We start from the raw sequence: 57671 nt of genomic DNA, 5'->3' as shown, positions 1-57671 counted from the left end.
TGCAAAAATATTGTACATACTGTAATCTTCCTGCGCTCTGTTAAAAGCAAAAACTTGTAAAGCAGATTTGTTTTCATCTACCATTTTCTTGTATAGTTTGGAAGTTTTCCCATCACTTAAATATGTAGAAATCATGTTGAGAACATACGCATCTTTTTCAGTCATAGCCGGAGTTCTGTACGCTAGCGCCAATGCTGGGATTTGGATGTTGCTATCGTATTCTGTAGCTTTTATCTCTTGCGTGATAGGCTCTTCTTTCGGGAAATTCCTTGTAATGGGCTCTCCCTTGGGAATCGGACCGAAATAATCTTTTATCATTTTTTCAGTTTCCTTTATATCGATATCCCCGGCAACCACGAGCACGGCATTGTTTGGTACGTAGTATTTATGGTTGAACTCTTTAAATTCTTGAAGAGTGGCGGCATCTAGATCTTCCATAGAGCCAATTACGCTCCATCTGTAAGGATGTTTTTTGAATAGATACGGTTGAATAGCCGTGCCGTAGATGAGTCCACCATATGGAGAGTTGTCAATTCGTTGACGTTTCTCTTCTTTAACCACTTCGTTTTGGGTTTCCACACCAATTTCGTTAATAATTGGGTGCATTAACCGTTCAGATTCCATCCAAAGACCCAGTTCCAATTTGTTAGAAGGGAAAACCTCGTAGTAATAAGTCCTGTCGGTTGTGGTGTTAGCGTTGTTGCTTCCGCCGTTGGAACTTACAATTTTAAACCATTCACCTCTTTCAATATTCTTAGTTCCTTCAAAAAGAAGATGTTCAAAGAAGTGGGCGAAACCTGTACGGTTCGGTTTTTCATCTTTAGATCCTACATGGTACATTACGGAGGTGGTTACCACAGGAGCGGTGTTGTCTTGGTGTAGAATAACGTGCACGCCATTGGCCAAGTCGTATTCTTGAAATTTAATTTCTTGAGCAAAGGAAATAGCTGCAAGTGCTATTGCCAAAACAAAAGAGAGTACAGTTTTTACCATCATTTTAATTTTTTAGTTGCTTATTTGACGTCTTTTCGCAAAAAATGTTACAATTTTTCTGACGTAACTAAAATAAAGATTATTTACTTCAAAAAGACATTTTAAGGTAAAAATTAGATTACATTTAACTTTCGCATTCATATTTTTTTGTAACTTAAATGCAAATAAACCAAAGAATTAATATATGAATCCGAATAGAGTATTTTTTAGATACGGTTTAATCATCGCAGTCGTTTTAATAGCTTATTTTTTAATCATTAGACTGGTAGGGCTGCATGAAAATATCTGGTTGCGTATCGTAAACGGGGCAATTGTAGCCTATGGTTTGTATGCATCTATTAGAATGCGAAAGCTTTTAGAAGGTGATAATTTTAATTACTATAAAGGTTTCACTACCGGAATTTATGCCGGGTTTTTGGCAACCTTGGTTTTTGTGATTTTTATGGCCGTTTACATGTATCATTTAGATCCAGAATTCCCAAATTCTATATTGGATTCTTGGATGAAAGATTACAACCAAGGCCCTGGAATATTGCTTTTTATACTTACGATTGAAGGTTTTGCTTCGAGCGTGGTACTAACCTTGGCTTTCATGCAAAGATTTAAACCCAGCTGGAATACTAAAAAAAGTGTTCAAAAGGCATAAAAACATTTGTTCTTTAATGATTTAGCAGTATATTTGCACCCGCTTAATTTGTTTAGGCGGGTTTTATATTTAGTTAAATTATTAATTATTACGCTATGTACGCAATTGTAGAGATAGCAGGGCAGCAATTTAAAGTTGCGAAAGACCAAAAAGTTTTTGTACATCGTTTGGCTTCGGAAGAAGGAGATAAAGTATCGTTTGATAACGTACTTTTATTGGATAACGATGGCGATGTAACTATTGGCGCCCCGGCTATAGACGGAGCCGCTGTTGAGGCAAAAGTCGTTAAGCACCTTAAAGGTGATAAAGTTATTGTTTTCAAAAAGAAAAGACGTAAAGGTTACCGTGTGAAAAATGGTCACAGACAATCTTTAACTGAAATCGTTATTGAAGACATCGTAGCTAAAGGAGCTACCAAGAAAGCTGCTCCTAAGAAAAAAGCTGAACCAAAGGCTAAAGAAGAAGCAAAGCCTGCAGCTAAAAAAGCTACCACAAAAAAATCTACTTCTAAAAAAGGAGACGATTTAAAGAAAATTGAAGGGATTGGACCTAAAGCAGCTGAGGCTTTAACAAACGCAGGCGTTGATACGTATGCTAAGTTGGCTAAAAAATCTGCTGATGAGGTTAAGGAAATCTTAACTGAGGCTAGTTCTACTTTAGCTCATTTAGATCCAGGAACATGGGCAGACCAAGCGCAACTTGCTGCTGATGGGAAATGGGATGAGCTACAGAAATGGCAAGATGAATTAAACGGTGGTAAATAATCCATCGAGAGTACAAAAAAATAAAGTATAACATTTCTTGATCTTTCAAGAACATTAAAACCGAAAGAAATGGCACACAAAAAAGGTGTTGGTAGTTCCAAGAACGGTAGAGAATCAGAATCGAAACGCTTAGGTGTTAAGATTTTTGGTGGTCAAGCTGCTATTGCTGGAAATATCATCGTAAGACAAAGAGGTACGTCTCATAACCCAGGTGAAAATGTATATATGGGGAAAGACCATACATTACATGCCAAGGTTGACGGTATCGTTAAGTTTGAAAAGAAAAGAAATAACAGATCTTATGTTTCTATAGAGCCTTTCGAGGCTTAATAAGCGTTATTTTCTAAAAAAATTACCCTTCTGGTCATCGTACTAAGAAGGGTTTTTTTATATCCATAGCTGGGATGATTCGTCTTTATTGGATTTTAATAATTCAATTGTCAAACTGTTCCGAAGCTTCGAGAATCGAAGCCCGTCATGGAACTTTATTTTGCCCTAATTAACCATCACTTCATAAAAACAACTATTTCTTAATCGCGGGGTAACCTCTCTTTTTTTCTACTGAAGTAATTTTCTGAATTTTAAATTTGATAATGACAGAAAGTAAACACTGCAGTAAACCAATTCTTCTATTCTTACTCTTATTTATTTCGTTAGTTGCTAATTCTCAACAAAAGGGTTTTCCCGAACTCAAAATCAACGAAATTGATATTGAGTTTTCAAAGCTGAAAGATAACTTGGCGGCAGCAAAAGAAAAAAAGGATACCACCGAAATAGCGCTTGCCTATCTTCATTTTGCTCACTTTTACAAAAATGTTGGTGCTTTAAATGAAGCCATACATCATCTTCTGGAAGCTGCGCGCTTTTTTAAAGAGAAAATTTCTGTATTGGCCTTTAATACTAAAATGGAAATTGGTCATATTCATTTTACATTGAAACATTTTATAACCGCAAAGCACTTTTATTCTGAAGCACTTTTAATTTCCCAAAAGCTAAATTACAAAAATGGTGAAGCAAAAGCCGAAGGGGCGCTGGGTAACTGTTTTGAAAAGCAAAGTGATTACGAGAAAGCATTGCTTCATCAAAATAATAGTTTGCAACTCTTTCTATCTTTAAAAGATAGTGTTGGTTTGGCTATGGTGAATGAAAATATTGGAAGTGCTTATGAAGATTTGGAAAGGTACAAAGAGGCAGAGAACTATTTTTCCAAAGCTCTTTCCTACGCAAATAAAAACTTGAAAATTGATAGAAAAATCAATATCCTAAATAATCTCGGCGATGTTCATAGAAAAAGGGGTGATGTGGCACAAGGGATTATTTTTACTTATAAAGCGAAGCATCTAGCGGAGGAAACCAATAATAAGCATCAGTTGGAAAGTGCTTATAAAGATTTGTCGAAGGCATATAGAATTACGGGTGATTTCGAGGAAGCGTATATTAATTTGGTTTTATCGGATTCCATTCGCGAAGAAATTTTGGAATTGCAAAATGTTCAGCAGGTTAATTCGTTGCAAGCCTTGTATGGCGCCAAGGAAAAAGATTCGGAAATAAAGCTTTTAACAAAACAAAATGAAGTAAATAAGGCAAGGGAGCAGTTGATGATGATTCTAATTCTGGTTTTGATGGCTGCTTCGGTGGTTGTGTATTTCTATTTAAAAAAGAGAAAAGCGCATGAAATTAAATTGCAATCCTATCAGCAGAAAATATTAAAACAGGATTTAGAAAAGAAGAAATTAAAAGAGGAAAGCTTGGAGCGGGAAATTGAGTTAAAAACGAGCTCCTTGTCCAAATACAGCTTGCATCTGGCGCACAAAAATAGAACGTTAACACATGTAGCCCAAACCTTGAATAACATAAAAGGCCGAAAGCGTTTGGATATAGACGCTAAATTGACTGAATTGGTTAAGGAGATAGAAGGAGACCTTTCGGAAAAAAAGGAATGGAATCAGTTTATGGATTATTTTGAGCAAATCCATCCCAGTTTTTTTGATAACCTTAAAAGTAAATCTAAAGAAAGTCTTTCCAATGCAGAGCTGCGGTTAAGCATGTTGTTGCGATTAAATTTATCTTCAAAAGAAATTGCTTCCATTTTATATTTAACAGCAGACAGCGTTCGAGTGGCAAGATATAGGTTGCGTAAAAAGATCGCTATCCAAGGCGGAGAGGAATTAACCCAATTTTTGCAACAATTGTAACGAAAGTGACCGCGCAATAACCAAAATGTTTATTTAATGTTTTTTAATCTTTAATGTTGCCTTTAAATACACAAGTAATATTCGGTTTCATTACATTTTGTTTTCATCAAGTTCACCTCGTAAAGTATTGTAAAATATAGCTTTGTGATGATAACAAACCCATACTTATGAAATCAATTAAACTAATTTTTACAACATTTTTTGTTGCCATGTTTATGAGTTTTACCTATGCTCAAAATGGCAATATTCAAGGAACAATTGCAGATGAAAACGGTATTTATGTGCCCGGGGCAACTGTTTTAATTCAGGACTTAAACAAAGGAGTTATTTCTGATAATGATGGAAAATTCACTTTTGTATCTGTTCCGGCGGGAACGCATCAACTATTAATAAAATATTTAGGTTTTGCCGACTTTCAGAAGGAAATAACAGTATCTCCAAATCAAACGGCTTCCATAACCATCATTTTGGCTGCTGAGAGTTTAGAATTGGATGGAGTGGAGGTTTCTGCCTTTGGACTAAGTGGGCAATCCAGAGCTTTAAATACACAAAAAAATAACACCAATATTACCAATGTGGTGTCTACCGATCAGATAGGGAAATTTCCAGATGCCAATATTGGAGATGCCGTTAAAAGAATTCCTGGAATTACCATGCAAGTGGATCAAGGGGAAGCACGAAATATTATTGTACGCGGACTTTCCCCTCAATTGAATTCTGTCACTTTAAACGGAAGTAGAATTCCTTCCGCCGAAGGCGATAACAGAAATATTCAAATGGATTTGATTCCTTCGGATATGATTCAAACCATAGAGGTGAATAAGGCGGTAACACCAGATATGGACGGAGATGCTTTGGGTGGTTCGGTAAACCTTATAACGAGAACAGCCCCGCAGGGATTTCGTGTTTCCGCAACGGCTGGATCTGGGATTAATTTTATTACCAACAAACGAATTTTAAACGGATCTTTTTTGGTGGGAGACCGCACCGATGATGGTAAATTTGGATGGATGCTAGGCGCTTCGGTAAACGATAACGATTTTGGTTCGGATAATGTCGAGGCTGAATGGACAGATGAGTTTGAGTATAACACTGGTCAGCAGGATGCCGATGGCGAAGATATTTTGGAAGAGTTGGATGTGAATCCGTATAATAATGTTTTTGAACAGCGCACCTATCTTGTACAGCGTATTAGAAGAAGTTTTTCTGCCAATTTGGATTATAAATTGGATGATAACAACAGCATTTATCTAAAAACCATGTACAACTGGCGCGATGATCGTGAGAATAGATTGGCGTACAGCAACGAAATTTTGGATGCTGAAGACATCGGTGTCAACGATTTCACCATTGATACCAACAATAATTTAATTGGATTTCCTGTAGAGGCAAAACGGGAAACTAAAGGAGGTATTTCTGGAGGAAGAAATGACAACGCCCGCTTGGAAGACCAACGTATGCAGAACTACAGCTTGGGCGGTGAACATTTATTTGGTTCCTTAAAGTTTGATTGGATGACATCTTACGCAAAAGCTTCAGAAGAGCGTAAAAATGAGCGCTATATTGTGTATGAAAATGAATTTCTGATTAATAGAAATATCGATACTAAAAAACCATTATATCTTCCGCAGAATAACGACGACGCTGCATTGAGCAATTATGAATTTGATGAGCTTACAGAAGAATATCAGTATACAGAAGAAGAGGATATCAATGCATTTTTAAATTTTGAGCTTCCTGCAGATTTCTTCGGAAATGGAGATGGTTCGATAAAATTTGGAGGCCGTACACGTTTGAAGAACAAATTCAGGGATAATAATTTCTTTGAATACACGCCGCTTTTTAATGAATATGAAACGATGGATTTAGTACCGACTCGTGACTATTCCGATAGTGATTTCCTAGCTGGAAGTCAATACCAAGCAGGTTCCTTTGTGACTCCAGAATTTTTGGGTGGATTAAATTTAAAAGATGGTACCCAATTCGAAGAAGAATCAGTACCGGATGAATTCTTAAGAGGAAACTTTGATGTGGATGAAGATGTGTATGCTGGGTATGTTATGGCTACCCAAAAACTAACACCAAAATTAACATTGTTGGCTGGGGTTAGAATAGAAAACACACAAATTACCGCCAGAGGAAACGAAATTTTAGATGAAGAAGATTTAATTGGGGAAATTGTAGATGAAAGTTCCTACACGAATGTGTTGCCAGGCGTTCATTTTAAATATAATTTTTCAGATAAAACTATTCTTCGCTTGGCATGGACAAACACCCTGGCGCGTCCTAATTATGTAGATTTGGTTCCTTATGTAGATGTTGTTACGGAAGATGAAGAATTGTATTTAGGGAATGCAGATTTGGACCCGACTACATCCATGAATTTCGACATCATGGCAGAACATTATTTTCAGTCTGTTGGAATAGTATCTGGAGGTGTTTTCTATAAAAATATCGATAAGTTTATTTACACTTCCCGTTTCGAGGTACAAGATGATTTCTACGGAAATGGAACCGCCGGTTTTGAAGTTTTTCAGCCACAAAATGGTGATAACGCTTCTGTTTTAGGAGCAGAGGTTTCTTTTCAGCGACAATTGGATTTTTTGCCTGGTTTTGCTAAAAACTTCAATATTTATTTAAATTATACATACTTAACTTCAGATGCTGAAGGAATTCGTAATGAAGATGGCGAAGAGCGAGACGATTTGGATTTACCGAATACGGCCCCGAATATGTTCAATGGTTCTTTTGGGTATGCAGATGATAGATTTAGTATTCGTTTTTCCGCCAATTATTCTGATGCTTATATTGATGAAATTGGAGGAAATGCTTTTGAAGATCGATACTATGATGAGCAGTTTTTCTTAGATTTCAACGCCAGTTTCGCTATTACCAATAATTTAAGGGTGTATGCGGAATTGAATAACATCACCAACCAACCGCTACGTTATTACCAAGGGCAAAAAGACCGAACGATGCAAATGGAATATTATGAGAAAAGATTGACCTTCGGACTCAAATACGATTTATTCAGAAAGTAAAAATGCGTTGGTGACTGAACAATTGTTCAATTAAAAAAACACAAACAAATGAAGTTTTATAAATTACTAATGGTGGTAGCTGTTTTTGCAGCTTGTAAGAAAAATAATCTACCAGCCATTCAACCAGATATTATTACAGAAAACACCTTGCACGATACCGACGACCCAGCCATTTGGGTGAATAAAAAAGATCCTTCTAAAAGTATTGTTTTTGGAACGGATAAGGATACCGACGGTGCAGTGTATGCATTTGATTTAAATGGGAAAATTATAGAAAGTAAAACCATCAGAAATGTGCAACGCCCGAATAATGTGGACATTCGGTACGATTTCCAACTCAACGATTCTACCAAAACCGATATTCTGGTTTTTACGGAAAGAGAACGCCAGCAAATACGAATTTTCTCAATTCCAGACATGAAACCTTTGGATAACGGTGGATGCAAAGTTTTTACAGATGCCGAGGAATTGGAGCATACATTGCCTATGGGAATTAGTCTTTATCATTCGCCGATTTCCCAAAAAATGTATGCAATAGTTGGTAGAAAATCGGGCCCTTTGGATAAATATCTTTACCAATATTTGTTGGAACCTGATGCTTCGGGTGTTCAGTTGAAACTGGTAAGGAAATTCGGAAAATTCAGTGGTAAAAAAGAAATTGAAGCTATTGCTGTGGACGATGCTTCAGGAATGGTTTATTATTCAGATGAAGGCCATTGTATCCGTCAGTATCAAGCAGAACCTTCCGAAGGAGATAGGGAGATTTCCTGTTTTGGAGGAGAATATTTTGTGGATGACATTGAAGGATTAGCGATTGCGAATCTAGAAGATAAAGGAAGTTATTTAATTGCTTCCAATCAGGGAAATAACAGCTTTGTGATTTTCAACAGAAGCGATCGAAGTTTTTACAAAGAACTAAATTTAAGTACACTTGAAACCGACGGTTGCGAAATAGTCACTGTTCCATTGAACGATACTTTTACAAACGGATTATTCGTAGCCATGAATAACGATCGTAACTTTTATCTATTTGATTTGACCAAGTTGTTTGGAGAATAAATTAGTTGTAAGATTTTTATTAAATTATAATACTATTATTACCATAATTGGATTATTATTAATAACTTAGGGTTAACTAATAATCAAAAAATACTCAACATTATGAAAAAAGTTGTCGTTTCATGTGCGCTAGCACTCGCTGTTTTGTGCACAAGTTGTTTAGGTTCGTTCAGTGCCTTCAATGGTTTGAAAGATTGGAACCAAGGAATTTCTGGTAATAAGTTTGTAAATAACTTGGTGTTCTGGGGACTAGTAATCATTCCAGTTTATGAGTTATTCTTACTTGGAGACGCCATTATTTTCAACGTCATTGAATTTTGGACAGGATCTAACCCAATTGCTATGAAAGATGGGGAAAGAGAAACCCAAATTGTAGAAAATGATGGGAATACGTATCAAATGATTGCTACCAAAAATAGAATGCAAATCGCCATTGTTGACGGTCCGAAAAAAGGTGAAAAAGTAGATTTAGTTTATAAGCCAGATCAAAAATCATGGAGCGCAGTAAAGCCTAACGGCGAGATTATTGAGCTTTCTTCTTTTAAAGAAGGGTTTTACATGGTAAATCTTCCAAATGGAGAGCAAGTAAAAATCGATCCAAATATGCCTCGTGAAGAAGCGATTGCTTATTTAAAAGAAAGAACAGCTTGCAATTACAACGAAGTAATGTTGGCTTCCGCTGAATAAACTATATTAAACAGATACTAAAAAGGCGCCATTGGCGCCTTTTTTTATACAGTTATTTTCTGTAAGAGAAAATGGAATTATTTGGCAATTGGTGCAATAATACAATTTTTTGGAATTCCGTAACCATCCACCAATACGTTAACATGAGGACGTAGCTCCGTACAAAGCCTTTCTACCCGCTTTCGTATGGCTTTAAATTTGTTGGTACTAATATATCCCTGTTGGAGATACCAAGATGCATCTTCTTCAATTTCACTTAAAGCATATAAAACACCTAATTTCTTGAATAAAAATTGTGTTTTTTCATCTGAAATATTTTCAACAAAATCATTAAAAGCATTATAGGATAATTCTTTGCTATACGCTTTCCCCAAAGCCACTAAATGTGTTTGTACTTTTAAAAAGGCTTGGTAAGAAGGCATTCCCTTTTTTATATATTTCTGAAGACGTGAAGCGGCAGAAAAAGTGAGTCGGCGCGTTCGGTATTCCAGCGCATTTTTATGAAATTCTGGGTCGAATAGATGTTCTTTATCAGTTTTATTGGTGAAAATCGGATTTATGGTCGTGAGCCTATCTGAAACATTGGTTCCCACATATTTCAATACATCCATAAAATTATCGCTGTTGAATTCAGTTTTAAAATCGGTAAGAATACCTTTCGCGGCCAACTGAATTAAAACCGTGTTGTCTCCTTCAAAAGTTGTGAAAATATCCACGTCTCCTTTTATGTACGGAATTTCATTCTCCAAAAGATATCCTTTTCCGCCACACGCTTCACGACATTCCTGAATGGTATTGTTGGAAAACCAGGTAATAGTAGCTTTTAATGCAGCAACTTTTGTTTCAATTTGCCTTCTTTCTTCTTCTTCGGAAACAGCGTACTCCTCAATAAGTTTATCTAAAACTGTATGATAGATATACGAATAAGCAATAGGTTTTATTAAACGCACTTGATGCGTAGGATAATCCATTATAAGGTCCTCCTGAATTTTTTCGTCGCTATTAAATTGTCGGCGCTGCAATGCATATTTCACAGCGATGGTTAGCGCTTTTTTAGCGCCACTTAAGGCTCCCTTCGCAACGCAAATCCTTCCGCCAACAAGCGTCCCTAACATGGTAAAAAACCGTTTGTTTGGGTTTTCAATCGGCGAACTGTAAACACCGTTCTCATCTATATCTCCGTATTTATTCAGCAGGTTTTCTCTTGGGACTTCTACATTGGTGAACCAAATTTTACCATTATCTACACCGTTTAAACCCAGTTTGTAGCCATTATCTTCCACACGAACGCCTTCCAGTAAATTTCCATTTTCATCCCTTATTTTTACTAAAACCGCATGTACACCTTCATTTTTTCCATCCACGATGAGTTGCGCAAAAACAGTAGCCATGGTGGAATGCAAAGCATTTCCAATGTATTCTTTATTATCGTTTTCACCGGGAGTATCAATAATAATAGAATCGGTTTCTTTTACATACGTGGCCGTAGTCCTTACGCCTCGCACGTTAGACCCGTGTCTAGTTTCTGTCATAGCAAAACAGCCCAATAGCTTGGCTTCGCCAGTTTCTTTTAAATATTTATCATGATGTTTTTTGGTGCCTAGGTTTTGGATGCTTCCACCAAAAAGTCCGAATTGAACGCCAAATTTTATCGTTAGGCTACCGCCGGCATACATAAGGTTTTCAAAAATACTTGAATACACAGGCATGTTGTCAATACCGCCATACTCTTCTGTAAAAGCCATTGCCCCATAGCCGTGACCTGCTAGATGTTTTACCTGTTCTAAAACTTGATTACGGAATTTATCCTTATCCCTAATAATTTCAAAGTTGAAAATAGGGTCGTTTAAAACACTTCTAAATTTATCGATATGGGTGGCACGATTTCCTTTTAAAACGGTATCTATTGTTTCTGCGGAATAAAAATTGGCTTCGCTGGCTGTCTCAATTTTCACATTGAATAAATGGTGATAGTGGTTGGGTTGAATTCCCAAGTTTTTTTCAATGTACATTAGGTTTTCATCCGGCTCTACGATGCTCGTTTCTTTGCTTTTTAAACGCATACTGAAATAGGTAAGCGGGTAAGGATCGCTTTCAATTAATTTCACGCCCGAATCGTCAATCAAAGCTTTCCAGGATTTCAATGTTTCATCGGAAGGGGATTTGTCGGGGTTGCTCCATTTTTTTAATGTCTTTTTATCTTCATTGGAAAGGGAGTCATTTTTGACAGCTTTTTCAAAAACGGCAATTTCGGAAGGGGAAATCAATTCATCAGACCATATTACGTATAAAAATGGAATGTACTTAAGTATGTCGGCGGTAAATTTTGTGTTCTTCATAAAAGGAAAATACAAATTTCCCCTTCAGAAAAATAAATTTTAACCTATTTATAACTTGTTGGAAAAGCGCTTTAAATTTTTGATAGACATGTATTTTGCATTGGAAATATTTCTACATTTGATGTCATTTGAAAATTTTGACGGACATATGAAAAACATTCTCTGTTTGCTGTGGTTGATTGCTCTTTTCTTTGGTTGTTCTAAAGATGAAAAGGAGGAAATTGTTAGTACTTCTTTAAATGTGATTTTAATTGATCAAAATGGTATTGCCGTACCTGATGCGGAAATTACAACGGAGCCATCTACTAGAACAATGACTACCGATGAGAATGGAGAGGTCTTTTTCAGCAATATAAATGAGGGAGATTATGTGTTGATAGCAAGTATCATAGAAGGGCTAGTGGAGTACAGAAAAGGTATTACTATTAAAACCGGCATTGAAAATGAAGTGGTTTTTATAATAGATTTAATAGATCCCAATCCACCAACCGGTCCGGGAGAAGCCGAAATTGAAGGGCTTATAAATGACATTTATCAACAACTGAAAGGACGGAATGTCTTCGATGCTAGTGGATATGTAAGTTACTGGGGGGATGTGGGAACAGACTTAGTTTCATCAAATTTTTATGCTGAATTGGATCGTTATTCTTTCGATTCCGGTACCCCTATAATTAATTATGTTTGGGAGAGCCATTACAATTTAATTGCTGGTGGAATCAATAAGGTACTAAAACATCTGGAAGATATAGAGACTAACCTATCATCGATGCAGCTTAAGCAAAAAGCGGAACTACAATTTTTAAGAGGACTGTTATACTTTAATATGGTAAGGTTGTATGGAAACCCTATTGTAGTAACTGAAGATGATTACGGGCAACCTGATACAAGTACGTATGCTCAGGGGATGCAGGAAGCTTACGATTTAATAATTTCCGATTTACAATTTGCAAAAAGTAATCTTCCGTCCATTTCAACCTCAAGCAGGGCGTCTAAAGAGGCGGCAACAGCTTTGTTGGGTAAAGTGTACTTACAATCGGCTGGCTTCCCAATGTTAGTAAACGAAAACTATAACAAAGCCATTCAACAGTTTGAAGAAATTGAAGGAAAGTTTTCATTGTCTGAAGATTATAGCGCACTCTTTAACAGCGATTTGAGTGGTAATCCAGAAGTGATTTTTAAAGTAGATTTTAAGGCTGAAAATTCTCAAGGGGGAAATTATGGCGTGCTTTGGGGACCATTAGGCTATGCTCTTTATGATTTTTTTCAACCAACCCCGAAAGCTATTAATGGTTATTTTCAAACGGCCAATATGGTTGAAACGCCTGTTTCTTTTCCAATTGAAACAGCGGATACACGTTTTTATCAGAACATTGCCACTTTTAAAGTTGAATCGGGACAAAAAACAAACCTAGAAGATATAACGAATTGGCGTCCTTACAAGTACAAAAAAGACATTGCTACACCGATTGAAGAAAATGGAGGGAATCTTGATTTTATTATACTTCGATATGCTGACATATTACTTATGAAAGCTGAGGCAATAAATGCCATTTCTGGACCAAATTCTGAAACCTATTCTTTGGTTAATGAGGTTAGAAAGAGAGCGTATTCAGATGAAATGTATCCGCTACCGCAAGGGTTAAGCAAGCAAGAGTTCTTAGAAGTTATTATGGAGGAGAGAAGTAAAGAATTTTTTATGGAAGGACATAGAAAAGACGATCTTATCCGGAATCAAATGTTGGAAGAAGTATTGAATGATTATAACGCGCAAACTAGTGGACCTAAAAAGATTTTTAAATCGCACAACTATATTTGGCCGATTCCAGCAAAGGAATTTACATTTAATCCATCTGTAAAGCAAAATCCAGGATATTAAATGATCGACACATAAGTCCGTTGCATGTTTTTAAATGTTCCTGATTAAATTTTCAAGTCATTGCTTTTACCTATTTTTGTAATCTATGAACGAATATTTAGATCCTACAGGCGAGCACTTTTCTCCGGAAGAAGTAGACATAGAAAAAGCATTACGGCCTTTAAGTTTTGATGACTTTGCAGGACAGGAACAGGTGTTGGAAAACTTAGCAGTGTTTGTACAGGCGGCCAACCTTCGTTCGGAAGCCTTGGATCATACTTTGTTTCATGGTCCACCTGGACTGGGAAAAACCACCTTGGCGCATATTTTGGCCAACGAGCTTGGTGTAGGAATAAAAGTTACCTCGGGCCCTGTGTTGGATAAACCCGGTGATTTAGCGGGATTGCTTACCAATTTAGAAGATCGAGACGTGCTTTTTATAGATGAAATCCACCGTTTGAGTCCGATTGTAGAGGAATATCTGTATTCTGCCATGGAAGATTACAAAATAGATATCATGATAGAAAGTGGTCCGAATGCACGAACGGTTCAAATAAATTTGAATCCGTTTACCCTAATTGGGGCAACCACGCGTTCGGGATTGCTTACAGCTCCCATGCGGGCGAGATTTGGAATAAGTAGCCGACTACAATATTACACTACAGAATTGCTAGCCGATATCGTGCAGCGAAGTGCGCAGATTTTAAAAGTGCCAATCAATATGGAAGCCGCCATTGAAATTGCTGGCAGAAGTAGGGGTACGCCACGTATCGCCAATGCGTTGTTGCGAAGAATTCGTGATTTTGCTCAGATAAAAGGAAATGGAAAAATCGATATCGAAATATCGAAATTCGGATTGAAAGCACTAAATGTAGATGCTTTTGGTTTGGATGAAATGGATAACAAGATTCTAACTACCATTATCGATAAATTTAAAGGAGGCCCTGTCGGGATTACCACGCTTGCCACGGCAGTTTCAGAAAGTGCAGAAACTATTGAGGAAGTTTATGAGCCGTTTTTAATTCAGCAAGGATTTATTATTCGTACTCCACGAGGGAGGGAAGTTACCGAATTGGCATACAGACACCTTGGAAAGGTGAAAGGTGGTATTCAAGGAGGGTTGTTTTAGAAAAAGAAATCCTATGAAAAATTTGCCAAAAGTTCCACAATGGCGGGTTATTTTAAACGCACAGCGTATTTTAAAGAATCCTATTTCTTTTCATCAAGAGATTTTTGAAGAACTAGGCGATAACTTTATGGTGAAAACACCTGCAGGAAAGCCTGTAGTTTTTACAAGGACTCCGCAAATTATAAGGCACGTTTTACAGAAAAACCATGCGAATTATAAAAAATCAACCTTACAGACAGAAGATTTGGCGAATTATATCGGTAATGGTTTATTAACTGCGGAAGGAGAGCATTGGTTGGTACATCGCAGAATGATTCAGCCGGGATTTCATAAGAAGAAGCTGGTTGGTTTGTTGGGTATTATGCATGAAGCCATTCAAAATGAACTTCGGCAAATAACCCCAGAAAGTAATTTTGATGTGTATTCGCTCATGGGTGACTTGGCGTTTCAAGTGGTGGCAAAGTCACTTTTCAGTCGGTCAGACATTCGTGAATCCATGGCGAAGCTTCAGAAGATAACGGAAGACAATCAGCAAATGGTTATCAAAGAAATGAGACAGCCTTATTTGCAGTGGTGGTTTGCGCTTTCAGGAATGAAAAATAGGCATTTAAAGTTTGCTGCGGACGGAAGACAGATTTTAAATACTATCATTGAAGAGCGTATTACTTCAGCACATAAAAAAAATGATTTGCTAGATATGCTTCTGGAAGCAACCTATGAAGATGGCAGCCATATGTCACGGCAACAGCTGATAGACGAAGTGCTTATTCTCTTTACCGCGGGTCACGAAACTACCGCAAATACGTTGAGTTTTACACTTTATTTATTGGCGAAAAACCCAGGGGCACAGGAAAAAATATATCAAGAGATAAAAGAATTGGATTTTCATCAAGAAAATCTTTACGAAATAATTGGCAAGCTTCCTTTCACAAAGGCTTGTTTAGAAGAATCCATGCGGTTATTCCCACCGGTTTATATCATAGACCGAGTAGCAAAAGATGATGATGAGGTAGCTAATCAGGAAATAAAAAAGGACACCCTCATGTTGCTGTCTATTTTTGAGTTGCATCGAAATAAAGATTTTTGGGAACAGCCCGATGATTTTCATCCGGAACGATTTTTAAAAATGGATAAAAAAGAGTATTCCGAATATTATTATCCTTTCGGAGCCGGTCCGCGCATGTGTGTTGGGAATAATTTTGCTATGTTCGAAATGCTGTTGGTTTTGGCGGAAATTTTTAAGAAGTATACGGTTTCAACCGAAATGGACAACATGGAACTGAATCCGCTTATCTCCTTAAAACCAAAAAAAGTAGCTATCAACTTTAAAGAAAGACGGCGTTGACCACGAAACAGCAACATACCGAACTTATTAAAGCAGAAGCCAAACGACTCGGATTCTTATCTTGCGGAATTTCTAAAGCTGATTTTCTAGAAGAAGAAGCACCACGATTGGAAAAATGGTTGAACAACAATAGCCACGGCGAAATGAAATACATGGAAAATCATTTCGACAAACGATTGGACCCAAGATTGTTGGTGGAAGGCTCAAAGTCTGTTATCTCATTATTGTTGAATTATTTCCCTGCTGAAACCCAAAAAGACCCCAATGCTCCTAAAATTTCAAAATATGCCTACGGAAGGGATTACCATTTTGTTATAAAAGATAAGTTGAAGCATTTGCTGCAGTTCATTCAAGAAGAAATTGGAGAAGTGGACGGCCGTGCCTTTGTAGATTCGGCGCCGGTTTTAGATAAAGCATGGGCTGCCAAAAGTGGTTTGGGTTGGATTGGGAAAAATAGCAATTTGCTTTCCAAGCAAGTAGGTTCTTTCTTTTTTATTGCTGAATTAATTGTAGATATCGATTTGGAATACGATGCACCGGTAACCGATCACTGCGGAAGTTGCACGGCTTGTATAGATGCGTGTCCCACGGAAGCTATTACATCGCCATATGTGGTAGATGGCAGCAAGTGTATTTCCTATTTAACAATAGAGTTGAAAGATCAAATACCTTCGGATTTTTCGGGGAAAATGGATGATTGGATGTTTGGTTGCGATGTGTGCCAAGATGTTTGTCCGTGGAATCGTTTTTCAAAACCTCATAATGAACCACTTTTTAATCCGCATCCAGAATTACTTTCCATGACCAAGAAAGAATGGGAAGAGATCACTCAAGAGGTTTTCAGTGAAATATTTAAAAAGTCGGCCGTAAAGAGAACTAAGTTTACGGGCTTAAAACGAAATATTGATTTTTTGGACAACTGAAATTATTTTATCACCACTTCAAAAAACATTTTATTTGCCTAAACTTTTAGAACAAGATTCTTATAACTTTGTAAATAGAAAACTTACATTTACTTTAAATACGAACGTTGGGAATTTCCAATGCGGTTAAAAAATCAACTTATGAGTAAAGAAAGCAGAAGAAGGGAAGCTTTAGTATACCACGCGAAACCACAACCAGGGAAAATAAAAATAGTTCCAACCAAAAGATATGCTACGCAAAGGGATTTAGCGCTTGCTTATTCCCCAGGGGTGGCAGAACCTTGTTTGGAGATAGCAAAAGATAAGGACAATGCCTATAAATACACAACCAAAGGAAACTTAGTGGCCGTTATTACCAATGGTACAGCGGTTTTGGGATTGGGTGATATAGGTCCAGAAGCTTCTAAACCTGTAATGGAAGGTAAAGGCCTGCTCTTTAAAATCTTTGCAGATATTGATGGGATTGATATTGAACTTGATACGAAAGATGTAGATAAGTTTGTTGAAACCGTAAAAACCATCGCTCCTACTTTTGGTGGAATTAACCTGGAGGATATTAAAGCGCCAGAAGCTTTTGAAATAGAGCGAAGGTTAAAAGAGGAATTGGATATTCCCGTAATGCACGATGATCAACACGGGACAGCTATTATTTCAGCAGCGGCTTTATTGAATGCGTTGGAGTTGGCCGATAAAAAAATTGAAGAGGTTAAAATAGTGATCAGTGGTGCCGGGGCAGCGGCAGTATCATGTACCAGACTTTATAAATCTTTCGGTGCAAAAGCAGAGAACATTGTAATGCTCGATAGTAAAGGGGTGATTCGTAAGGACAGGGAAAACCTTTCCAAAGAAAAACTGGAATTTGCTTCCGATAGAAAAATAGATACGCTTGAAGAAGCTATGAAAGATGCCGATGTGTTTATTGGACTTTCAATAGCGGATATTGTTTCTCCGGAAATGCTTCTTTCCATGGCAGATAACCCAATTGTTTTCGCCATGGCAAATCCAGATCCAGAAATCGACTACGATGTGGCCATGAAAACCCGTGAGGATATCATTATGGCAACAGGACGTTCCGATCATCCTAACCAAGTGAATAACGTGCTTGGTTTTCCATTTATTTTCCGTGGTGCTTTAGATGTTAGGGCCACAAAAATTAATGAAGAAATGAAAAAGGCTGCTGTAAAAGCGCTAGCAGAATTGGCCAAAGAGGCCGTTCCAGAGCAAGTGAACATCGCCTACGGAGAAACGAGATTGAATTTTGGTAGGGATTACATCATTCCTAAGCCATTTGACCCTAGGCTCATTGCAGCGGTGCCGCCAGCGGTAGCAAAAGCGGCTATTGAAAGTGGCGTAGCCCGCGAACCGATAGAAGATTGGGAGCGTTACGAAGATGACTTATTGCAGCGTCTTGGAAATGATAACAAATTGGTGCGTTTGCTGCATAATCGTGCGAAAACGAACCCGAAGAAAGTGGTTTTTGCTGAAGCTGACCATCTGGATATACTAAAAGCAGCGCAGATTGTGTTGGATGAAGGTATTGCTGAGCCTATTTTATTAGGTCACAAAGAAACCATTTTAGAGTTGATGAATGAAATCGATTTTGATGCCGATGTAATGATAATCGACACCAAAAACGATGAATATAACGATAAGAAAGATCAATATGCTAAAAAGTACTGGGAAGCGAGAAAACGCAATGGCGTAACTTTCTACGATGCACAAAAGAAAATGCGCGAGCGTAATTATTTCGCTGCGATGATGGTAAATGAAGGGGATGCCGATTGTTTAATTTCAGGGTATTCCCGAGCGTATCCTACGGTAGTAAGACCGATGCTGGAGCTTATTGGAAAAGCAAGTGGTGTAACGAAAGTAGCTGCCGTAAACTTGATGCTTACCGAACGCGGACCTATGTTCTTGTCTGATACTTCCATAAATATCGATCCGACTGCTAAAGAACTTGCAAAAATTGCACAAATGACAGCTACCACGGCTAGAATGTTCGGTATCGAACCAGTGATTGCCATGTTGTCCTACGCAAACTTTGGTTCGTCTAGAGATGAACGTGCTAATAAAGTAGGGGATGCCGTGGCTTATCTACACCGTCATTATCCTGATATTTTGGTTGACGGTGAACTGCAATCGGATTTTGCTTTGAACAAAGAAATGCTTCAGAGTAAATTCCCATTTTCTAAGCTTGCGGGCAAGAAAGTCAATACGTTGATATTCCCTAATTTGGATTCAGCAAATATTACATATAAACTGATGAAAGAATTGAATAAAGCCGATTCTATTGGTCCGATTCTTTTAGGGATGAAAAAGCCAGTTCACATTCTACAACTGGGAGCAGGGGTAGAAGAGATTGTAAACATGACAGCGGTGGCCGTTGTAGATGCCCAAGAAAAAGAAAAGCGACAAAAAGCTGCGCTTTAATAAATTAGGAAATGCTTCAGATGTAATAGCTCTGTACTGTTTTTTCAATTGAATGTTTTTTGGTTTGAGAGAAGTACATTCGTTGTACTTCAACTGAGATCCAAACAAAAGACACTATTGTATTTTAAATCGTACTTAGTGAGTAAATTTTATTACATTTGAAGCATTAACGTTTTATTAAGAATGATTACGCAGATAAAAGGCAGGCTTATTGAAAAAAATCCAACCGATGTAGTTATAGATTGTAACGGGTTGGGCTATGAGGTTAACATCTCTTTGAATACCTATTCCAAAATAACTTCCAATGAGAATATTCAGCTTTATACATATTTGCAGGTAAAGGAAGATTCACACACACTTTACGGTTTTGCGGATAAGGCCGAAAGGGAAATCTTTAAGTTATTGATTTCCGTTTCAGGAATCGGGGCGAGTATCGCCCGAACCATGTTAAGCTCGTTGGATCCTTTACAGGTAAGAGATGCTATAGCTTCCAGCGATGTAGCTACTATTCAATCGGTGAAAGGAATTGGAGCCAAAACTGCACAACGCGTAATTATAGATTTAAAAGATAAAGTGCTCAAGATTTATGATATTGACGAAGTTTTTACAAAACAGGACAATACAAACAAAGATGAGGCGTTATCAGCATTAGAGGTTTTGGGTTTTACCCGAAAGCAAGCTGAAAAGGTAGTAGATAAGATTGTAAAAACCGACCCTGATTTAAGTGTCGAAAGCATCATAAAAAACGCGCTTAAAAACTTATAACTGGCTTGAAAACTATAACTAGCCCTAAATTAACTAACAGCTGGCTTAGAACTTTTTTTGTTTTATGTTTTTTGCTAGCAAGTACCACTGTAATGTCCCAGGAAGAGCCCGAAGAACAGGACTCTACCCAGGTTGGCGCTGCTTTGGGTAAAATTAGGCTTCAAGATCCAGAAAGTATTTCTTCAAAATATACCTACGACCCTGTTACCGATAAATATATTTTTACGGAAACCATAGGTGATTACGATATCTCATATCCCGTTATATTAACTCCGGAAGAATTCCAACGTTTGGTGCTTAACGAACAAATGAAAGGGTATTTCAAGGAGAAGATTGATGCGATTTCTGGAAAGGAAGGAAGTGAGGATGCACAGAAAAATCTTCTACCAAGCTTTTATGTAAACTCAAATTTTTTTGAAAGTATCTTCGGGGGGAATACTATTGAGATAATTCCGCAAGGTTCGGTGGCGATGGATTTAGGGGTGCGATACCAGAAAAATGACAATCCGGCCCTATCACCTCGAAACCGAAGTAATGTTTCTTTTGACTTCGACCAACGTATCAGTTTGAGTTTGCTCGGACAAATAGGAACGCGATTAACAATTAATGCGAATTACGATACAGAGGCTACGTTTGATTTTCAGAATTTAATCAAACTAGAATACACGCCCGATGAAGATGATATTATTCAGAAAATAGAAGTCGGTAATGTAAGTATGCCGCTAAATAGTTCCTTAATCAATGGCGCGCAAAGTTTGTTTGGTGTAAAAACTGAGCTTCAGTTCGGTAGAACTACGGTAACGGGAGTTTTTTCTGAACAGCGTTCGCAAAGTAGAAGTGTTACGGCCCAAGGTGGAGGTACTGTAAATGAATTTGAAATATTGGCGTTGGATTATGATGAAGATAGACACTTCTTTTTATCTCAATATTTTAGAAATCAGTACGATCAAGCTCTAGAAAACTATCCCTTTATTCGCAGTCAAGTTCAAATTACCCGTATTGAAGTTTGGGTAACCAACCGGGCACAGCGAACGGATAACGTGCGAAATATTGTTGCGTTACAGGATTTGGGGGAATCCAGTCCTGATAATACGCGAATTAACCAGAATGCGCCTCCAGGATTTTTTACATCGGCTAGCACATTGCCGCAGAATGCTGCAAATGCTTATGATCCGTTTAATATCGGCGGAGCCGGCTCAGCAATAAATGATAACATTCGGGATATTGCAACTGTTCAGCAAGGATTTAATGTGGCTGGCTACAATCCAAGTCAAGGTTTTGATTATGGAATATTGGAAAATGCGAGAAAACTGGAACAGAATAGAGAATATACCTTGGACACTCAACTTGGGTACATCTCTTTAAACCAGCGTTTAAATAATGATGAGGTTTTGGCGGTGGCATTTCAGTACACGTATCAAGGTCAAGTTTATCAAGTGGGGGAATTTGCCAATGATGGGGTGAATGCTACAGAGTTTGAAGAAAATAACGGAGTAATATCCCAAGTAAATCCACAAGCGCTGGTATTAAAAATGTTGAAAAGTAACATCACCAATGTTTCCGATCCTATTTGGGACTTAATGATGAAAAACTTTTATTCAACAGGAGCTTTTCAGTTGTCACAAGAAGATTTCAGAATGAATATTCTGTATACCGATCCTTCGCCTATCAATTATATTTCCCCGATTGATGACGCTACGTGGCCTCAAGGTTTAGAGGAAAGAATTTTATTGGATGTTTTCAATTTTGATAGACTGAATGTCTACAACGACCCGCAAAACGGCGGGGATGGTTTTTTCGATTTCTTGCCTGGCATAACGGTGGATACCCAAAATGGCTTGATAAAGTTCACCAAAGTGGAGCCTTTTGGAGAGTATTTATATGACTTACTCGGTGGCGGTGGAAATTATGATGATCCTAATTTTGCACCAAACAACGATAACCAGGCACAGTATGTTTACCGAAATATGTATAAACTTACCAAAGCAGCTTCTTTGGAGAATGCTGAAAAGAATAAGTTTATGCTAAAAGGAAGATACAAAGCAGAAAGTTCCGGTGGGATTCCGCTTGGAGCATTCAACGTTCCCCGTGGTTCTGTACGGGTAACTGCTGGTGGTAGAGTTCTTCAGGAAGGAATAGATTATACGGTGAATTATCAAGCGGGAACGGTGCAGATTTTAGATGAAGGACTTCGAGCATCCAACGTTCCTATAGAAGTTTCCGTAGAAAATAACGCAGTGTTCGGTCAGCAAACAAGAAGGTTTTCGGGGGTTCATGTGGATCATCAGTTCAATGAAAACCTAACGCTGGGTGGAACATTTTTAAATATGAGTGAACGGCCTCTTACCCAAAAAGCTAATTTTGGAGTGGAGCCTGTAAACAACAGTATTTTAGGGTTTAATGGTAATTTTTCAAAGGAAATTCCATTTCTAACGCGTTTGGTAAATAAACTGCCCAACATAGATACCGATGCACCATCCAATTTATCTGTTCGTGGTGATTTTGCCTATTTAATTCCGGGATCCCCAAAAAGCTCCGACTTCGATGGGGAAACGACCTCTTATCTAGATGATTTCGAAGGTGCGCAAGCCTTTATCGATATACGCTCGGCACTGGCTTGGTCATTGTCCAGTGCGCCTATTGGTTATGGTGGGGAATTGGAAAATGACAACGTTGCCTCACGTTACCAAAGAGCTAAAATGGCTTGGTATACAATTGACCCAATATTTTACAGTAACCAGCGTCCTGGAGGGATTTCAGATGATGACATTTCCAATAATTTCACGAGACGAATTTTTATAGATGAAATCTTTCCGCAGCAGGATGTGGCACAAGGACAAACCTTAGTACAGCCTACATTGGATGTTGCTTATTACCCTAATGAAAAAGGACCTTATAATGATAATAGTAATTTTGATGCCTTGCCGGAAGACGACCGTTGGGGTGGAATTATGAGGTCAGTGAGCAGCACGAATTTCGAGCAGGCCAACGTTGAGTTTATTCAGTTTTGGGTGTTAGATCCGTATTATCAGGATGGACCAACTTCTGGAAGTAGTGGGGAATTGGTTTTCAATTTAGGGAATATAAATGAAGATATTCTAAAAGATGGTAGGAAGCAGTATGAAAACGGACTTCCAGCTGAGAATAACCCAGCCTTGGTGAATACTACCAACTTTGCTCGGGTGCCTTCAACACAATCTTTGGTATATGCTTTTGATGCGGATACTTCCAATAGAAATGTTCAAGATGCCGGTTTTGATGGTATTTTGGATGCGGAGGAAGCACAATTTTATAACAACCCAGGACCCGATCCAGCATTGGATAACTATCAATTTTATTTGGAAGCCACTGGTGGTATTTTAGATCGATATTACAATTATAACAACCCTGAAGGGAACTCGCCTGTACAGGTAGGGAATAATAACCGTGGATCTACAACCTTGCCGGATGTGGAGGACGTGAACCGGGATTTAACCATGAATACGGTTGATAGTTATTACGAATATAGAATTCCAATCTCACCGAACATTCAGCGAACGGATCGTTTTGTTTCGGATATTCGTGAGGTAGATGTGGAAACGCCAAATAATGATAACTATCGTGTACGTTGGATTCAGTTTAAAGTGCCAATTACTGAATTTGACGATGCCATTGGAGGGATTACAGATATTCGGTCTATCAGTTTTATGCGTATGTTCCTAACCGGCTTCGACGATCCTGTGGTGTTGCGTTTTGCTACATTAGATTTGGTTCGTGGGGACTGGCGTAATTACACCTCGAGTTTACAGCCTGAGGATGATCCAGATCCAGATGATGATGGAACTTTTGTGGACGTGAATACCGTAAACATTCAAGAGAATGAGCAAAGAGAGCCTATTCCATATCGATTACCGCCTGGCGTGGTGCGGGAGCAGTTGAATAACAACAACACGATTATCCGTCAGAATGAGCAATCATTATCTTTTGCTGTTTGTGATTTAGAGCCTGAAGATTCCCGCGGGGTATTTAAAAATGTGAATATTGATATCCGCCAGTACAAAAGGATTAAAATGTTTGTTCACGCCGAACAATACGAGAATACTCCGGTAAGCGATGGTGATCTGGTGGCGTTTTTACGTTTTGGTACCGATTTTAGTGAAAACTATTATCAAGTGGAAATTCCTCTACAAATTACACCTCCTGGCACCACCGATCCAAATACAATATGGCCTTCTGTGAATAACATAGATTTGCCTTTGTCACTTTTATCTAAAATCAAATCACAAGGAATAGCCGACGGAACACTTCAAGATGCTACTTTCTATGATGAGGATGGAAACCAAATAGATGAATTTGCGCCACGTGAATTAGGAAAACTAAGGGTTGCCGTAAAAGGTAATCCAAGTCTCGGGAATATTCGTGCAACCATGGTTGGGGTGAAAAATCCAAATACTGGTGTTGGAGAGAATGTGTGTGGAGAAGTTTGGTTTAACGAACTGCGTTTGGCCGAATTGGACAATAATGGTGGCTGGGCAGCGGTAGCGGCGGTTGATTTAACCCTTGCCGATTTTGCCAATATTTCTGCAACAGGAAATATGAGTACTTCTGGGTTTGGAAATATCGATCAAACGCCCAATGAGAGAAGCAGGGAAGATTTCAGACAATACGCTTTAAACAGTAATGTTAATTTAGGACAATTGTTGCCAAATCGCTGGGGGATTCAGTTACCTATGAATTACAGCGTTTCCGAAGAATTAATTACACCAGAATTTGATCCGCTGTATCAGGATATTAAATTGGAAGATAGGCTCGATGCTGCTCCTACGGAAGAAAGAAAAGAGGAAGTTCGCCGTCAAGCGGAAGATTATACGAAAAGGAAAAGTATCAACTTTATTGGTGTTCGGAAGAATAGAGGTCCTGAACAAAAACCGGCGGTGTACGATATTGAAAATTTCACCTTCAATTTTGCCTACAACCAAATGGATCACCGAGATTATGAAATTGAAAAGTTGAAAGACCAAAATGTAAGAACAGGTTTCTTATACAGTCATAATTTTCAGCCAGTAGAAGTAGTTCCGTTACAAAATGCCGATTCTATTTTGCAAAGTAAGTATTGGGACTGGTTAAAAGAATTCAACTTTAATGCCCTTCCTACAAGTATATCTTTGAATTCTAACATCACCAGAACACTTAATAGACAGTCTTTTAGACAGGTTTTAGATGCTGGGAGCTCGGATGACTTCCTAGGTTTGCCAGAAGTACAGCAACGTAATTATTTATTTGATTGGCAGTACGCAATCAATTATAACTTAACCAAATCCCTGCAGTTTAATTTTACCGCCGCTAACAACCATATCGTTAAGAACTATCTGGAAGAGGATGGTAATGGAGATTTACAGGTTAATACCGGACTAGGTCTTTGGGATGGTTTTTGGAATGTAGGTGACCCCAACAGGCATACACAACAGCTTCAGGTAAATTATGATATTCCTTTAAATAAAATACCATTCTTAAATTTTATAGACGCCACTTATGCATACACGGGCGACTTTGATTGGCAACGGGGAAGTCAGGTGTTAATCGATATCGCAGGGGAAGAGCTTAATACAATTCAAAACGCCAACACCCAAAACTTAAATGCGTCTTTGGGAATGGATAAACTGTATTCATATTTAGGAATTAAAAAGAAAGGAAGCGGAAGTAGTGAGTCTTCTAGAGGTTCACTTCCTATAGCCGATCCAGATGCTGAACAAACTTCCGAAGTGGTTAAAAAGGATAAATACGGAGCCTATAATACCTTTATTGATTTAGCTACCATGGTAAAACGGATTAGCGTAAGTTATACCGATAATCAAGGTAAAGTGCTGCCCGGTTATACGGAGTCTATTGGATTTATTGGAACATTAAGGCCGTCTTGGGGATTTGTTTTTGGAGGACAGTCGGATGTGCGCTATGAAGCTGCGCGGCAAGGTTGGTTAACCACGTTTCCTGAATTCAATCAACAGTACATGTCCCGTAAGGCAAATCAATTGAATATTTCAGCCAATGTTCAGCCTTTTAAAGATTTAACGATTGATTTAGTTGCCGATAGACAGTACGCAGAATCCTACGCAGAAAACTATCGTATTGTAGATTTAAATTCTGATGGTATTCTGGATTACGATGCTTTGATACAGAATAAGTACGGAGATTTTTCCATCTCTACTATTATGATAGGAACTTCTTTCGATAAAGCTGCGGAGGCTACTTCTGAAACCTTTGATCAGTTCAGCGAAAATAGGATTGTGGTTGCACAACGCTTGGCAGGGCAGCCTGTTAATCCCGACGCAACCGATTATCCACAAGGATATGGCCCTACTAATCAAGCTGTATTGTTGCCATCATTTTTAGCAGCTTATCGTGGCAAAGATGCCAGCTCCATTTCATTGGGTGCTTTCCGCGATGTGCCATTACCTAACTGGACGGTTAAATACACCGGACTTATGCGTATGCAGTGGTTCAAAGATAATTTCAGGCGTTTTTCGCTGGCCCATGGCTATAGGTCGAGTTACAGCATTAATAGTTTCCGCTCTAATTTGGATTTTGGTCAAGGAAGTGAATTTGATCAATCTGGGAACTTTAAGAATCCTTTACTTTTTACCAACGCTACGTTGGTGGAGCAATTCAATCCTTTGATGCGCGTTGATTTCGAAATGTCTAATTCAATTAGTGTTTTGGCGGAAATGAGAAAAGATCGTGCCCTTTCACTCAGTTTTGATAATAATTTACTTACCGAAATGTCTGGCGATGAATACGTAGTGGGACTTGGCTATAGAATTTCCGATCTTCGATTTGTAACTAATATTGGCGGAAGACGCAATGTGTTGCGGGGCGACCTGAATCTAAAAGCAGATCTTTCGTTACGGGATAATATCACGATTATTAGAAATTTGGATATTAATACCAATCAAGTAACTGCTGGTCAGAATATATGGGCGCTTAAATTTACTGCCGATTATGCCTTGACCAAAAACTTAACAACATTGTTTTTTTACGATCATACCTTTTCAGAGTTCAAAGTTTCAACGGCTTTCCCGCAAACAACCATCCGTACAGGCTTTACTTTACGGTATAATTTCGGAAATTAATCCGTTTCCATTTGAAATCAATAGGATAAAGAATTACATTTGTCCAGCTAATAAATTAATCCATTTTTTTATGAATGTTCCTTCAGAATTAAAATACACAAAAGATCACGAGTGGGTGAAAATCGAGGGAGATGTAGCGACAGTTGGCGTTACAGATTTTGCTCAAGGAGAGTTGGGAGACATTGTTTATGTTGAAGTAGAAACCTTAGACGAAACCTTAGAGAGAGAAGAGGTTTTTGGTACCGTAGAAGCGGTAAAGACTGTTTCTGATTTATTCTTGCCTCTTTCGGGCGAAATCATTGAGTTTAACGAGTCGTTGGAAGATGAGCCCGAAAAAGTAAATTCAGATCCTTATGGTGACGGGTGGATGATTAAAATTAAATTTTCTGATGCTTCCGAAATCGACGATTTGCTAAGCGATGCCGACTATAAAGCGCTTGTTGGAGCTTAATAAAAATTTTTATCTCGTTTCAGCCATTTTGTGGCTATGTGCCATTACCGTTGGAAGCTTGCTTTCCGGTAACATGGTACGCGAAGTAGATACAGGGTTTGATATTCCGGATAAGCTGGTTCACGGCATTTTTTATTTTGGGAATACATTACTTTTTTATCTTTACTTCAGGAAGACGAGCCTGAAAAATGAAATCATAAAAGTTTCAGTATTTTCTTTTCTTTATGGCATACTTATTGAGGTATTACAACATGTAATGCCTTATGAAAGAAGCTTTGATGTAAAGGATATTCTGGCAAATACCGTAGGAATTTTAATTGCTATCTTTTTGATAAAGTTTTGTTTAGCACTTTCCATGCGTTAAAAACGGCAATTAAATTGGAAATAATACAAATAAATAATTAAATTAGCACCTAAATATATAGATTATGGAACCTAAAAAGAATCCAAAAGCTGACTTAACTCGTAATAGCGGATTATATTTTGCTATCGGATTGGCTTTGATTACATTTCTAACTTGGCAAGCGATTGAATGGAAAAAGTACGACAAGGTAGAAGCTTTTGATTATACAATGGAAGTAGACGATCAGTTAGAGGAAGAAGTGCCGTTAACTGAACAATTGAAAACGCCACCACCACCACCGCCACCAGCTGCGCCGGAGGTGATTGAGGTTGTTGAAGATGAAGAAGAGGTAGAAGAAACAGTTATTGAGTCTACTGAAACCGATCAAGAAGAAGAGATTGTAGAAGTTGAAGAAATTGTTGAGGTTGATGAGCCAGTAGATGTGGATGTACCATTTACGGTTATTGAAGATAAACCAATGTTTGAAGATTGTAAAGGAGTGCCAAAAGCACAACAATTTGCATGTTTCAAGGAAAACTTGGATAAGCACGTAAGAAAAACTTTCCGTTATCCAGAAATGGCGCAAGAGATGGGAATCCAAGGGCGTGTTTATGTAAACTTCCGTATTAATAAAGATGGTACGATTACTATCCTTAATACAAGAGCTCCAGACAAGAGTTTGGATGAGGAGGCTAGAAGAATTATCAATAAGCTTCCAAAACTTATCCCTGGAAAGCAACGTGGTAGACCAACACCGGTAACCTTTGCTTATCCAATCGTGTTTAGACTGAACTAAAAGTACAGATATATATTTTGAAAAGCTCGAGTTTTAGACTCGAGCTTTTTTGTTTTTGGTACGTTTCTTGAAATGTGTTTCAATAGTAATTATCTTAAAACCATTTCATTATGAAAAACTTTAAAAAGTATTTGTCAAAGCCCCAAAAGGAATCCAGGTTTGCTAAAAAAGATTTGAAGATTAAAGGAGGTTTTATCCGCTTTCAAATTGGTCTTGTTGCAAGCCTAATTTTTTGTTATCTATTAATCGAGAGCGCGTTTGCGGTTCCGAAGGTGTTGCCGGAAAATGACATTGAAATACTGGAAGAGGATATGTCGTACAGTGTTCCTGTTTTTGAGGTTGAAAAGGAAAAAGTCAAGGCGGAGAAAATTGATAAATCGCTAGTTAAAAAGCTTGATAATGATTTTAAAGTTGTTGATGATGATACCAAGGTTAAGGCAAAGGATGAGTTTTTAAATAAACCAGAACCAAAGGTTGAGATTTCCCTTGTAGATATAAAATACGAGAAGCCTGAGGAAGATGTAGATGTTTCATTTATTGCTATTGAAGATAAGCCAATGTTTGAGGAGTGTAAAGACTTACCCAAAGATCAGCAAGCCTCTTGTTTCAAAGAAAATTTAGATAAACATGTTAGAAGAACATTTCGTTACCCGGATCCAGCTCAGGAATTGGGAATCCAAGGACGTGTTTATGTAAACTTCCGTATTAATAAAGACGGCACGATTACAATACTTAATACAAGGGCTCCAGATAAAAGTTTGGATGAGGAGGCTAGAAGAATTATCAATAAGCTTCCAAAACTTATCCCTGGAAAGCAACGTGGTAGACCAACACCGGTAACCTTTGCTTATCCTATAGTGTTTAAATTGAATTAGGAGGAAAAGTGTGTTTGGAAAAGCTCGGGTTTAAAACCCGGGCTTTTTTATTTTATGTTTCATTTAAATACTTTACCCAGCACCCAGCACCCAGCACCCAGCACCCAGCACCCAGCACCCAGCACCCAGCACCCAGCATCTAGCATCTAGCATCTAGCATCTAGCAGTTTTAACTTTTAGTAATTCGCTAAATCATTGCATAAAAACCTTTTGTGCGTTATCTTTGCAGCCGATTTCAGGAAAGATTGATGAAAACTGCATTGGATACTACTACAGATACAAATTCGTTTGCCCTTGTTTTTGATGATTTTAAACAAATTACCAAAGCGGGCCTTGCCTTTAGTGTGGTTTTTTCCTCTATTGCTGGCTATTTATTGGGGGCGGAAAGTTTTAGTTTGAAGGTTTTACTTTTATTGGCTTTCGGAGGTTATTTTATGGTTGGAGCCTCAAATGCTTTTAATCAGTTGATTGAAAAGGATTTAGATGCGCTTATGAAGCGAACGCAAAATAGACCCATTCCTTCAGGAAGAATGTCTCCAAATATGGCTTTTGCGATTGCCTTATCTTTTACCATTTTAGGTGTAATTACCCTTTATATAGTAAACCCAAAAACAGCAATGTTTGGTGCAATATCAATTTTTCTATATACCTGTGTGTATACACCTCTAAAAACAAAAACACCACTTGCCGTATTTGTGGGTGCTTTTCCTGGAGCTATTCCTTTTATGTTGGGATGGGTAGCGGCTACCAATGATTTTGGTATTGAGCCAGGGACTTTGTTCATGATTCAGTTTTTTTGGCAATTCCCCCATTTCTGGGCTATTGGTTGGGTGTTAGATGAAGATTATAAACGTGCTGGTTTCAAAATGTTGCCAACAGGTAAAAAGGATAAAGCAACTGCTATACAAATAATAATGTACACTATCTGGATGATATTGGCGTCTGTTTTTCCTGTAACCGGACTAACAGGTGGATTAGTATTATCGGTTCCAGCTGGAATAATAGTATTTCTTTTAGGATTGGGGATGCTAATGTTTGCTTTTAGGTTGTATCAAAGAAGGGATAATAAGTCGGCTAGAGCATTGATGTTGGCAAGTGTAAGCTACATAACTTTAATGCAAATAGTTTATGTGGTGGATAAATTTTTAAGTTAATGGATTTAACACAAGGAAGTGATAAAGTAAAAAATGCCAGAGCAAAAAAAATGATGCTTTGGTTTGGAATGATAAGTATTGCCATGATGTTTGCTGGACTTACCAGTGCTTACGTGGTGAGCAAATCACGTCCAGATTGGATTTCGGATATGGAAATTCCCATGTCATTTTTCTATAGTACCATTGCTATTGTAATTAGCAGTGTGACGTTTTACATGGCAAAAAAGGCGATTGATAACGGGAATAGAAGTAATGCGACCACACTTTTACTGGCGACATTGTTTTTGGGACTTGTGTTTGTCTTTTTTCAATTTCATGGATTTTCAGAAATAATAGATGCAGGTTACTATTTCACGGGAAGTGAAAGTACAATTACTACTTCTTTCTTGTACGCAATTGTTTTTTCGCATTTGGTACACGTATTCGGAGGTTTAATAGTACTTTTGGTAGTAATTTATAATCATTTTAAAGAAAAGTATAAAACGGGACAAACCCTTGGTTTAGAACTTGGTGCGATGTTTTGGCACTTTTTGGACGTTTTATGGGTATATTTGATTTTATTTTTCTATTTCTTTAGATAAATAAAAAACGTAAATTTGAAAAATTTTTAAATAAGAATACTTTAACATTTATGGAAGCTACTGTTACAACAGGTTCTGAAGAGAAAGTTTGGGGGGGAGGCAACGAACCGCTAGGAGCAAGTTATGGTAAAATGATGATGTGGTTTTTCATCGTTTCCGATGCATTGACTTTTTCTGGTTTTTTGGCCGCTTATGGCTTTTCTAGGTATAAATTCATTGAAACTTGGCCAATTGCCGATGAAGTGTTTACCCACTTTCCATTTTTGCATGGTGTAGATGCACCTATGTATTACGTGGCGTTAATGACATTTATCCTTATTTTTTCTTCTGTGACAATGGTGTTGGCGGTAGATGCTGGTCACCAACTTAAGAAAACCAAAGTAATTTGGTACATGTTCCTTACCATTATTGGTGGTGCAATATTCGTTGGGTCGCAGGCTTGGGAATGGAAAAACTTCATTAAAGGTGAGTACGGTGCTGTAGAACTTAAATCTGGGAGAATTTTACAATTTCTAGATGCAACTACAGGTGAGCGCGTTGCTTTGGCCGATTTCGCAAAATCAATGCCAAAAGAACGCGTTACTCAAAATGCAAATGAAGGAGTTTGGTATATGTCAGAATCTTCACTGCCAACTTTTACTGTAGCAGAAATTAAAGCGGGATTTGAAGCAAATCCAAATATAGTTGCAAGAACCGAAAGAACTGATGAAACAGGACACAAAACGGTACTTTCCAGAGAAGAAACAGCAGAGCGTCTTCAGCAAGCAACTTACGTTGTGGAAGGGGCTAACCTTGTTCATAACGAGTATGGAAATAGATTGTTTGCAGACTTCTTTTTCTTTATTACTGGTTTCCATGGATTCCACGTACTTTCTGGAGTTGTAATCAACATTATCATTTTCATCAACGTTATTTTAGGTACTTACGAAAGAAGAAAGAGTTACGAAATGGTTGAAAAGGTTGGTTTGTACTGGCACTTTGTAGACCTTGTTTGGGTATTTGTATTTACCTTCTTTTACCTTGTATAATTATTTAGTTTAGAAAAATGGCACACGCACACGAATCGAATACAAAAAGAATTTGGGTAGTTTTCGGAATCCTTTCCGTAATTACCATTGTAGAAGTAATATTAGGTATTATCCGTCCGGCAGCTTTAGAAGCTTCAGTTTTGGGTATGAAGTTGCTTAACTGGATTTTCATCATTTTAACTGTAATCAAGGCGTATTACATCGCTTGGGCATTTATGCACTTGGAAGGTGAAAAGGGTAGCTTTAGGTGGTCTATTGTGCTTCCTTTGCTAATTTTAATTCCATATTTAGCATTTATCCTTTTAGTTGAAGGAAACTATGTGCACGATGTTTATAAAGACGGTTTTGTGAGTTGGGATTTTTAATCCTTAGTTGAGGGTCTATTTCCCAGCGTTTAAAGGCTCAATTTGAAATAGCAGGTTATCCATTTAATGAAGATAGCCATTTCTCGGGTCTTTGATTATTTTAACAATACAGATAAGGCGGTTTTTAACCGTCTTTTTTTATTTTTGTACCATTATTAACGCTGAAAAGAATGCACAGAGTTTTTTAAATACTAGCAGTCTGTTCAGTTAGATTTTTGTTAAATGAAGAAGTATATTGTTCTTGGAGTTTTGTTCATACTGCCTATTGTAGTTTACTTGTTTTTTGCTTCAGGAGTAAATAACTTTGGAAAGCTGCCGGTTCTTAATGAAAATGTTCGCGCATTGCCAAATACTGAAGTGTCCCTTGAAGGTAAAATCACCATCCTTGGATTTCTTGGTAGCGATTTGGACTCCAAAAAGCTAAATGCTTTTAATCTCAATCAAAAAATTTACAAACGCTTTAATGGTTTTGAGGACTTTCAATTCGTGATGATGGTCCCCTCTGGAACGGAGTCTTCTGTAGATGGGCTGAAAACGGAACTAGGTAAATTGGCCAATGTTTCTAACTGGAAATTTGTTTTCGCTTCCGCGGAAGATATCAATGCTACTTTTAAAAGTTTGGACACTCCTTTTTCATTAGATGAAAATCTTTATAGTCCTTATGTATTTATTGTGGATAAACAAGCCAATCTTAGAGGTCGCATTAAGGATGACGATACCCAAAGGGAGTTGTATGGGTACGATGCTACATCGGTTGCTGTGGTAAACAATAAAATGATTGACGATATTAAAGTGCTTCTGGCGGAATACCGTTTGGCAGTAAAAAATAATGGTGAATCGAGACGTGATTCCTATTTAAAGTATAACAAGGATGAAGAGTAAATCGTATATAATTATTGGTTTTGTGGTACTCGTTTTTGGAATTATTTTTATCCCAAAAATCGTAGACCGTATTAGTAACGGTTCCGTGGTAGATAGAGATAGACATGCTGTAGGAACTAAAAAAATGGAGGTTGAAGATTTGCTTAAAATGGGAAAAGTACCTTCTTTTTCATTTGTAAATCAGCATAACGATACCATCACCAATGCCGATTATGATGGTAAGGTATATGTAGTAGAATTCTTTTTTACTACTTGCCCGTCTATTTGTCCGATTATGAATGCCAACATGGTTAAGCTTCAAAACCGATTTAAAGGAAAGGAGGATTTTGCAATTGCCTCTTTCACCATAAATCCTGAAAACGACACTCCCGAGGTTTTAAAAAAATATGCGGAAGACCATAAGGTAACCAACCCAAATTGGAATTTTCTAACGGGGGACATGTCTCAAGTGTATAAATTATCCAACACAGGTTTTAACCTTTATGCTGAAGAAAATGAAAATGTGAACGGAGGCTTTGAGCATTCAGGTTTATTCGCCTTGATAGACCGAAATGGTTACATACGTTCCCGTCCTGATGAGTTTGGAAATCCTATCGTTTATTACGATGGAACCACCGACGAAGGTGTAAAAATGATTGAAGAAGATATTGCTTTGCTCCTAAATAAAGAATAATGAACGAAATTACTTCCGAAGAAAAAAAATATAATAAGTGGATTGTGGTGCTTTCCATAATAATTCCACTTGCCGTTGCCGCATTGTTTGGTATCAAAATACCAAACGTAGAACCATTGCGTTTTCTACCTCCAATTTATGCGACTGTTAATGGTTTGACAGCTTTATTGTTGGTAATTGCAGTAATTGCTGTGAAGAATGGAAAGTTGAAGTTGCATGAAAATTTGATGAAAACCTGTATCGGTCTTTCTGCTGCCTTTTTGGTAATGTACGTAGCGTATCACATGACGTCAGATTCTACAGCTTTTGGAGGTGAGGGATTAATTAAATATGTGTATTACTTTATTCTTATTACCCATATTTTACTTTCCATAGGGATTATACCATTGGTTTTAATCACTTTTGTAAGGGCTTTGTCAAAAAGATTTGACAAACACCGAAGAATAGCAAGAATCACATTTCCATTGTGGTTGTATGTAGCGGTTACCGGAGTAGTAGTATATTTAATGATTTCCCCTTATTACGCTTAACTAAATGCCGAAAATGAATTATTTCAAAGTCATAATAATTTTAGTTGGTTTAATCCTTTTGCCAGATTTACTGCAGGCACAATGCGCTATGTGTCGTGCTGTGTTGGAGACAGGTGAGAAACAAGAAGTGGCAGAGGGAATCAACAATGGAATCGTGTATTTAATGGCCGTTCCTTATATTCTTATAGCGGTTTTAGGATATTTCATTTTTAAAAGGATGAAGTAACTTATAGTTTTTTCAACTCATCTTTTTTATTCTCGTAATAACCGTAAACTTTCCGGTTGTTTTTCATTTTCAATATTTTCTTAAAAATTGCAGTTTTGTAAATCGTTAATTTTCAGTATTTTTCAGGGAAATAACAATTATTTTACAATTATCTCGTAACATTTCCATTTTTTAGGAGTCTTATTGTATGTAAGCCGATATTTTACTGACGTTTAGTTTTGGTAAATGCGGAGTGAAACTTAGAAAACCGACCATCATGATTGAAATAAAAGACCTTCATAAGTCTTATCACATGGGAAGCAATTCCCTGCATGTGCTCAAAGGAATTAATTTCTCAGTAAAGGAAGGCGAATTAGTGGCTATTATGGGTTCTTCCGGTTCTGGAAAATCTACATTGCTCAATATCCTTGGGATGCTCGATAATTTAGATGAAGGGGAATATTTATTGGATGGGGTTCCCATTAAAAATCTAAGTGAGACCAAGGCTGCCAACTACCGAAATAAATTTCTAGGATTTATATTCCAATCTTTCAACCTTATTAATTACAAAACTGCTTGGGAAAATGTTGCTTTGCCATTGTATTATCAAGGAGTGAATAGAAAAGTGCGAAAGGAAAAAGCTGTAAAATACCTTGAGTCCGTTGGATTAGGACCATGGGTGGATCACCTTCCAAGCGAACTTTCTGGAGGACAAAAACAACGTGTGGCCATTGCAAGAGCATTGGCGGCAGAGCCCAAAGTTATGTTAGCTGATGAGCCTACGGGAGCTCTGGATAGTAAAACTTCACATGAAGTGATGGATCTCATTCAAAAAATAAACGACCAAGGAAATACCATTTTGGTAGTTACCCATGAGGAAGATATAGCGCATATGTGTAAGCGTATTGTTCATTTGAAAGATGGTGTTATTGTTGAAGATTCTGTTATTAATCAAGTAAGGGTATCGCCACATGTTCAATAGGGATCTTTGGTCAGAAATATTTCACAGTATTAAAAGCAACAAGCTTAGAACTTTCCTTACAGGTTTCTCAGTGGCATGGGGAATTTTTATTCTCGTACTACTATTGGCTTCTGTGGATGGCATGAAGAATGGATTTACGAAGCAATTCAACGACGATGCCACCAATTCTATTTTCATTTATCCAGGCACAACAACCAAACCCTACGGAGGTTTTGAAGCCGGTAGAAGAATTCAATTCGATAATGAAGATATCGAATATATTGAAAAAAGTTTTCCAGGATACTACGAATACATCACTCCGCGATTTACAAAAAGTGTTACTGCCCGGGTGGGGAATGAAACGGGTACTTATTCAGCAAGGGCCGTAAATCCCGATCATCAGCAGATTGAACGAACTGTAATCAATAATGGTCGCTACATTAACGAGAATGATATCAAAAATACGTTAAAAGTAGCCGTTATAGGAAAAGTGATTTCAGATGAGCTTTTTAAAGATCAAGATCCTGTTGGCAACAACATTATATTAAATGATCTTTCTTATAAAGTAATAGGCGTATTTTCTGACGACGGAAATGAGCGTGAAGAAAGAAATATGTACGTTCCTGTTACTACTTTTCAACGTTTATACGGAAATACCAACAAAATAGACCAAATAGCACTTACCTACAATCCAGAATTCAATTTTGCTGAAGCTATTAATTTTTCAGATAATTTGGAAGTTATTCTGAAAAGGCGATTGGTTATAGATCCAGATGACCAAGGAGCGCTTTATATGAATAATTACGCGGAGGGATTTTCAGATGTATCCAATTTTACGACCATGCTTTCCGTAATAAGTATTGCCATTGGAATGCTTATCTTAATTGCAGGGATTGTAGGAATTGGAAATATTCTGGTCTTTATCATTAAAGAACGCACAAAAGAAATCGGAGTTAGAAAAGCATTGGGTGCAAGGCCTTATGATGTAATAAAACTCGTGCTGTTGGAATCGGTTTTTATTACTTCTGTTTCTGGAATGATAGGGTTGTTCTTCGCTATGGGGTTAGTCGCGCTTATTTCACCAATTGTAGATGCGCCTGCATTCTCAAATCCTTCAGTGGATACCGTAACCGTAATAACTTCTACCATAGTATTAATAGTTGCTGGGGTTTTGGCTGGATTGATACCGGCCATAAAGGCAGCGAAGGTTAAACCGATTGTAGCACTTAGAGCAGATTAAGTATGGGAATTTTTGATAGAGACCTTTGGAGTGAAGTTTTTAGTACGCTTAGCAAAAATATGCTGCGTACATTCCTGACCACTTTAGGAGTGATATTTGCCATTATAATTCTCATTTTATTGTTGGGGGCGACCAATGGAATGTCTAACGGATTTAATAAAATCTTTGCCGGTACAGCTACCAACAGTATGTTTATGTGGACACAATCCACTTCCATTCCCTACAAAGGTTTTGAACGTGGGAGGGAAATTGATTTTACGTTGGAAGACGTGGAACTAATAAAACGACAAGTAAGTGAAGTAGATATTATTTCGCCTAGGATTCAGCTTGGAGATTTTGGAGAAACTTCTACAGTGTATCGTGAAGGAAGGTCCAGCGGGTCTGGCGTTTATGGCGATTATCCAAGTATCGATTTAGTATCTAAAAAGCGAATTGTTGAAGGAAGGTTCATCAATCAAAATGATATAGATGAAGCAAAAAAAATATGTGTAATCGGTAAAGACACCTACAAGCTTCTTTTTGATAAAGGTGAAAATGCGATAGGAAAATCCATTCAAATTAATGGGATATATTTTACCGTTGTTGGAATTTTTAAAAAGAACGACAATATAAATTTTGAAGGGGAGAATGCAGTTTTTGTCCCTTTTACTACGTTTCAAAAGGCTTTCAATAGTGGAAATAAAATTGGCTGGATGGCAATTTTGGTCGACCCAGGGAAGCAGGTATCGGTAGCAGAGCGAAAAATTAAAACGCTGCTAAAGCAAAAATATAACATTCACCCCGATGATGTTCGTGCTATTGGTTCCTTCGATTTTTCAGAAATTTTTCAGGGTATTAGTGCATTTACATTCGTATTACAAGGCTTTTCCTTCTTTGTTGGGATTTTCACGCTATTGGCAGGTGTAATTGCCGTGAGTAATATTTTGCTGATAACGGTAAAAGAGCGTACCAACGAAATTGGTGTGAGGCGGGCATTGGGCGCTACCCCAAAAATAATTAAGCGTCAAATAATTTTAGAATCAATAGTGCTTACCACCTTTGCTGGTTTGGTAGGTTTCGTGATATCCGTAGCAGTGCTTCACTTTTTGGATTATAAATTTGGAGGTTCGGATGAGTTTCCATTCGTAAATCCAACGGTAAGTATTGTTCAAATTATATTTTCGTTTGTTCTAATGGTGGGATTAAGTATGTTAATAGGTTTGATTCCAGCCAATAGAGCAGTTAAAATTAGGCCCATAGAAGCATTAAGGGAAGAATAACCAACAACAAAAAGAATCTTTTATTCCGAAGTCAAATAAACATTTCAGAATGAAAGAAAGTTAAAATGACAAACAGATGAAAAAAATTTTAAAGTACGTATTAATTGCAGTAGGAGTTATTTTAGTGCTGTATGCTGTGGTAAGAGTTTTAAAAACAAACAGCAAACCGGCGGTTACCTTTAAAACAGCAACGGCTACAGAGGAAACTATTACCAATAAAGTAATTGCCACAGGAAAAGTAGTTCCAGAAGACGAAGTTCTAATAAAACCGCAGATTTCTGGAATTATTGAAGAAATTTTTGTGGAAGAAGGTGATAAGCTAAAATCCGGTGATCTAATTGCAAAAATTAAAGTGGTGCCAAATGAGCAGGCTTTAGTGAGTGCTAAAGGTCGTGTAAGCAACGCAGAAATTGCTTTAAACAATGCAAAAATCGAGTACGATAGAAATAAAAAGCTTTTTGATAAAGGCGTGGTTGCCAGTCAAGATTTCTTGGCCATAGAATTACAATATAATCAAGCCAAGCAAGAATTGGAAAATGCACGTAATGACTATCAGATTATCCGTGTTGGTTCAGCAGGAGGTTCGGCAACTGCCAATACAAATATTCGGGCGACTGTAGACGGGACTGTTTTAGAAATTCCGGTTAAAGAAGGAGATCAAGTTATTGAAGCCAATAATTTTAATGACGGTACTTCCATCGCGACCATTGCAGATATGTCTAAAATGATTTTTGAAGGAAAAGTAGACGAAGCAGAAGTGGATAAGCTTAAAATAGATCAGCCGATCTCTATAAAATTAGGAGCGGTTCAAGACAAGGAGTTTGATGCTAAGCTGAAATTCATAGCCCCAAAGGGTGTGGAAGACCAAGGAGCTGTGCAATTTACTATTGAAGCAGACCTTTCTTTGCCAGAAGATGTTTTCATTAGGGCTGGGTATAGCGCTAATGCTTCTATAATTTTAGAAAAGAAAGAAAATGTGCTTGCTGTTAAGGAAGCCTTGCTACAATTTGATAAGGAAACTGAAGAGCCTTACGTAGAGATAATGACAGGGGAAAACGAATATGAGCGTCGCGAAGTAGAATTAGGGGTTTCTGATGGAATCAATGTAGAAGTATTGTCAGGAATCACAAAAGACGATAAAATAAAGGTTTGGAACAAGACCGAATCTTTTGATGATGATAAGAAAGAAGGTGACGAATAATTTTCAAACAGTTAAAATGAACTACATGAAGTTTAGAATACTATTGCTGTCCGTTTTTTCCTCACTTTCACTTTTTGCACAGGAAACAGAAGGGGAAAAACTTTGGACACTGGAAGAATGTGTAAGGCACGCAGAAGAAAATAATTTAACTATTCGGCAGGCAGAGTTGGATTTGCAAAATGCCATGATTGATAAGTCGGATGCAATTGGGAATTTTATTCCAGATGTAAATGCGTCCTTAAGAGCTTCTGGAAACTCCGGTTTAACAATTGACCCAACAACCAATAATTTCGTAAATACATCCATTTTTACGGCATCTGGGGATGTTACATCTACCCTTACTTTATTTGATGGTTTAAGAAATTTCCATCAACTAAATCGAGCTAAGCTTAATGCGGTGGCAACCCAATATCAAGCAGATGATATTCGCGATGATATTCGCTTGGCGGTAGCAAATGCATATTTGCAAATACTTTCCAATAGGGAAACACTTAAAGTTCTACAGGCTCAAGCTAGAGCTACACAGCAAGATCTCGACCGAACGGTAGAATTGGTAGATAATGGTGTGCTTCCTAAAGGCGATTTGTTGGAAATTCAGGCAACAGCTGCCAATCAGGAACAACAAATTGTAGCTGCGGAAAATAGTGTGTTGATTTCTAGAATTAGTTTAGCGCAATTATTGCAGATAAGCGATTATGAAAATTTTGATGTGGTGGATGAAGGTTACGTGATTCCAGATGACGCTGTGTTGAATGTTTCTTCGGATGAAATTTACCGTAAAGCACTAACATTTATGAACGGAATTCAGGCGTCACAATATAGTGTAGAGCTAGCACAAAAGGATTTGGATATCGCTAAAGGAGCTAGGTATCCGTCATTGAATGCTTTTATAAATTATAATACACGTTATTCAGATAAAAATTTTGATCCTATAACTGGACAGCTTATTCCATTTAAGGATCAGCTATATATTTACGACGGTATTTCCTACGGTGCTCAAGTCAGTATTCCAGTGCTGAACGGGTTTAGTGTAAACAACAATATTAAAAGAAGCAAGATAAATGTAGAGCGGGCAAAACTTCAGTTGGAACAGGAAAAGTTGTCTTTGGAAACTGATGTAAACCAAGCATATGTTGATGTAAAAGGATCTTATAAAAGCTATGAAGCGGCTGGAAAAACCGTTGAAGCAAGACGCTTGGCATACGATTATGCTAAAGAACGTTACAATGTAGGACTAATGAACAGCTTCGATTTTAGTCAGGCGCAAGCCCGACTGGACGATGCCGAAGCAACGCTTATTAGGACCAAATACGATTTTATATTCCGTCTAAAGGTGCTTAAATTTTATTACGGAATTCCTTTGGAAGAGTGGTAAAATTGCTGGTATTTTTGCACTATGGCAATACTTTTAAATATAGAAACAGCTACTACGAATTGTTCTGTAAGCGTTTCTGAGGATGGAAAAATACTTTCTTTAAGAGAAGTGAACGATGGCGGGTATTCCCACGCTGAAAATTTGCACGTTTTTATTAAAGAAGCACTAGCAGAAGCTTCCGTGGAAGTTCCAGATGCTATTGCCGTTAGTAAAGGTCCCGGCTCTTATACAGGTTTAAGGATTGGTGTTTCCACAGCCAAAGGTTTTTGCTATGCATGGGAAAAACCGCTGATTTCCATTCCAACATTAACCATTTTGGCAAGTCAGTTACAAGCAGATGTGTATGTAGTGCCATTACTTGATGCAAGACGTATGGAGGTGTATTCTGCCGTTTTTAAAAATGGCGAACAGGTTAGGGAAACTCAAGCAGAAATTATTACAGCCGATTCTTTTTCTGAGTTTTTGGAAAAGGGAAAAGTTCACTTTATCGGCGATGGTGCTAAAAAGTGCGAAGATGTAATTCTTCATAAGAATGCGGTATTCTCTTCTGAAGTTGCTTATCCTTCAGCAAAAGAAATGGCGCAATTGGCTACAAACAAATATAAAATAGGCGACTTTGAAGATGTCGCCTATTTTGAACCTTATTATTTGAAAGATTTTGTAACTACAAAACCTAAGAATTAAGCATTCTTTTGTATTTCCACTTGGTGTGGGTAAGGAATTTCGATGCCTTCTGCATCAAAGCGTTTTTTAATTTCTTCGGTAACATACCATTTGCATGCAAAAAAGTCGGGGTTGTTAGCCCAGTATCTTACATTAAGATTAACAGAACTATCTGCTAGAGCAGCTACCATAACTTCCGGTTTCGGCTCGTTTAATATTTTTGGATGCGTAGTAATAATATCCATTAAAATATCTTTCGCCTTTCTAATGTCGGAGTCATAACTGATACCGGCAACTATGTTTTCCCTGCGTATAGGTTCTGCGCTGTAGTTAACGATATTGTCATTTGAAAGTTTTCCATTAGGAATAATCGCTTGCTGATTACCGAATGTGTTAAGCACGGTATTAACGATCCCTATTTCTTTTACGGTTCCAGAAACACCTTGTGCCTCAATCCAATCACCTACTTTAAAAGGTTTGAAGATCAATAGTAGAACTCCACCAGCAAAATTAGCTAACGATCCTTGAAGGGCAAGACCAACCGCCAAACCTACAGAAGCTAAAATAGCTGCCAATGAAGTGGTTTCGATACCCAAGGTACCCAAAATTACAACAATTAAAACCACCTTAAAAGCCCAGTAGAGCAAACTGGATAAGAATTCGCGAACGCTTAAATCGTATGCACGGCGTTCCATTATCTTATCTATAAATTTTAAAATTCTACTGAAGACAAAGGACCCTATAATCCAAATTAAAATGGCTCCCACTACCTTGGGACCGTATTCCATAACTAATTCAATGCCTTGATTCAACCATTTTTCTGATTGTGATAAAACTTCTTCTGTTTGCATATTTTTTTCGTTTTGTTCAAAATTAGAAGCAATTGTAGAGAATTAAAAGTTTGAAGTATTAAATTTCCTGTTAATGTCTATATTATGCTTCATAAAAAACTGTTTAATAGCAGGAATACTATTAAACAGTAATTAAATAATAATCTTCCGTTAAAACCTAATCAATTTCGAAAGTGATTTTTGCATTTACTCGATATTGGTCTATTTCTCCATCTTTTACTGTAGCACTCTGTTCATTTATATAAACGGATTTGATATTCTTAACAGAGCCTGACGCTTTTTTAATTGCGGTTTTGGCGGCATCTTCCCAGCTTTTGCTGGAATTGGCCAACACTTCTATTACTTTTAAAACTGCCATAATTTTATGATTTTGTTGTTAATTAGTGATTCCATTAAAGATAGCAGAATTTCTTCAGAATAAGAAATTTCGCACGCTAACTACTGCGTTAACAAAGCGTTATTTCTTCTTAGGTAATGTTTTGGTAACTTTAAATTAACGCATTTTTTATTTTCTTAATGGATTTTTGCTAGCAATCAGAAACTGTGAAATAGCCTCATGGTGTACAATTCATCATGCGAGAAGATTAATGTATGGAACAATTTTATATTTTATTATTATTCGCGCTCTTTGTTTTAGCGATTGTGGATTTAACTGTTGGGGTAAGCAATGATGCAGTTAATTTTTTAAATTCGGCAGTAGGGTCTAAAGCTGGCTCACTTAGAACTGTTTTAATTGTTGCCAGTATTGGGGTAGCCGTTGGAGCGGTTTTTTCTTCCGGACTGATGGAAGTGGCCCGAAAAGGAATATTTAATCCGAGTCAGTTCTTCTTTGACGAAATCATGATCATATTTATTGCGGTTATGATTACCGATGTTTTACTGCTAGATCTGTTCAATTCTCTCGAACTGCCTACTTCTACTACTGTTTCTATTGTTTTTGAATTATTGGGAGCTTCAGTGGCGATTTCAGTTTTAAAAATCATCAAAGCGGATGATTCGCTTTCTACGCTTTCCCAGTATATAAATAGTGATAAAGCTATTGAAATAATTATGGGAATCTTACTTTCCGTAGTAATTGCTTTTACTATTGGTGCTATCGTGCAATGGATTTCTAGGCTGGTATTTTCTTTTCAGTATGAAAAAAGGATGAAATACGTTGGGGGAATATTCGGCGGGGTGGCTATTACCGCTATTACCTATTTTATTTTAATTAAAGGTATAAAAGGAGTTTCTGGAATACCTGACTCTTTCTTGGTATTTGTAGAAGAAAGTAGAGTGCTATTGCTAGCTGCATGTTTTTTGTTCTTCACTTTTATTTCGCAAGTTATCATTAAATACACCAAGTATGATTTACTGAAAATTATAATTCTTATCGGAACGTTTGCTTTGGCGCTGGCTTTTGCGGGGAATGATTTAGTGAACTTTATCGGGGTGCCTATCGCTGCTTTTCAGTCTTTTGAACTTTGGCAGGGCGCTTATGAATCTACAGGGATTTTGCCTTCTGAATTTGCTATGAACAGCCTTTCTGGTAAAGTGGAAACACCCACTTACATGCTGGTTTTCGCAGGAATGGTAATGGTGGTAACGCTGTGGCTTTCTAAAAAGGCCCGTTCTGTTATGTATACTGAAATAAATTTAGCCAGAAGTGGTGAAGGACAAGAAAAGTTTGAGCCTAATTTCCTGTCGCGTTTTGTGGTGCGGACAACAGTGAATTTAACCGAGATTTGTTCGCAGGTAATTCCCACGAGTATTCAGGAAAAAATAGGGAAGAGATTTGCCAAACCTTCTGAAAAGAGATCCCGCAGAAACGACGATCAACCAGCTTTCGATATGGTACGGGCTTCTGTTAATTTAATGGTGGCCAGTATCTTAATTTCAATTGCAACTTCCTTAAAATTACCGTTGTCTACAACTTATGTGTCCTTTATGGTAGCGATGGGAACTTCCCTTTCCGACAAAGCTTGGGGAAGAGAGAGTGCCGTGTACAGGGTTGCGGGGGTGTTTAATGTAATTGGCGGCTGGTTTGTTACGGCAATGGTAGCCTTTTCGGCGGCAGCCTTGTTTGCAACTTTAATTTTCTACGGTGAAGGTTGGGCTATAAGTATTCTTTTGTGCATCGCGTTGTTATTGCTGATACGAAGCTTTTTGGTTTATCGTAAAAAACAAAAGAAAATAGCAAGCGAAGAGAAAATTGATAGGACTTCATTAATTACCATAAATGAAATAATAAGCGATTGCTCCGAGAATATTTCACAGGTAATTAAAAGAATTAGTAAAATATATAGCGATGTAATTGATAATTTGGGATTGCAAGACCTTGCCAAATTGAAAAAGTCCAAAAAGCAACTTAAAAAGCTTGAAACAGAAATTGAGGGCTTGAAAAGTGACATTTTTTATTTTATTAAATCGCTTGATGAAAGCTCGGTTGAGGCGAGTAAGTTTTATATTTTAACGCTGGATAGCCTTCAGGATATGCTGCAATCCATTGGTTATATCAGTAAGAATAGTTTTTCGCATGTTAATAACAATCATAAAAATCTAAAGTTTAATCAGATTAGGGATTTAAAACGTATCGATAACAAACTTGATGAACTTTATACGCGTATTTATAAGGATTTCGATGCACGTAGTTTTGATAACATCGCCGATGCTATTGAGGAAAAGAATGTTCTTTTGGAGCATGTATCTAGCCTTATTCAAAAACAGATTGAAAGAATTAGAAGTACGGAAACCAGTGCCAAGAACACAAAGCTTTATTTCGGACTTCTACTAGAAACAAAAGATCTTATTACAGCTACCATTAGTTTGTTAACCCTCTTCGACGAATTCCAACAGAATTATAATCGAATAAAAAAGTAATCTGTCACTTCTAATAAGGAATTTGTTTCCTTTTTTGATGAAATTTATCAATTGAGTTTGATTTTTTTAATTCAGCAGAAGAGAGCATTTTAAGTGTTAAAACAAACGATTTTTCAGTGTTGATGTACTTTTGATGTACTCCATTTCTTGTGGTGAATACTAGCTTTTGCGTAGTTTCGAACTTCACACATTTTAATATTCCCAAGATGATTAATTTCAATAGTACCTCGATTAAAACACTTTTTTTATCCGCACTTTGCTTTGGTGTGTTTGGTGGTGCGACAGCGCAAGATATGCTCGCCAAAAAAGACTATAAAACGTATTGCAACCCTATTGATATCGATTATACCTATATGTCGCATTACCGTGGAAGGAGCGATGTGTCTTATCGATCGGGTGCAGATCCTGCCATTGTTAATTTTAAGGGGAAATACTACATGTTCGTTACCCGATCCCATGGGTATTGGACTTCCTCAGATATGAGCGAATGGAAATTCATAAAGCCTCAAAGTTGGTATTTTAATGGGTGTAATGCCCCTGCTGCTGCGGTAAGGAATGGTAAGATTTTAATGTTGGGAGATCCTTCAGGAAGAGGGGCGGTTATTGAAACTGATAATCCTGAATTGGGTGATTGGAAAACCAATTATGCAGTTATAAATGTGCCAAACGGGGTACAAGATCCTAATATTTTCGTGGACGATGATAATAGTGTGTACTTGTATGAAGAATCGTCTAATAAATGGCCTATCCATGGGGTGCAATTGGATACCGCCAATTATTATATCCCGATGGGGGAACAAAAGGATTTATTCAATTTACAACCTGAAAAACATGGTTGGGAGCGATTTGGTCAAGACCATAAATCGGAATTGAAGCCTTTTATTGAAGGTCCGTGGATGGTTAAGCACGGAGATACTTATTATTTAGAGTATGGTGCGCCAGGTACACAGTGGAATGTTTATGCTGATGGCGTTTACACCAGTAAGAGTCCGCTCGGGCCTTTTGAATATGCACCCTATAATCCTATTTCTTATAAGCCGGGAGGATTTTTAAAAGGTTCTGGTCACGGAAGCACCGTTAGAGACAACAATGGAAATTACTGGCATTATTCAACGATGGCAATTTCCGTAAACTTTAAATTTGAAAGAAGACTGGGAATGTATCCTGCCGGTTTTGAGGAAAACGGACAAATGTTTGTGAATACCGCTTATGGCGATTACCCCCATTATTTACCTGGAACGGAAGTGGAAAACCACAAAGAGCGTTTTACAGGATGGATGCTACTTTCTTACAACAAGCCCGTAACTACTAACTCTCCACTGGTAGAGGGTGAAAGTAAAGTTGTAGACGAGAGTGATAAGGGCTACATGCAAGAGCAAATAAAAGGATATGAAATTGAAAAGATAAACGACGAAGAAATACGTTCTTATTGGGTTTCTGCTGCCAACAACGATTCCATTTACGTTCAAATGGATTTAAAAAAACCGATGGATGTAAAAGCTATCCAAATAAATTTTCAAGATTATAAAAGTAAAATCTTCGGAAAACCAGATACCCTAAAACAACGTTTTACCATTGAAGCTTCTTTAGACGGCAAAAAATGGCAAACAATTGCAGATTACTCAAAAAACAATCGCGACATGCCACACGGGTATATTGAGCTTAAAGAGTCTGTGGAAGCAAGATATATCAAATATAATCATGTGTATTGTACCAACGAGTATTTGGCTATTTCTGAATTGCGTGTATTTGGTAACGGAAAAGAAAGAAAACCGAAAACACCTAAGCATTTTGAAGCAAAACGACAAGAGGATAGGAGGAATGCCATGCTTACTTGGGATAAAGTGAAAGATGCTACTGGCTACGTAATCTATTGGGGTATCGATAAAGATAAGTTAAACCTATCCGCATTAATGTACGGTGAGCCCAATTATGAGTTAAGAGCGCTAAACACAGATCAAGGATATTATTATCAAGTGGAAGCTTTTAATGAAAACGGAATCTCCAAAAGAAGTGAGGTTTTGTATACCGAGTAATTAAATAAAAAGGCCTGAAAATAATCAATTTTCAGGCCTTTTTATTATTTACGATTCTATATTATCCGTTAATGGCAACCACTTCGTTTACTTTGCCATCCAGCATGCTTTTTAGCATATTTTCAATACCATTTTTCAAAGTAAAGGTAGAAGATGGACATCCGCTACAAGCTCCTTGTAAAATAACGCTTACGGTTTTAGAATCTTCATCGTACGATTGAAATAAAATATTTCCACCATCGCTAGCAACCGCTGGTTTAACGTATTCTTCCAAAATGTTGATGATTTCTTTGGAAGTATCATCTAAATTTTCCGTTGCTACGCTTTTGTTATTGGTCGCCTTATTTTGTTCGGAAGGAGATGCTGCTTCAGCATTTTCAGAAACAATCTCTTTGCCTTCTTCAATATAGGAGCGTATATATTCCCTTAATTCAGCCACAATATCGTCCCATTCGGCCATATCATACTTCAGAATAGAAATATAATTTTCATCCATGAAAACCTCTTTCACAAATGGAAAATGGAAAAGACAGGTAGCCAAAGGTGAATTTTTCGCTTCATCTATATTTTTAAACTCATAAGTTGAAAGCACCAACTTTTTGTTACTTACAAACTTAAGCGCCGCAGGATTTGGTGTGCTTTCTGCATATACCGTTACGGGAACTTTAGAAGGCGTATTTTCATCTTCTATAATTACCGGTTCGCCAGAATTTAAATAATTTTCAATTTGCTGAGCCACCTCGTTTTGTACATCAGGCCATTCCACGATGTCGTATCTTTCAATGGCTACAAAGTTACCGGAGATATATACGGTTTTGGTAAACGGCAAGTAAAAAAGTTGTTTGGCTAAGGGCGAATTTTTAGCCTCATCTACATTTTTAAACTCATAATTTTGCTTACGGGTTAAAAACTTGTTCGCCTCGAATTTTATAATAGAAGGCTGATTGGTAGGCTGTATTTTTATTTTGAAGGATTCCATTTTGTCTAATTTATGGCAAAATTACAAAACATATAGCATCTTTTAATATCTTTGGAGGATAACCTACTAATTTAAAATACGCTAATGGCTTTTTTTGCTCGATTTAGTGCTTTTGCACTATTGGTTCTCTCCCTAGCTACTACCCATGCCCAAGAAGGGGTCCCCGTGTACTTCGATTACCTTTCGGATAACTATTATTTAATACATCCTTCTATGGCAGGTGCCAGTAAAGGAGGTAAAATAAGACTAACTGCCAGAAAGCAATGGTTCGATGTGGAACGTGCGCCAGCGCTGCAAACTTTAAACGCAAATGTTAGAGTGGGTGAAAAAAGTGGAGTAGGAGCTATACTTTTTAACGACAGAAATGGATACCATTCGCAAACAGGAATGAAGTTAACCTACGCTCACCACTTAACTCTTTCCGAGTATAGGGACGGTGTTAATCAGCTTTCTTTTGGTATCAATGTGGGCTTTCTGCAAAGTAGATTGGATGAATCGGATTTTGTTTCAATTATTCCAGACCCTATAATTACAGGAACTAGCAACAATGTAAATTACTTTAATGTAGATGCAGGAATGTCTTATCATTTCCTAGAATTTTACACGCATTTCACGGTAAAGAATATATTGGGAAGTGGTCGTGACCTTTATTCTGCTGAAGAAATTGACAATCTAAGACGCTATTTGGTTTCCGCTGGATATGTTTTTGGTAAAAATCTTTGGCAAGTGGAACCTTCTTTTCTTTTGCAATTTTCTGAATATACTGAGGAGTCTTCTATCGATTTAAATGCGAAAGTATACCGGGAGTTTGAATTTGGAACACTTTGGGGCGGACTATCGTACCGGAGGAGTTTTGATGGAGCCCAGTATGAAATTGGAGGCGGTACTACTTCGCAAAAACTACAATTGGTGACTCCATTTGTTGGTATAAACCTGAAACGCTTTATGTTTTCTTATAATTATTCGTATCAACAAGGCGATATTCGCTTCGACGAAGGTGGTTTCCACCAAATAACGATTGGTTACGACTTCCTTCAGCCCGAGAAACGATATAATTGTAAATGCCCTGCGGTAAATTAATTGGCTAAGTTTACCTTTGTACAAAACAAAGGTTATGATTCTTAAAGAAGTAAACGGAAAGAAACCAACATTTGGCAAGGAAGTTTTTATTGCTGAAAATGCCACCATTGTAGGAGATGTGGTAATGGGAGATTACTGCAGCATTTGGTTCAACGCGGTCATTCGCGGAGATGTGCACTATATTAAGATTGGGGATAAAGTAAACATTCAAGACGGAGCCGTAATTCATTGTACTTACAAAAAACACCCTACAAATATTGGAAATAACGTATCCATCGGGCATAATGCCATTGTGCACGGTTGCACCATAGAAGATAACGTACTCATCGGCATGGGCAGCATTGTAATGGATAATTGTGTGGTAGAAAGTAATTCTATTATCGCTGCTGGTGCAGTAGTTACGCAAAATACGCACGTAGAATCCGGTTCTATCTACGCTGGTGTCCCTGCCAGAAAGGTAAAAGAAATAAGTGCCGACTTAAGTAAAAACGAAGTGGAACGCATCGCCAACAGCTACGTGATGTATGCCTCTTGGTTTAAAGATGAATAACCGATAGCGTTAAGTCAATTCTCGTATAAACAACTACACACAGGTTTAAGTTGCATTTGACACTAAAAACAATATAATTTCTATTTTTGCTGAAGAACAAGTAAAACGTAAAAGCATGAACGCATATATTTTCCCAGGTCAGGGAGCACAATTTGTAGGAATGGGACTCGATTTGTATGAAAAGTCCGATTTAGCTAAAAAACTTTTTGAAGAAGCCAACGATATTTTAGGTTTTTCCATTACAGAAACTATGTTTCAAGGAACGGCTGAAGACTTAAAGCAAACCAAAGTAACACAACCAGCTGTTTTTTTACATTCCGTAATTCTAAGTAAAGTTTTAGGGGATAGTTTTAAGCCAGATATGGTTGCCGGTCATTCGTTGGGAGAATTGTCTGCCTTAGTAGCCAACGATACGCTTAGTTTTGAAGACGGACTAAAACTGGTTTCAAGAAGAGCGATGGCTATGCAGAAGGCTTGTGAGATTACTCCAAGCACTATGGCTGCTGTTTTAGGTTTAGAAGATGCCATTGTGGAAGAGGTTTGTGAAACTACCGAAGGAATTGTGGTAGCGGCCAATTACAACTGCCCAGGGCAATTGGTGATTTCTGGTGAGGTAGAAGCTATTAACAAGGCTTGTGAAACGCTTAAGGAAAAAGGAGCTAAACGTGCTTTGGTATTACCTGTTGGGGGAGCTTTTCATTCTCCTTTAATGGAACCTGCTCGGGAAGAATTAGCAGCAGCTATCGAGCAAACAAATTTTAATAAGCCTATCTGTCCGGTTTATCAAAATGTAACTACCACGGCGATTACCAGTCCTGAGGATATAAAGAAAAATTTAATTGCTCAGCTAACAGCTCCAGTTAAGTGGACACAGAGTGTGCAAAATATGGTTAAAGATGGAGCATTACTTTTTACAGAGGTAGGGCCAGGGAAAGTATTACAAGGATTGGTAAAGAAAATCCATAGAGAATCTGAAGTAACTTCAGCATAAATAGTAATAATTTAATGACTTAACAGTGAGTTAACAAAATGAGTTAAATTTGTTTAAAATGTTAACAGTCAATGTTTTTAATACGTACCTTAGAGGTATAACCAAAAAAAATTAATAGATATGTTACGTTGGACAATCATTTTTTTAATAGTCGCTGTAATTGCAGCAGTATTCGGTTTTGGAGGTATCTCTGAAGCCTCTGCAGGAATAGCAAAAATTTTATTCTTTATATTCATTGTGCTGTTTTTAATTTCATTAATCAGCCGATTAGTAAAAAGATAAATCAAATAATTTTTAACCATTAAATAGAAGTCATTATGAAAAAGATATTATTAATGTGTGCTCTAGTGTTTTCGCTAGGAGCATTCACAACAAGTTGTAAGGAGAAGAAAGATACACCGGCCGAGCAGGTTGAAGAAGCTGCAGAGGATGTAGGTGATGAAATCGAAGAAGGTGCTGAAGAAGTCGAGGATGAAATCGACGACATGTCAGACAAATAAAATAAAAAAAAGCCACGATTTAAATCGTGGCTTTTTTTTAATATTTAAATTTTTAGGCAGTTAAAACGCAATCTTTGCAATCTTTAACTTTACCATAATACGTCTCTCTGTACTTGTGTAATGTTTTCATAGGCAGACCTAATAGGTGCTTTTTCACATAAGTAACTTTAACACTTATGCTGCCCATTTTTTTACTATACCTCTTTTCTAACTTCGTTCTTCTTTTAACTGTAATAAAACTCATAATACTTGTTTACAGTTACAAATATCCAAAATAGAATGCTTAAAGTCAAATAGTTATATCTTATGCTATTTATCGTACTAAAGGTAAAATCTATAGTTGTGGTAATTTTCAATTTGTTTTTTCAATTTAAAGATGCTTTATTGCGTTGAAAGACACCTTCACTAAGCCACCGATTATCAAGGTAATATTTTCTTATATTAGTTCTCTAAAACCAACCAAAATGTTTAGAAAACTAATATTTATATTAAGTTGCTTTGCCATTTTTATTGCCGAAGCACAGATTACTACCTGGAAAGGGCCTGAGGGTTTTTCTTCTGATGCTTTCTTTCAAGTTAAGGTGAACGGGACACCCGTTGAGGTGTACAATACTCCCATGGCGTCTTATTGTTCTTTTGATTTTGAAAAGGGTGTGACTGTAGAGGTTACTACTAAATATGATGTTCGATGGGTGGATATTCGGCCTTCTAGATTGAACATTTCTCCCGAGTATGTAACAGACAACACATTCCGGTTCGTTCTGGAAAAGCCCGAAAATATAAGCGTAGAACTTAACGGCAGAATAAAAGAACAGAATCTTTTCATTTTTTCTGATAAACCTGTAAAAGAGGCACCTCTCGAAGATAAGGATAATATAATTCGATTTGAAGCAGGAAAACTCTACAGTGATGTTCATTTGGAGCTAGAAGACAACCAAACTGTTTATATTGAAGGCGGAGCCGTCGTGCAGGGAACCATAGCTGCCAAAAACAAGGAGAATATTAAGATTAAGGGGAAAGGTATTTTAGATGGAAGTCTTAATGAGCAAAATAACAGACGAGGAATTGATTTTAGCCACTGTAAAAACATTTCCATTGAAGATATCATTTTGCATAACGGAACACGTTGGCAAGTCGCTCTCTTTCACTCCAGCGATATTCATATAAACAATATTAAAATTGTAAGTGAAGATGGAGGGGATGATGGGATAGATTTGGTGCAATGTCAAAATGTGCTCGTAGAGAATTCTTTTATTAGAACTAAAGACGATTGTGTGGCGGTGAAATCCGGTAGTATGAGCAAAAGTTTCGACCCAACCATTCCTACGGATAATATTTTGGTTAGAAACTGTACATTTTGGAATTCAATTTGGGGCAATGCCATTGAAATTGGTTTTGAGCTGTATTCCGATGAAGTAAAAAACGTTCGTTTTGAGAATATAGACATTCTTCACGTAGAAGCTGGAGCCGCTTTAAGTATACACAATGCGGGCCCCTCACATGTTTTTAATATTAGTTTTGAAGATATAAGAATAGAGGATGCACGCCAAAAGTTGCTCGATGTTGCCATATTTTACTCCCAGTGGGGGCCAGACAAAGTAGATGATAAGGATTATATCCGGGATAATTATTTGCATGGAGCTTGGGACGGTGTTCAAAAAATCCCGAATGGGAAATTTGAATACCATAAACAATTTAGAGGAAAAGTAAGTAATGTTACTTTTAAAAATATTGAGGTAATTGGCGGTATGTTGCCGTTTTCCGTATTTCATGGATTTGACTCAGATAAGAATGTAGAAGATGTAATTATTGATAACCTTTCTTACCAAGGAAAAAAGTTAACAACTAAAAAAGAAGCCAAAATCCGGACGCAAAATACTAATAATCTTGTGCTGAAATAGGTGTGTGCCAGCTAAAGTGTTCTTTGCTTAACTGTATAATATTCATTTGGAATGGGTTATTTTTAATGTGAAAAGCGTCACAGAGGGAGGTAACTAATGCGTACTTTTCAAAAAAATAATGCAATGAAAACAAGTACACTTTTTGGTTTAGCATCTACCGTTTTCGGGAGAAGAAAATATAAAATAGTTTTTGTAGGTATTCAGTTTGCCATGCTAGCATATCAAATGGCACAAAAAAGAAAGAAGTCCAAACGCCTTAAGAAATAGTTTAGAATTGTTGCATTCACCTATCTAAGCATAAACGACTTCCGCATTTTCGTTCTGGAGTAAATACTGTTCTACAATTCTTATAACATCACTATTATTCTTTTGGAGAGAAATAAAATTCTTGAATTCTTCAAAAGAAGTCACGGCTGTGTCATTTTCAATAAAGCCATATCCTTTATAAAGTCCTTCTTCAACTAAAACAATTGCTTTTTCTTTAATTGTTTTGCCTTTGGTAATAATGGCAAAACTTTGGTTCCGAATCGTCAATGATTCAATGGCCGCATTTACTCTGCTGTTATATTCTTCAATGGATTCTTTTGACTCACAAATACCTTTACAGTTGGATAATTTATAATGGTTACATCTTCCAGTCGCACTGCCAACAGGGATAAGTTGTGTGTATTTTGGACATAAATCGAATCGTTCTGCTAAATCTTCTAAAAATGAAGTGCATTCGTTCACCGAATAAAACACTGCCAAAGGATTTGAGACCAAGCTCAGCTTATTGAAAGCAAGTTGTATAATACCTTTTCTGTTTTTGTATGCTACAATTCCGAAACCTTTATTGGTTAATTTTTGGGCACGATTAAATTTAGGGAAGTGATGCTTTATAGCTGCCGATTCCATTAAAAGCGCCACAAGTTCGGAGCCTGATTCTTCAAAATCAATATGGGATGTTTCCCTGCACAAGGAAACTTCTTTCGCTTTTTTATCATAAAAATGACTAAGAACTCTTTTCTTTATGTTGATGGCCTTTCCAACATAAATTATTTGTCCGTTTATATCCTTAAAATAATAAACACCTGGCTTTTCCGGCAAGGCATCATATGTCTCTTTGGATAGTAAGGCAGGCAATGAAGCCTCGTTATTTTTGCCTTTTAATTGTTTTTTGATTTCGTTGTTTTCATCTTTCTCCAGCAGTTTTTCAAAAAGAATAACCGTCGCGTCGGTATCTCCCTTGGCTCGGTGGCGATTAAAAAGAGGGATGTCTAGATAACTACATAGTTTTCCCAAACTGTAAGATCGTAAGCCGGGGTATAGTTTTCTAGACAATCGAACGGTACATAGTTTTTTTCTGCTGAAGTCAATTCCAATATTTTTAAACTCATTACGAACAACATTGTAATCGAAATTCACGTTGTGCGCCACAAAAACACAATCGGTTGTCACTCGAAGCACTTCTTGGGCAATTTCTTTAAAAGTTGGCGCTGTGGCTACCATGTCATTGTCAATTCCCGTTAAGGAAACTACGTAGTTGGTAATTAAGGATTGCGGATTCACCAAAGTTTGGTACTCATCAATTATTTTTTTGCCATCGTGAACCACAATGGCAATCTCAGTAATTTTTTGACCACTTCCACCCAATCCGGTGGTTTCAACATCTATAATAGCAAACTTCATATTCATTGGTAATACGCCGTAATTTCTAAAAATCAAATTTTAGCTGAACTGAAATGGTTTCTTTAATGGTTTCTTTTGCTTTGTCTTTTTCCGTGTTTAAATTGGCTAAGGAAATTCCCAACAAACGCACTGAATTTTCCAGCCTTTCTTGATACAATAATTCTTTGGCTGTTTCTAAAATTAAACTTTTATCAGCAATAAAATAATCTAATGTTTTACTGCGTGTTTGCAACTTAAAATCACTGTATTTTATTTTTAATGTAATTGTTTTTCCAGCAATTTTGTTCTTTTTGAGTCGCCTTTCCAATTCATCAGCAATGTTTTCCAACCGTTCCAGCATGAAAATCTCACTACTTAAGTTTTCGCTAAACGTTCTTTCAGCGCCAACGGATTTCGGAATTCGGTTTGGTTTTACGGCGCTTAGGTGAATTCCACGAACCACATTGTAATAAAAAGAGCCACTTTTGCCAAAATGTTCTATAAGATATTCCAAAGATTTGGATTTTAAATCTTTGCCGGTAAAAATCCCTAGCTGATACATTTTTTGGGTAGTCACTTTGCCAACACCATAAAACTTTCTGATTTCTAAATCTTCCAAAAATGGAATAACTTCATCAGGTTCCACCGTTTTTTGTCCATTTGGTTTATTGTAATCGCTGGCTACTTTCGCAATAAATTTATTGATTGAAATTCCTGCAGAAGCTGTTAGGCCAACTTCTTCTAAAATACGTTGTCGAATTTCTTTTGCAATATTACTGGCGGACGGATTTCCTTTTTTATTGACGGTAACATCCAAATAAGCTTCATCTAAAGAAAGCGGTTCTACCAAATCGGTATAATCAAGAAAAATCTGTCGGATTTTAGAAGATATCTCTTTATAACGGTCAAATCGGGTCCGTACAAAAATAAGTTCAGGACAATTTTTTTTGGCCAGATAACCACTCATAGCACTTCGCACTCCAAATTTACGCGCTTCGTAACTGGCAGCAGATACCACGCCGCGCTTTTCACTTCCGCCAACGGCAATAGGTTTCCCTTTTAGTTCGGGATTGTCCATCTGTTCTACCGATGCATAAAATGCATCCATATCTACATGGATAATTTTTCTAAGCGGAAATGAATCGTGCATGTGCAAATTTAAATTAATTCATTCGAAGTGTTTCGGTGTGCTTCAGAAATAATAAGTAACTTTAGGATAAGGATAAAACACGAGAAAATTTCAGCATGGAAAAAAGGAATAAGACAGCCATTATTCTAGGGGCGACCGGACTAACGGGTGGCATTTTATTAAAAAAGTTGCTCAATGATACTCGGTACAACCGTATTAAATTGTTTTCTAGAAATTCCGTGGGTATCGACAATCCGAAGATTGAAGAACACATTGTAGATCTTTTCGACTTAAAATTGCATAAGGAAGATTTCGTTGCCGATGAGGTGTACTGCTGTATTGGAACAACAAAATCGAAAACTCCAGATAAGAGCAAATACAAAGCAATTGATTATGGAATCCCCGTTGCTGCTGCTATCCTTTGCATAGAAAACAACATCCCTGTATTTACTGTGATTTCTGCTTTGGGAGCAAACCCTGATAGTAAAATATTTTATAATCGGGTAAAGGGTAAAATGGAAGAAGAAGTGATGAAGCTAAAAATCCCAAAAACGTATATCTTGCAGCCTTCATTAATCAGTGGAAAAAGAGATGAAAAACGAGCTGGGGAATGGATTTTCAAACAATTGATGAAGGGCCTTAATTATTTGTTGGTAGGACCGCTTAAAAAGTACAAATCCGTTACACCTAAAACCATTGTCAAGGCAATGATTAATTTGGCAAATGGAACCTACCTTTCTGGAAGAATTGAAAATGATAGAATTAAAGAAATTGCTCAAGAAAAATGATTGAAATAGAACGGAAGTTTTTGGTAACTTCGGAAGATTACAAATCGCAAGCAAGTAGCAAAACGAGAATCGTTCAGGGGTTTTTAAACAAAGATCCGCAGCGTACTGTACGGGTGCGAATTAAAGGAAACCAAGGTTTTATAACGGTGAAAGGAGTTTCCAATGATGCAGGCACCAGTAGATTTGAGTGGGAAAAGGAAATTACGGTTGCTGAAGCAGAATCATTACTAAAACTTTGTGAGAAAGGGATAATCGATAAATACCGATATGAAGTTAAATTAGGTAATCATACGTTTGAAATAGATGCCTTTTTGGAAGACAATGAGGGACTGGAGATTGCTGAAGTGGAGCTACAGTCTGAAAATGAAGCTTTTGAAAAACCAAATTGGTTGGGTGAGGAGGTAACGGGAGATGTACGATATTACAATTCGCAATTGGCTAAGAATCCATTTAAAAACTGGTAAATATGAAAAAAACATATACCATACAAATACTTGTTTT

Annotated in this window: 52 protein-coding genes (2 of these 52 only partly in view); 44 read left to right on the top strand and 8 right to left on the bottom strand. The window is 37.4% G+C overall.

What is annotated here, in order from left to right; genetic code table 11:
* On the bottom strand, positions 1-993 hold the 5' portion of the coding sequence (locus tag NDQ75_RS02810; RefSeq protein WP_202028669.1) for a M16 family metallopeptidase. 336 nt of this gene lie to the left of the window's left edge; 993 of the gene's 1329 nt are visible here — the first part of the coding sequence; it begins with the start codon at positions 991-993; the stop codon falls past the left edge of the window.
* Positions 994-1177: 184 nt separating this feature from the next.
* Here NDQ75_RS02810 and NDQ75_RS02805 point away from each other — a divergent pair, with 184 nt between their 5' ends.
* The 7 genes from NDQ75_RS02805 (at position 1178) to NDQ75_RS02775 (ending at position 9385) form a co-directional block, all read left to right on the top strand.
* The gene (locus tag NDQ75_RS02805; protein WP_202027860.1) at positions 1178-1639 is read left to right on the top strand and encodes a DUF4199 domain-containing protein; all 462 of its coding nucleotides are present in this window, start codon (positions 1178-1180) and stop codon (positions 1637-1639) included.
* 95 nt (positions 1640-1734) lie between these two features.
* Positions 1735-2403 carry a 50S ribosomal protein L21 gene (gene rplU / locus NDQ75_RS02800; protein ID WP_202027859.1) on the top strand — a complete coding sequence of 223 codons (669 nt, stop codon included), beginning with the start codon at positions 1735-1737 and terminating at the stop codon, positions 2401-2403.
* A 69-nt stretch (positions 2404-2472) separates the two neighbouring features.
* A complete protein-coding gene (gene rpmA, locus NDQ75_RS02795) occupies positions 2473-2733 on the top strand; it encodes a 50S ribosomal protein L27 (protein ID WP_202027858.1) in 261 nt (86 codons plus the stop codon).
* Positions 2734-2996: 263 nt separating this feature from the next.
* Positions 2997-4598, top strand: coding sequence for a tetratricopeptide repeat protein (locus tag NDQ75_RS02790; protein WP_202027857.1), 1602 nt, complete (start codon positions 2997-2999; stop codon positions 4596-4598).
* A 167-nt stretch (positions 4599-4765) separates the two neighbouring features.
* Entirely contained in the window at positions 4766-7639 is a 2874-nt protein-coding gene (locus NDQ75_RS02785; protein ID WP_202027856.1) for a TonB-dependent receptor, read from the top strand.
* 48 nt (positions 7640-7687) lie between these two features.
* On the top strand, positions 7688-8698 hold the full coding sequence (locus NDQ75_RS02780) for a phytase (RefSeq protein ID WP_202027855.1): 1011 nt from the start codon (positions 7688-7690) through the stop codon (positions 8696-8698).
* A gap of 102 nt (positions 8699-8800) precedes the next feature.
* Positions 8801-9385, top strand: a complete 585-nt coding sequence (locus NDQ75_RS02775; protein ID WP_202027854.1) for a DUF3332 domain-containing protein — start codon at positions 8801-8803, stop codon at positions 9383-9385.
* A gap of 77 nt (positions 9386-9462) precedes the next feature.
* Here NDQ75_RS02775 and NDQ75_RS02770 read toward each other — a convergent pair whose 3' ends face one another.
* Positions 9463-11724 (bottom strand): acyl-CoA dehydrogenase family protein, encoded by a 2262-nt coding sequence (locus NDQ75_RS02770; RefSeq protein ID WP_202027853.1) that lies wholly within the window; start codon positions 11722-11724, stop codon positions 9463-9465.
* Between the two features lie 148 nt (positions 11725-11872).
* On the opposite strand from NDQ75_RS02770, the gene NDQ75_RS02765 reads away from it, so the two are divergent.
* From NDQ75_RS02765 to tsaB, 25 genes are all read left to right on the top strand, one after another.
* Positions 11873-13600 (top strand): RagB/SusD family nutrient uptake outer membrane protein, encoded by a 1728-nt coding sequence (locus tag NDQ75_RS02765; protein ID WP_202027852.1) that lies wholly within the window; start codon positions 11873-11875, stop codon positions 13598-13600.
* 85 nt (positions 13601-13685) lie between these two features.
* Positions 13686-14708, top strand: coding sequence for a Holliday junction branch migration DNA helicase RuvB (gene ruvB, locus NDQ75_RS02760; RefSeq protein ID WP_202027851.1), 1023 nt, complete (start codon positions 13686-13688; stop codon positions 14706-14708).
* Between the two features lie 13 nt (positions 14709-14721).
* Positions 14722-16053: a cytochrome P450 gene (locus tag NDQ75_RS02755; RefSeq protein ID WP_202027850.1), complete on the top strand. Its 1332-nt coding sequence runs from the start codon at positions 14722-14724 to the stop codon at positions 16051-16053.
* A complete protein-coding gene (gene queG, locus NDQ75_RS02750) occupies positions 16050-16976 on the top strand; it encodes a tRNA epoxyqueuosine(34) reductase QueG (protein ID WP_202027849.1) in 927 nt (308 codons plus the stop codon). Before NDQ75_RS02755 ends, queG begins: the two co-directional genes overlap by 4 nt.
* 141 nt (positions 16977-17117) lie before the next feature.
* Positions 17118-19406, top strand: a complete 2289-nt coding sequence (locus NDQ75_RS02745) for an NADP-dependent malic enzyme (protein ID WP_202027848.1) — start codon at positions 17118-17120, stop codon at positions 19404-19406.
* Positions 19407-19589: 183 nt separating this feature from the next.
* Positions 19590-20171, top strand: coding sequence for a Holliday junction branch migration protein RuvA (gene ruvA / locus NDQ75_RS02740; RefSeq protein WP_202027847.1), 582 nt, complete (start codon positions 19590-19592; stop codon positions 20169-20171).
* 5 nt (positions 20172-20176) lie between these two features.
* Positions 20177-27277, top strand: coding sequence for a T9SS outer membrane translocon Sov/SprA (sov, locus tag NDQ75_RS02735; RefSeq protein ID WP_394368758.1), 7101 nt, complete (start codon positions 20177-20179; stop codon positions 27275-27277).
* Between the two features lie 70 nt (positions 27278-27347).
* Entirely contained in the window at positions 27348-27728 is a 381-nt protein-coding gene (gene gcvH, locus NDQ75_RS02730) for a glycine cleavage system protein GcvH (RefSeq protein WP_202027845.1), read from the top strand.
* Complete coding sequence (locus NDQ75_RS02725; protein ID WP_202027844.1) at positions 27697-28092, top strand: VanZ family protein; 396 nt, start codon at positions 27697-27699, stop codon at positions 28090-28092. The genes gcvH and NDQ75_RS02725 overlap by 32 nt, the downstream gene beginning before the upstream one ends.
* A gap of 64 nt (positions 28093-28156) precedes the next feature.
* Complete coding sequence (locus NDQ75_RS02720; RefSeq protein WP_202027843.1) at positions 28157-28867, top strand: energy transducer TonB; 711 nt, start codon at positions 28157-28159, stop codon at positions 28865-28867.
* A 110-nt stretch (positions 28868-28977) separates the two neighbouring features.
* A complete protein-coding gene (locus tag NDQ75_RS02715; RefSeq protein ID WP_202027842.1) occupies positions 28978-29742 on the top strand; it encodes an energy transducer TonB in 765 nt (254 codons plus the stop codon).
* Between the two features lie 248 nt (positions 29743-29990).
* Positions 29991-30896, top strand: coding sequence for a heme o synthase (gene cyoE / locus NDQ75_RS02710; RefSeq protein WP_202028668.1), 906 nt, complete (start codon positions 29991-29993; stop codon positions 30894-30896).
* Positions 30896-31477, top strand: a complete 582-nt coding sequence (locus NDQ75_RS02705; RefSeq protein ID WP_202027841.1) for a cytochrome c oxidase subunit 3 — start codon at positions 30896-30898, stop codon at positions 31475-31477. The genes cyoE and NDQ75_RS02705 overlap by 1 nt, the downstream gene beginning before the upstream one ends.
* A gap of 50 nt (positions 31478-31527) precedes the next feature.
* The gene (locus NDQ75_RS02700; protein ID WP_202027840.1) at positions 31528-32505 is read left to right on the top strand and encodes a cytochrome c oxidase subunit 3; all 978 of its coding nucleotides are present in this window, start codon (positions 31528-31530) and stop codon (positions 32503-32505) included.
* 17 nt (positions 32506-32522) lie between these two features.
* A complete protein-coding gene (locus NDQ75_RS02695) occupies positions 32523-32870 on the top strand; it encodes a cytochrome C oxidase subunit IV family protein (RefSeq protein WP_202027839.1) in 348 nt (115 codons plus the stop codon).
* 222 nt (positions 32871-33092) lie between these two features.
* Positions 33093-33752 carry a hypothetical protein gene (locus NDQ75_RS02690; protein ID WP_202027838.1) on the top strand — a complete coding sequence of 220 codons (660 nt, stop codon included), beginning with the start codon at positions 33093-33095 and terminating at the stop codon, positions 33750-33752.
* On the top strand, positions 33742-34425 hold the full coding sequence (locus NDQ75_RS02685; protein ID WP_202027837.1) for an SCO family protein: 684 nt from the start codon (positions 33742-33744) through the stop codon (positions 34423-34425). Before NDQ75_RS02690 ends, NDQ75_RS02685 begins: the two co-directional genes overlap by 11 nt.
* The gene (locus tag NDQ75_RS02680) at positions 34425-34955 is read left to right on the top strand and encodes a DUF420 domain-containing protein (protein WP_202027836.1); all 531 of its coding nucleotides are present in this window, start codon (positions 34425-34427) and stop codon (positions 34953-34955) included. The genes NDQ75_RS02685 and NDQ75_RS02680 overlap by 1 nt, the downstream gene beginning before the upstream one ends.
* 13 nt (positions 34956-34968) lie before the next feature.
* Complete coding sequence (locus NDQ75_RS02675; RefSeq protein WP_202027835.1) at positions 34969-35181, top strand: hypothetical protein; 213 nt, start codon at positions 34969-34971, stop codon at positions 35179-35181.
* Between the two features lie 256 nt (positions 35182-35437).
* The gene (locus NDQ75_RS02670; RefSeq protein ID WP_202027834.1) at positions 35438-36142 is read left to right on the top strand and encodes an ABC transporter ATP-binding protein; all 705 of its coding nucleotides are present in this window, start codon (positions 35438-35440) and stop codon (positions 36140-36142) included.
* Positions 36132-37361 (top strand): ABC transporter permease, encoded by a 1230-nt coding sequence (locus NDQ75_RS02665; protein WP_202027833.1) that lies wholly within the window; start codon positions 36132-36134, stop codon positions 37359-37361. Before NDQ75_RS02670 ends, NDQ75_RS02665 begins: the two co-directional genes overlap by 11 nt.
* Positions 37362-37420: 59 nt before the next feature.
* Positions 37421-38620: an ABC transporter permease gene (locus NDQ75_RS02660; RefSeq protein ID WP_317236657.1), complete on the top strand. Its 1200-nt coding sequence runs from the start codon at positions 37421-37423 to the stop codon at positions 38618-38620.
* Between the two features lie 76 nt (positions 38621-38696).
* Positions 38697-39821 carry an efflux RND transporter periplasmic adaptor subunit gene (locus tag NDQ75_RS02655; protein ID WP_202027831.1) on the top strand — a complete coding sequence of 375 codons (1125 nt, stop codon included), beginning with the start codon at positions 38697-38699 and terminating at the stop codon, positions 39819-39821.
* Positions 39822-39846: 25 nt separating this feature from the next.
* On the top strand, positions 39847-41196 hold the full coding sequence (locus NDQ75_RS02650) for a TolC family protein (RefSeq protein WP_202027830.1): 1350 nt from the start codon (positions 39847-39849) through the stop codon (positions 41194-41196).
* Between the two features lie 21 nt (positions 41197-41217).
* Positions 41218-41880, top strand: a complete 663-nt coding sequence (gene tsaB / locus NDQ75_RS02645; protein WP_202027829.1) for a tRNA (adenosine(37)-N6)-threonylcarbamoyltransferase complex dimerization subunit type 1 TsaB — start codon at positions 41218-41220, stop codon at positions 41878-41880.
* Here tsaB and NDQ75_RS02640 read toward each other — a convergent pair.
* Positions 41877-42710, bottom strand: coding sequence for a mechanosensitive ion channel family protein (locus NDQ75_RS02640; protein ID WP_202027828.1), 834 nt, complete (start codon positions 42708-42710; stop codon positions 41877-41879). The genes tsaB and NDQ75_RS02640 overlap by 4 nt on opposite strands.
* Before the next feature lie 157 nt (positions 42711-42867).
* Positions 42868-43068, bottom strand: a complete 201-nt coding sequence (locus NDQ75_RS02635; RefSeq protein WP_202027827.1) for a dodecin family protein — start codon at positions 43066-43068, stop codon at positions 42868-42870.
* Between the two features lie 233 nt (positions 43069-43301).
* On the opposite strand from NDQ75_RS02635, the gene NDQ75_RS02630 reads away from it, so the two are divergent.
* Complete coding sequence (locus NDQ75_RS02630) at positions 43302-45569, top strand: inorganic phosphate transporter (RefSeq protein WP_202027826.1); 2268 nt, start codon at positions 43302-43304, stop codon at positions 45567-45569.
* Between the two features lie 206 nt (positions 45570-45775).
* Positions 45776-47605, top strand: coding sequence for a family 43 glycosylhydrolase (locus NDQ75_RS02625; RefSeq protein WP_202027825.1), 1830 nt, complete (start codon positions 45776-45778; stop codon positions 47603-47605).
* Between the two features lie 61 nt (positions 47606-47666).
* Here the strand turns inward: NDQ75_RS02625 and NDQ75_RS02620 are convergent, their stop codons facing one another.
* Positions 47667-48584, bottom strand: a complete 918-nt coding sequence (locus tag NDQ75_RS02620) for a NifU family protein (RefSeq protein WP_202027824.1) — start codon at positions 48582-48584, stop codon at positions 47667-47669.
* An 84-nt stretch (positions 48585-48668) separates the two neighbouring features.
* Between NDQ75_RS02620 and NDQ75_RS02615 the strand changes: the two genes are divergently transcribed.
* The 5 genes from NDQ75_RS02615 to NDQ75_RS02595 all read left to right on the top strand — a co-directional run bounded on the left by NDQ75_RS02615 (position 48669) and on the right by NDQ75_RS02595 (position 51705).
* Positions 48669-49664 carry a PorP/SprF family type IX secretion system membrane protein gene (locus NDQ75_RS02615; RefSeq protein WP_202027823.1) on the top strand — a complete coding sequence of 332 codons (996 nt, stop codon included), beginning with the start codon at positions 48669-48671 and terminating at the stop codon, positions 49662-49664.
* Positions 49665-49698: 34 nt separating this feature from the next.
* Positions 49699-50214 carry a gamma carbonic anhydrase family protein gene (locus NDQ75_RS02610; RefSeq protein ID WP_202027822.1) on the top strand — a complete coding sequence of 172 codons (516 nt, stop codon included), beginning with the start codon at positions 49699-49701 and terminating at the stop codon, positions 50212-50214.
* A 115-nt stretch (positions 50215-50329) separates the two neighbouring features.
* A complete protein-coding gene (gene fabD, locus NDQ75_RS02605) occupies positions 50330-51205 on the top strand; it encodes an ACP S-malonyltransferase (RefSeq protein WP_202027821.1) in 876 nt (291 codons plus the stop codon).
* 120 nt (positions 51206-51325) lie between these two features.
* Positions 51326-51487 carry a DUF1328 domain-containing protein gene (locus NDQ75_RS02600; protein WP_202027820.1) on the top strand — a complete coding sequence of 54 codons (162 nt, stop codon included), beginning with the start codon at positions 51326-51328 and terminating at the stop codon, positions 51485-51487.
* Positions 51488-51540: 53 nt separating this feature from the next.
* Positions 51541-51705, top strand: a complete 165-nt coding sequence (locus NDQ75_RS02595; RefSeq protein WP_242513649.1) for a hypothetical protein — start codon at positions 51541-51543, stop codon at positions 51703-51705.
* A gap of 52 nt (positions 51706-51757) precedes the next feature.
* On the opposite strand, the gene NDQ75_RS02590 is transcribed toward NDQ75_RS02595, so the two are convergent.
* Entirely contained in the window at positions 51758-51949 is a 192-nt protein-coding gene (locus NDQ75_RS02590) for a hypothetical protein (RefSeq protein ID WP_242513648.1), read from the bottom strand.
* 220 nt (positions 51950-52169) lie between these two features.
* Here NDQ75_RS02590 and NDQ75_RS02585 point away from each other — a divergent pair, with 220 nt between their 5' ends.
* A complete protein-coding gene (locus NDQ75_RS02585; RefSeq protein ID WP_202027818.1) occupies positions 52170-53606 on the top strand; it encodes a glycosyl hydrolase family 28 protein in 1437 nt (478 codons plus the stop codon).
* Positions 53607-53729: 123 nt separating this feature from the next.
* Positions 53730-53873: a hypothetical protein gene (locus tag NDQ75_RS02580; RefSeq protein ID WP_202027817.1), complete on the top strand. Its 144-nt coding sequence runs from the start codon at positions 53730-53732 to the stop codon at positions 53871-53873.
* Positions 53874-53897: 24 nt separating this feature from the next.
* On the opposite strand, the gene NDQ75_RS02575 is transcribed toward NDQ75_RS02580, so the two are convergent.
* Both NDQ75_RS02575 and dinB read right to left on the bottom strand, forming a co-directional pair.
* A complete protein-coding gene (locus NDQ75_RS02575) occupies positions 53898-55274 on the bottom strand; it encodes an exonuclease domain-containing protein (RefSeq protein ID WP_202027816.1) in 1377 nt (458 codons plus the stop codon).
* A gap of 25 nt (positions 55275-55299) precedes the next feature.
* Complete coding sequence (dinB, locus tag NDQ75_RS02570) at positions 55300-56403, bottom strand: DNA polymerase IV (RefSeq protein WP_202027815.1); 1104 nt, start codon at positions 56401-56403, stop codon at positions 55300-55302.
* Positions 56404-56498: 95 nt separating this feature from the next.
* Between dinB and NDQ75_RS02565 the strand changes: the two genes are divergently transcribed.
* The 3 genes in view from NDQ75_RS02565 to NDQ75_RS02555 are tightly spaced (at most 2 nt apart) and all read left to right on the top strand, a layout consistent with a single transcriptional unit that may run on beyond the window.
* Positions 56499-57170, top strand: a complete 672-nt coding sequence (locus NDQ75_RS02565; protein WP_202027814.1) for a Rossmann-fold NAD(P)-binding domain-containing protein — start codon at positions 56499-56501, stop codon at positions 57168-57170.
* Entirely contained in the window at positions 57167-57634 is a 468-nt protein-coding gene (locus NDQ75_RS02560; protein WP_202027813.1) for a CYTH domain-containing protein, read from the top strand. Before NDQ75_RS02565 ends, NDQ75_RS02560 begins: the two co-directional genes overlap by 4 nt.
* A gap of 2 nt (positions 57635-57636) precedes the next feature.
* Positions 57637-57671, top strand: partial view of a YciI family protein gene (locus tag NDQ75_RS02555; RefSeq protein WP_202027812.1) — the beginning only. 475 nt of this gene lie beyond the right edge of the window; the window shows 35 of its 510 coding nt (coding positions 1-35); the start codon lies at positions 57637-57639; its stop codon lies beyond the right edge, outside the window.

The sequence above is a fragment of the Galbibacter mesophilus genome, from assembly GCF_023721415.1.
Classification (GTDB): Bacteria; Bacteroidota; Bacteroidia; order Flavobacteriales; family Flavobacteriaceae; genus Galbibacter; species Galbibacter mesophilus.
Note: the sequence above shows the minus strand (reverse complement) of the source record. Positions and strands in the feature narration are given on the sequence as shown.

What these genes read in the sequence shown, in the direction of transcription:
- NDQ75_RS02805 (WP_202027860.1), top strand. Translation starts at nt 1,178, where the DNA reads ATGAATCCGAATAGAGTATTTTTTAGATACGGTTTAATCATCGCAGTC.
- rplU (WP_202027859.1), top strand. Translation starts at nt 1,735, where the DNA reads ATGTACGCAATTGTAGAGATAGCAGGGCAGCAATTTAAAGTTGCGAAA.
- rpmA (WP_202027858.1), top strand. Translation starts at nt 2,473, where the DNA reads ATGGCACACAAAAAAGGTGTTGGTAGTTCCAAGAACGGTAGAGAATCA.
- NDQ75_RS02790 (WP_202027857.1), top strand. Translation starts at nt 2,997, where the DNA reads ATGACAGAAAGTAAACACTGCAGTAAACCAATTCTTCTATTCTTACTC.
- NDQ75_RS02785 (WP_202027856.1), top strand. Translation starts at nt 4,766, where the DNA reads ATGAAATCAATTAAACTAATTTTTACAACATTTTTTGTTGCCATGTTT.
- NDQ75_RS02780 (WP_202027855.1), top strand. Translation starts at nt 7,688, where the DNA reads ATGAAGTTTTATAAATTACTAATGGTGGTAGCTGTTTTTGCAGCTTGT.
- NDQ75_RS02775 (WP_202027854.1), top strand. Translation starts at nt 8,801, where the DNA reads ATGAAAAAAGTTGTCGTTTCATGTGCGCTAGCACTCGCTGTTTTGTGC.
- NDQ75_RS02770 (WP_202027853.1), bottom strand. Translation starts at nt 11,724, where the DNA reads ATGAAGAACACAAAATTTACCGCCGACATACTTAAGTACATTCCATTT.
- NDQ75_RS02765 (WP_202027852.1), top strand. Translation starts at nt 11,873, where the DNA reads ATGAAAAACATTCTCTGTTTGCTGTGGTTGATTGCTCTTTTCTTTGGT.
- ruvB (WP_202027851.1), top strand. Translation starts at nt 13,686, where the DNA reads ATGAACGAATATTTAGATCCTACAGGCGAGCACTTTTCTCCGGAAGAA.
- NDQ75_RS02755 (WP_202027850.1), top strand. Translation starts at nt 14,722, where the DNA reads ATGAAAAATTTGCCAAAAGTTCCACAATGGCGGGTTATTTTAAACGCA.
- NDQ75_RS02745 (WP_202027848.1), top strand. Translation starts at nt 17,118, where the DNA reads ATGAGTAAAGAAAGCAGAAGAAGGGAAGCTTTAGTATACCACGCGAAA.
- ruvA (WP_202027847.1), top strand. Translation starts at nt 19,590, where the DNA reads ATGATTACGCAGATAAAAGGCAGGCTTATTGAAAAAAATCCAACCGAT.
- gcvH (WP_202027845.1), top strand. Translation starts at nt 27,348, where the DNA reads ATGAATGTTCCTTCAGAATTAAAATACACAAAAGATCACGAGTGGGTG.
- NDQ75_RS02725 (WP_202027844.1), top strand. Translation starts at nt 27,697, where the DNA reads ATGCCGACTATAAAGCGCTTGTTGGAGCTTAATAAAAATTTTTATCTC.
- NDQ75_RS02720 (WP_202027843.1), top strand. Translation starts at nt 28,157, where the DNA reads ATGGAACCTAAAAAGAATCCAAAAGCTGACTTAACTCGTAATAGCGGA.
- NDQ75_RS02715 (WP_202027842.1), top strand. Translation starts at nt 28,978, where the DNA reads ATGAAAAACTTTAAAAAGTATTTGTCAAAGCCCCAAAAGGAATCCAGG.
- cyoE (WP_202028668.1), top strand. Translation starts at nt 29,991, where the DNA reads ATGAAAACTGCATTGGATACTACTACAGATACAAATTCGTTTGCCCTT.
- NDQ75_RS02705 (WP_202027841.1), top strand. Translation starts at nt 30,896, where the DNA reads ATGGATTTAACACAAGGAAGTGATAAAGTAAAAAATGCCAGAGCAAAA.
- NDQ75_RS02700 (WP_202027840.1), top strand. Translation starts at nt 31,528, where the DNA reads ATGGAAGCTACTGTTACAACAGGTTCTGAAGAGAAAGTTTGGGGGGGA.
- NDQ75_RS02695 (WP_202027839.1), top strand. Translation starts at nt 32,523, where the DNA reads ATGGCACACGCACACGAATCGAATACAAAAAGAATTTGGGTAGTTTTC.
- NDQ75_RS02690 (WP_202027838.1), top strand. Translation starts at nt 33,093, where the DNA reads ATGAAGAAGTATATTGTTCTTGGAGTTTTGTTCATACTGCCTATTGTA.
- NDQ75_RS02685 (WP_202027837.1), top strand. Translation starts at nt 33,742, where the DNA reads ATGAAGAGTAAATCGTATATAATTATTGGTTTTGTGGTACTCGTTTTT.
- NDQ75_RS02680 (WP_202027836.1), top strand. Translation starts at nt 34,425, where the DNA reads ATGAACGAAATTACTTCCGAAGAAAAAAAATATAATAAGTGGATTGTG.
- NDQ75_RS02675 (WP_202027835.1), top strand. Translation starts at nt 34,969, where the DNA reads ATGAATTATTTCAAAGTCATAATAATTTTAGTTGGTTTAATCCTTTTG.
- NDQ75_RS02670 (WP_202027834.1), top strand. Translation starts at nt 35,438, where the DNA reads ATGATTGAAATAAAAGACCTTCATAAGTCTTATCACATGGGAAGCAAT.
- NDQ75_RS02665 (WP_202027833.1), top strand. Translation starts at nt 36,132, where the DNA reads ATGTTCAATAGGGATCTTTGGTCAGAAATATTTCACAGTATTAAAAGC.
- NDQ75_RS02660 (WP_317236657.1), top strand. Translation starts at nt 37,421, where the DNA reads ATGCTGCGTACATTCCTGACCACTTTAGGAGTGATATTTGCCATTATA.
- NDQ75_RS02655 (WP_202027831.1), top strand. Translation starts at nt 38,697, where the DNA reads ATGAAAAAAATTTTAAAGTACGTATTAATTGCAGTAGGAGTTATTTTA.
- NDQ75_RS02650 (WP_202027830.1), top strand. Translation starts at nt 39,847, where the DNA reads ATGAAGTTTAGAATACTATTGCTGTCCGTTTTTTCCTCACTTTCACTT.
- tsaB (WP_202027829.1), top strand. Translation starts at nt 41,218, where the DNA reads ATGGCAATACTTTTAAATATAGAAACAGCTACTACGAATTGTTCTGTA.
- NDQ75_RS02640 (WP_202027828.1), bottom strand. Translation starts at nt 42,710, where the DNA reads ATGCAAACAGAAGAAGTTTTATCACAATCAGAAAAATGGTTGAATCAA.
- NDQ75_RS02635 (WP_202027827.1), bottom strand. Translation starts at nt 43,068, where the DNA reads ATGGCAGTTTTAAAAGTAATAGAAGTGTTGGCCAATTCCAGCAAAAGC.
- NDQ75_RS02630 (WP_202027826.1), top strand. Translation starts at nt 43,302, where the DNA reads ATGGAACAATTTTATATTTTATTATTATTCGCGCTCTTTGTTTTAGCG.
- NDQ75_RS02625 (WP_202027825.1), top strand. Translation starts at nt 45,776, where the DNA reads ATGATTAATTTCAATAGTACCTCGATTAAAACACTTTTTTTATCCGCA.
- NDQ75_RS02620 (WP_202027824.1), bottom strand. Translation starts at nt 48,584, where the DNA reads ATGGAATCCTTCAAAATAAAAATACAGCCTACCAATCAGCCTTCTATT.
- NDQ75_RS02615 (WP_202027823.1), top strand. Translation starts at nt 48,669, where the DNA reads ATGGCTTTTTTTGCTCGATTTAGTGCTTTTGCACTATTGGTTCTCTCC.
- NDQ75_RS02610 (WP_202027822.1), top strand. Translation starts at nt 49,699, where the DNA reads ATGATTCTTAAAGAAGTAAACGGAAAGAAACCAACATTTGGCAAGGAA.
- fabD (WP_202027821.1), top strand. Translation starts at nt 50,330, where the DNA reads ATGAACGCATATATTTTCCCAGGTCAGGGAGCACAATTTGTAGGAATG.
- NDQ75_RS02600 (WP_202027820.1), top strand. Translation starts at nt 51,326, where the DNA reads ATGTTACGTTGGACAATCATTTTTTTAATAGTCGCTGTAATTGCAGCA.
- NDQ75_RS02595 (WP_242513649.1), top strand. Translation starts at nt 51,541, where the DNA reads ATGTGTGCTCTAGTGTTTTCGCTAGGAGCATTCACAACAAGTTGTAAG.
- NDQ75_RS02590 (WP_242513648.1), bottom strand. Translation starts at nt 51,949, where the DNA reads ATGAGTTTTATTACAGTTAAAAGAAGAACGAAGTTAGAAAAGAGGTAT.
- NDQ75_RS02585 (WP_202027818.1), top strand. Translation starts at nt 52,170, where the DNA reads ATGTTTAGAAAACTAATATTTATATTAAGTTGCTTTGCCATTTTTATT.
- NDQ75_RS02580 (WP_202027817.1), top strand. Translation starts at nt 53,730, where the DNA reads ATGAAAACAAGTACACTTTTTGGTTTAGCATCTACCGTTTTCGGGAGA.
- NDQ75_RS02575 (WP_202027816.1), bottom strand. Translation starts at nt 55,274, where the DNA reads ATGAAGTTTGCTATTATAGATGTTGAAACCACCGGATTGGGTGGAAGT.
- dinB (WP_202027815.1), bottom strand. Translation starts at nt 56,403, where the DNA reads ATGCACGATTCATTTCCGCTTAGAAAAATTATCCATGTAGATATGGAT.
- NDQ75_RS02565 (WP_202027814.1), top strand. Translation starts at nt 56,499, where the DNA reads ATGGAAAAAAGGAATAAGACAGCCATTATTCTAGGGGCGACCGGACTA.
- NDQ75_RS02560 (WP_202027813.1), top strand. Translation starts at nt 57,167, where the DNA reads ATGATTGAAATAGAACGGAAGTTTTTGGTAACTTCGGAAGATTACAAA.